The sequence below is a fragment of the Streptomyces sp. YKOK-I1 genome (assembly GCF_054660435.1).
Genome location: NZ_BAAGDR010000001.1, coordinates 2276552 through 2333004 on the forward strand (window position 1 = coordinate 2276552; position 56453 = coordinate 2333004).

The following is a 56453-nucleotide window of genomic DNA, read 5'->3' on the forward strand; positions in this document are numbered from 1 at the left end:
TGACCTGGGAAGTACTCCCCTGGGTGGAGACGAGGTCCCACGTCTCGGGGTCTTCCCGGAGGGGGTGCCCGCTGCGGGGCGTTTTCTCCCCCGACCCCCGTGACTTCGCTCACTTCCGCCACCCCTGTACGGACCGCCGTCTCCCCCCTGCGGCCTGCCCGGCCGACCGTTCCCCCGTCGGCGCGCGTCGCGTCACAGGCGTCCGGGACCCTCTCCCACCGGTCGCCCTTCGCTGATCCAATCCCCCTTCCGTGACGCGTGGTTGAGGTCACAGGCCGGCCAAGAGGCGTCTGTTCCCAGGCTCTCTGACCACTCCTCACGTCTCCCGCCCGGCACGGACAATCGATCGGGACCGGAGGGCGCGGCCTCTGCGCGCGAACGGCCGTGGAAACGTAAGCTGTGCCACGTCACACGGACCGGGCAGCGGGGATGAACATGGCGATGATGCGCCTGAGGCGCGAGGACCCGCGCGTCGTCGGCTCGTTCAGGCTTCACCGACGGCTCGGCGCGGGCGGGATGGGCGTCGTCTACCTGGGCTCCGACAAGAAGGGGCAGCGCGTCGCCCTGAAGGTGATCCGGCCCGATCTGGCCGAGGACCAGGAGTTCCGCTCGCGGTTCGCGCGCGAGGTGTCCGCCGCCCGGCGGATCCGGGGCGGCTGCACGGCCCGCCTGGTCGCCGCGGATCTCGACGCCGATCGGCCGTGGTTCGCCACCCAGTACGTTCCCGGGCCCTCCCTCCACGACAAGGTCAACGACGAGGGGCCGGTCGCCGCCGCCGAGCTTGCGGCGATCGGGGCCGCGCTGTCGGAGGGGCTCGTCGCCGTCCACGAGGCCGGGGTCGTCCACCGGGACCTCAAGCCGTCCAACATCCTGCTGTCCCCCAAGGGGCCGCGGATCATCGACTTCGGCATCGCCTGGGCGACGGGGGCCTCGACCCTCACCCATGTCGGTACGGCCGTCGGCTCCCCCGGCTTCCTCGCGCCCGAGCAGGTGCGGGGGGCCGCCGTCACCCCCGCCACGGACGTGTTCTCGCTCGGGGCGACGCTCGCCTATGCCTCCACGGCCGACTCCCCCTTCGGGCACGGCAGTTCCGAGGTGATGCTGTACCGCGTGGTGCACGAGGAGCCCCAGCTGCACGGCGTGGCCGACGCACTGGCCCCGCTGATCCGGGCCTGCCTGGCCAAGGACCCCGAGGAACGGCCCAGCACCCTCGACCTCTCGCTGCGGCTGAAGGAGATCGCGGCCCGCGAGGCCCAGGGGATGGGCGACGCCCGTCCCCCCGTGCCGAGGGCGGCGGAGGCGGACCGGCCCACCGGGCGGCTCAGCCACTCCAGCTACCCCGAGCGCACCCTGCGTCAGCCGGGCCCGTCCGGGACCGGCGCGGGACAAGGGCCGGGGCACGGACAGGGCCACGGACCCGGACCCGGCCACGGCCACGGCGCCGGGCAGGGATCCGGGACCGGGGGCGGCGGTACTCCTCCGCCTCGGGGTGGAGTGCCCTCCCGGGGGTCGGCTCCCTCCCGGGGTGGAGTTCCGTCCCGGGGCGGCAGCGCCTCACGCGGCGGTGGCGGCGGTGCCCCGTCCTCGCGGTCCGGGAGCCGTCCCGCGCCCGCCTCGCGCGGCGGTCGTCCCGTCGGCAGCGGCAGTCGGCCGGCGCCGCGCAGCGGGGCCGGACGTCCGGGGCCGAGGAACACGGGAACGGGTCGCCGGCCCGCCAATCCACGGCTGCTGCGCCAACGGCTGTTCGTCTTCGTGGTCGTGACGCTGCTGGTCGCGCTGGGCATCGGCATCGTCCAGGGCTGCCAGGGGCCGGCCCGTGGCCTCGGCGGCGAGGACGGCGTCGTACGGCATCAGCTTTCGCATGCGCGGGGGGACGTTCCCGGCCCCCCGGCCGACACGGACTAGACAGGGCCTGGCGGCCCCTCAGGTGCGCGGGCGGCCCGTCGCCACCGCGTAGAAGGCGACCGCCGCCGCCGCGCCCACGTTGAGGGAGTCGACGCCGTGGGACATGGGGATGCGGACCCATTCGTCGGCGGCGACCAGGGCCTGGGTGGACAGGCCGTCCCCTTCGGCGCCGAGCATCAGGGCGACCCTGTCCATCCGGTGCGGGGCGGCCTCGTCGAGGGAGCGGGCCTTCTCGTCCGGGGTGAGGGCGAGGAGGGTGAAGCCGGCCTCGCGGACCGAGTCCAGCCCCTTGGGCCAGGTGTCCAGCCGGGCGTACGGCACGGAGAAGACCGCCCCCATCGAGACCTTCACACTGCGTCGGTAGAGGGGGTCGGCGCAGTCCGGGGAGAGCAGGACCGCGTCCATGCCGAGGGCCGCGGCGGAGCGGAAGATCGCGCCGATGTTCGTGTGGTCGTTGACGGACTCCATGATCACGACTCGGCGTGCGGTCTGAAGGAGTTCGGCGGCCGTCGGGAGCGGTCTGCGCTGCATGGAGGCGAGGGCGCCCCGGTGCACGTGGTAGCCGGTGACGCGCTCGGCGAGCTCCGGGCTCACGGCGTAGACCGGGGCCGGGAGCTCGTCGATGACATCGCGCATCACGTCGACCCACTTGGCGGAGAGCAGCATCGACCGCATCTCGTACCCGGCGTCCTTGGCCCGTCTGATGACCTTCTCGCCCTCCGCGATGAACAGGCCCTCGGCGGGCTCGCGCTTGCGGCGCAGCTCGACGTCGGTCAGGCCGGTGTAGTCGCGCAGGCGCGGGTCGTCGGGGTCCTCAACGGTGATGAGATCGGCCACAGGGTGATACTGCCTTGTCCTGGGTGCGGTGCCAACGGCTGTGAACGGGTTGTGTTACCCGGGGTTACGTCAAGCCAGGTCGGGGCGTGCCGTGGTCGGGGGTGACCAGGCGCGCGGGCCCACGGCGACCACCTCGCCGATCACGATGACCGCGGGCGGCTTGACCTCCTGGGTCCGCACCGTCTCGGCCACCGTCGCCAGGGTCGCGTCGACACGGCGCTGGGCGGCGGTCGTGCCCTCCTGGACCAGGGCCACGGGTGTGCCGGCCGGCTTGCCGTGCGCCACCAGCGTCTCGGCGATCTTCCCGATCTTGTCGACGCCCATGAGGATCACGAGGGTTCCGGTGAGCCTGGCCAGGGACGGCCAGTCGACCAGGGAGCGCTCGTCGTCGGGGGCCACATGGCCGCTGACGACCGTGAACTCGTGCGCCACGCCGCGGTGGGTGACCGGGATGCCGGCCGCGCCCGGGACGGAGATGGAACTGGAGATGCCGGGGACGACCGTGCAGGGGATGCCCGCCTCGGCGAGCGCCTGGAGTTCCTCCATGCCGCGGCCGAAGACGTACGGGTCCCCGCCCTTGAGGCGGACCACCGACTTGCCCTGCTTCGCGTGCTCGATCAGCGCGTTGTTGATGGCCTCCTGGGCCATGTAACGGCCGTACGGGATCTTCGCCGCGTCGATCACCTCGACCTGCGGGGGGAGTTCGGCGAGGAGGTCGCGCGGGCCGAGGCGGTCGGCGATGACGACGTCGGCCTCGGCGAGGAGCCGACGGCCGCGGACCGTGATCAGATCGGGGTCGCCGGGGCCGCCGCCGACCAGGGCGACGCCGGGGGTGCGGGTGCGGTGGTGGGGGGCGACGAGCGTGCCGTCGCGCAGACCCGCCACGACGGCGTCCCGGATGGCGGCGGTGTGGCGGGGGTCGCGGCCCTTGGCGTCCGTGGTGAGGACGGCGACGGTGACGCCCTCGCTGGTGCCGGTGGCCGGGGTCCAGGCGGTCGCCCGGTCCGCGTCGTCGGAGCGGACGCACCACACGCGGCGCGCTTCCGCTTCGGCCGAGGCCTGTTCGTTCGCGGCGGGGTCGCTGGTGGCGATCAGGGCGTACCAGGCGTCCGCGAGGTCGCCCTCGGTGTAGGGGCGCCGGTGCCAGGTGAGCTCGCCCGCGTCCGCCATCGCCTCGACGGAGGGGGTCGCCTCGGGCGACACGAGGTGGATGTCCGCGCCCGCGGCGATGAGGGCGGGGAGGCGGCGCTGGGCAACCTGGCCGGCGCCGAGGACGACGACCCTGCGGCCGGTGAGGCGGAGGCCTACGGGGTAGGCGGGGTGTTCGGCCATGAAGGTGCGGCTCCCTATCGCGGCGTGGGTGGCCCTGACGTGCGGATTTTATGCTGCGGTGGGGTGTGGCGGCTCAGGTGTCCAGTGGCTGAGCGTCGTGGCCGTGTGCACGGCAGTGGGCACCACCACACCCGGTTGCCGAGTTGCCGTCGGCCCCTTCACGACCTACTTCTCGGTGACCCCCGCCGAGTCGAAGGTCGCCACCTCGTGCATGGCCCTTGCCGTGCTCTGGACCAGGGGGAGGGCCAGGAGGGCGCCGGTGCCTTCGCCGAGGCGGAGGTCGAGGTCGACCAGGGGGCGCAGGCCGAGCTTGTTGAGGGCCGCCACATGGCCCGGCTCCGCGCTGCGGTGGCCGGCGATGCAGGCCGCGAGGACCTCGGGGGCGATCGCCCGGGCGACCAGGGCCGCCGCGCCGGCGCTGACGCCGTCCAGGATCACCGGGGTCCGCAGGGACGCGCCGCCGAGCAGGAGGCCGACCATCGCCGCGTGCTCGAAACCGCCGATCGCCGCCAGGACGCCGATCGGGTCGGCCGGGTCCGGCTGGTGGAGTTCGAGGGCACGGCGGACCACCTCGGTCTTGCGCGCGAGGGTCTCGTCGTTGATGCCGGTGCCCCGGCCCGTGACCTCGGAGGGGTCCGCACCGGTGAAGACGGAGATCAGCGCCGCCGAGGCGGTCGTGTTGGCGATGCCCATCTCGCCCGTCAGCAGCGCCTTGTTGCCGGCCGCCACCAGGTCGCGGGCGGTCTCGATGCCCACCTCGATGGCCTGCTTGGCCTCCTCGCGGGTCATCGCGGGGCCCGTGGTCATGTCGGACGTGCCGGCCCGCACCTTGCGGGGCAGGAGGCCGGGGGTCGCCGGGAGGTCGGTGGCCACACCGACGTCCACCACGCAGACCTCCGCGCCCACCTGGCTCGCGAAGGCGTTGCAGACCGCTCCCCCGCCGAGGAAGTTGGCGACCATCTGGGCCGTCACCTCCTGCGGCCAGGGGGTGACGCCCTGGGCGTGGACACCGTGGTCGCCCGCGAAGATCGCGACGGCCGCGGGCTCCGGGATCGGCGGCGGGCACTGCCGGGACAGACCCGACAGCTGTGCGGAGATGATCTCCAGCATGCCGAGCGCCCCGGCCGGCTTCGTCATCCGCTTCTGCCGCTCCCAGGCCTCGCCGAGCGCCTTGGCGTCGAGCGGGCGGACGCTGGCGACGGTTTCGCCGAGCAGATCGTGCGGGTCCTCGCCGGGCAGCGCGCGACGTCCGTACGTCTCCTCGTGCACGACCCAGGACAGCGGGCGGCGCTTGGCCCAGCCGGCCTGCATCAGCTCGGGCTCGGGCGGGAACTCGTCGACGTAGCCGACACAGAGGTAGGCGACCACTTCGAGGTGCTCGGGCAGGCCGAGGGCGCGGACCATCTCGCGCTCGTCGAAGAAGCTGACCCAGCCGACGCCGAGGCCCTCGGCGCGCGCCGCGAGCCAGAGGTTCTCCACCGCGAGCGCGGAGGAGTACGGCGCCATCTGCGGTTGGGTGTGCCGGCCCAGGGTGTGCCGGCCGCCGCGCGTCGGGTCGGCGGTGACCACGATGTTCACGGGGGTCTCGAGGATGGCCTCGATCTTCAGTTCCTTGAACTGCTTCGCCCGGCCCTTGGGGAGGGACTTGGCGTAGGCGTCGCGCTGACGCATCGCCAGTTCGTGCATCGCGCGCCGTGTGTCGGCGGAGCGGATGACGACGAAGTCCCAGGGCTGCGAGTGGCCGACGGAGGGCGCGGTGTGGGCGGCCTCCAGGACACGCAGCAGCACCTCGTGCGGGATGGGGTCGCCGCGGAAGCCGTTGCGGATGTCACGGCGCTCGCGCATGACCTTCAGGACGGCCTCGCGCTCGGCGTCGTCGTACGCGGGCGCGGCGGGGCCGGTGGACTCTCTGGCTGCTTCCACGGTGGCCGGGCTCTCTTCCTGGTCGGCGGCCCTGGTTTCCAGGTCCTCCGGACTCTGCGCGACCTCGGGGTCGGGGTCGGCCTGAACGTCGGCCGCGGGCTCCGGGTCCGGGGTCGCCGGGGCGGGAGCGGGGTCGGCCGCGCGGGGGGCGGGGACGGTGGGCGCGGGAGCGGTGGGCCGCTCGGGAGTCACCGTGGCGGCGGGCGCCTCCACCGGTGCCTCGGCGGGCTGCCCCTCCTCCGTGGGGAGGTGTACGGCCTGAGACGGGACCGGGGCGAGGTGCGGAGTGGTCGGCACGGTGCCCTCGACCGGCACGAACGCGCCCACGGGCTGGTCCGGCTGCGGGGCGGGAGGAGCGGGGATCGCCCGGGGCTCCGCGGGGACCTCCACGGGGACCTCCGCCGCGGCCGCCGCGACAGCTTCGACCGGCGTCTCCGGCTCCGGGGGCGGCGCAAGGGCGTCCAGGTGCTGAGATGCGGGGTCCGACTGGTGGGAGGCGGCGGGGGCGAGCGGCTGCTCGGGCTCCGCGGTCGCCTCCGGCTCCGGCTGCGGTTCCGGCTCCGGCTCCGGCTGCGGTTCCGGCTGCGCGTCCGGGGTCGACTCGGCGGTCTCGGCCTGCTCGGGGGCGGGGTGGACCTCTGCGACGGGCTCGGCCTGCGGCTGCGGCGCCTCCGGTTCGGCCGGCGGGGCCACGGCGGGCTCGGCAGGCTCGGCGGGCTGCGCCGCTTCGACCTCGACCGGCGCGACGACCTCGACGGGTGCGGGGAGAGCCTCCACAGGTGGGGAGGGTGCCTCCACGGGCTGGGAGACCTCGGGCGTCACGACGACCTCGGCGGGCTGCGCTGCCTCGACGGGAGCCTCTGGGGCGGGGAGCTCGGCGGTGTGGGTGTCCTGCGTGAGCACGGGGGCGTCGGGGGCGGGGGCCGGAGACTCCTGCTCGACCGCCACCGCTTCCCGTACCGGTTCGGGGGTCCGCACGGCGGTCTCGGCGGCCTGCACCTCGACCGGTGCGGGGGCCTCGACCGGCGCGGAGACCTCGTCCGGCACCACGGTCGCGTCCGGCACCACGGTCGCGTCCGGCACGACCGTCGCGTCCGGGACCGGCACCTCGGACGCCGTCTCGACGGTGTCAACGGTCTCGCCCTCAGCCTCGGCCTCGGGTGCGGGCACCTCGGTCGGCTGGGCCGCCTCGGGCTCGGGCTCGGGCGCAACGGGGGCCTCGACCACTTCGGGTACGGGTGCCTCCACCGGTTCGGCGACCTCCGCGACCTCCGCGACCTCCGCGACCTCCGCGACCTCCGCGACCTCCGCGGCTTCGGTGACCTCCGCCATGCCGGAAAGGGCCTCGTCCGGTGCCTGTACGGCCTCGGGCACGACCACCGGCTGCTCCACCGCGGTAACCGCAACCGCCTCGGCAGGGCCGACCTCAGGCATCTGCGGAACCTCCGCGACACTCACCTCGGACGCCTGCGGCTCCGGCGCGGCCAAAACCACCGCCTCGGGGACCTCCGGGGCGGGCGTCACCTCGACCGGCGGCGCGGCCACCGGCTCGGCCGGACCCGTCTCCACCACCTCGTCGGCGACATCCTGCTCGCCCTCGGCGATCAGCGCCGCTCCGAGCAGCTGGCCGGGGTCGACGACCCCGGACGCGGTCGGGGAGTACGGCCCGGCCCCGACCGGTGCCGCCAGGGCGGGCATCCGCACGGGATCCACGCTCGCGGCACCGGGCACCGGCGCCGCAGGGGTCGTAGACATGACGTCGTCGGCACCGCCACCGCTTCCGCCGTACGCGGCCTCGGCATGGAGTGCCCCCTGCGCGGCGATCGCCTCGGTCGCCACGCGCGCCACGACGGCGTCGGCGACTCCCAGCGGAGCGGGTCCCGGGGCCGCGCCCTGGGCCGCGGCGCCCCAGGGCGCGGCCCCCTGCGGAGGCGTCTCACGCAGGGGCGGGACGTCGAGGTACTCGGGACCGGAGGGGGGCTGGACCGGGTGGCGCACGGGGGCGCCGGCCGGGCCGCGGTCGGCGAGGGAGCGGACCGGGCTGGCGGAGGCGTCGGGGATCGGCGGGCCCAGGTGGAGGGGCCGGCGCGGGGCCGGCTGCGGGGGCGCGGCGGGGCCGGGCAGCCGTACGCCGCTGAGGTCGACCGAGCCGCTGTCGCGGCCGGAGAGCTCGTGCGGGCCGGGCTCGTGGACCGTCTCGACGACCGGCTCGGGCGCGGGCGGCGCCACCTCGTTGCCCCAGGCGCTCTGGGCGCCCGGCAGCAGCAACAGGTCTTCGTCCTCGGCGGTGGTCTCGGAGAGGTAGGTGTACGCGCCGTGCGCGGAGGCGCCCGGCTGTTCCACCGTGCCTGCGTTCTCCGGCAGCCCCTCGCCCGGGACCTGGCCGGTGTCGGTCATGCGTACCCCTCGCCCATCGGTTTAGTGCTCCTACGACCAGCTCACCCGGAACGGCGCACCGATCGCCCCGTAGTGAAGAACGAGCGTCCGTGCCCAGCGGCACGAACGACCGCCCGAAAAAGCGACAAAGCCATTCAGTGGCATTGTCCCGGCCGTCGTCGCCTCGCGACAGGTCGATCTCCGTCGCGCCGCTGTGGACTGCGCCACGTTGCGCGCCCTCCGGTTCTGCCGTACCACGGCTCACCCCAAAAGGGATGCGTTTTCCGGACATTGGCCGACGAACAGCCGGGCGAACGGAAGCGGTACGACGATCGTTCAGCCTACCGCGAGCGGTACGACAACCGGATCACGGGGACCGCGAATCGGGTCACGTCCGGCGGTCGGGAAGAACCCCGCTGAGCAGGAACGCGACACTCCGTTCGGTCTCCGTCCAGTGCCGTGTGTCGAGTTGGACGGACTGCACGAGGGCGCACTCGACGAGGTAGCCGTGCTCGGTGAGGTCGCGGCCGACGCGTTCGGCGGCGTCGCGGGTGGCCGCGTGGGTCACGATGCGCTGCGGGCGGCGGTCGGCGACGGCCGAGACCACGGCCGCTCCCCCGCCGCCGACCCGGACGACGTCCGGTTCGGGCAGGTTCTCCAGGACCTGCGGGGCGGTGCCGCGGACGATCTGGAGCTGGACGCCGTGGCGGCGGGCGACGGCGTCGGTGCGGGCGCAGGCCTGGAGGTCCCGGTCGACGGCGAGGACGGCGGCGCCGGCCCGCGCGGCCTCGGTGGCGAAGGCGCCGCTGCCGCAGCCGATGTCCCAGACGAGGTCGCCGACACGTGGTCCGAGCCGGGCGAGTTGGGCCGCGCGCAGCAGGTCCGACTCGCCCTCGCCGAGGTCGCCGCCGTAGGCCTCGGCGGGCAGGGTCCAGCCGCGCGGTCCGGCGGCCGGGTCGCGCCCGGCGAGCCAGCCGCCGCCGTCGCCGACGGTCACCGGGCCGCCGATGACGATGACGACGTTGGGGTCGCGCCAGGTGTGGTCGACGGCCTTGTCGGAGGTGAGGACGCTGACCCGCTCGCGGTCGGTGCCGAGTTCCTCGCAGATCACGAAGGTGCGGTGCACGCCCTCCAGGAGCAGGCCGAGCTCGGCGGGACCGGCACCGGGCGAGGTGAGGACGGCGACCTTGGTGTGGGCGCGGCAGACGTTGACGGCGCGGCGCAGGGTGCGCCGGTGGGCGACGACGACCTCGGCGTCGTCCCAGGGCATGCCGGCGCGGGCGAAGGCGGTGGCGACGGAGGAGACGGCCGGGACGACCTCGACCTCCAGGCCGAACTCGGGTGCGCGCAGGGTGCGTACGACGCCGAAGAAGCCCGGGTCCCCGTCGGCGAGGACGACCGCGGTGCCCCGGTGGCCGGCGATCCGGCGGGCGGCGAGGGAGACGCTGCCCAGGCGGATGCGCTCGGCGGCGGGCGGGACCTCGGGCAGCGCCAGGTGGTGGGCGGCGCCGGCCACGAGCGTGGCGGCGCCGAGTGCCGAGCGGGCCGCGGCGGTCAGCGGCGAGCCGTCCCAGCCGATCACGGTGACGCGGTCGGCCATCGTCCTCAGTCTCCCGGGGGTTCACGCAGGCAGCGGGCTCCGTGAGGGTACCTGGTCACGCGGGGCGGGCCGCCGCCCGAGCACCGGGCCGGGGTCAGTTCCAGTCGGTGTACGAGGTGAAGCCGCCGCCCTCGGCGAGCTGGTCGCCGGCGCCCTCGATGTCCTCGGGCAGCAGGCTCCACACGATGTAGTCGGTGCGCACCTCGGTCCAGGTGTCGTCCTCGGCGCGGGCCCGGGCTATGCAGGCGCCGCGCAGGACGCCCTCGCTGATACAGCCGATCTTCTGCGCGACCTGCTGGGAGGCGGTGTTGTCGGCGGCCGTGCGCAGCTCGATGCGTTCGAACTTCTGGTCGGTGAACAGCCACTGGGCGGTGGCGAGCGCGGCCTCGGAGGCGTAGCCCTCGCCGCGGGCCCAGGAGGCGACGATGTACGACAGTTCGGTGGACCGGACGTGCCAGTCGGTCCTGGTGAGCTGGATGACGCCGACGAGCCGCTGGGTGAGGAACTCGGTGACGGCGAGGGCGAGGCCGCGTCCGGCCGTGCGTTCGTCGGGCGCGTCCTCCGTGACCCAGCGGTGGGCGGCCTGTTGACTGTAGGGCTGCGGGACGCCTGTCCAGGCGCCGATCTGCTCGTCGTTCATCATCTCGGCCAGGGCGGGCACGTCGTCCTCGTCGAGGGGCCGCAGCACCAACCGCTCCGTGCTGATGGAGATGGTGGGGAAGGTGCTCGTCATGAAGCCGCTCCGTAGCCTTCGAAACCTCGGTGCCCGACCGATCCTGTACCTACCGGACCGTCAGGACCCGCTGAACTGCCCAGCATGCAGCATGAAGCGGCCGAACGGCACCACGGGGTCCCCACCCTTCGTGAGGGAGCGGACCCCGTGGGTTGCGGTGGCGTCCGGCGCGGACGGTCAGAACGCGGCGACGACGGCGCCGTCGTACTTGTCCTCGATGAACTTCTTCACCTCGGGCGAGGTGAGCAGCTCGGCGAGCTTCTGGATCCGCGGGTCGTCCTCGTCGCCCTTCTTCACGGCGAGGAAGTTGGCGTACGGGTTGTCCTGGGCGGACTCGGCGACGAGGGCGTCCTTCGCGGGGCTGAGGTCGGCCTCCAGCGCGTAGTTGCCGTTGATCACCGCGGCGTCGACGTCGGCCAGGGAGCGCGGCAGCTGGGCCGCCTCCAGCTCCTTGAACTCGAGGTTCCTGGGGTTGGCGGTGACGTCCTTGGGGGTGGCGTCGTAGCCGACGCCGGACTTCAGCTCGATCAGGCCGTTGGCCTCGAGCAGCTTCAGCGCGCGGGCCTCGTTGGTGGTGTCGTTCGGCAGGGCGACGGTGGCGCCCTTCTTCAGGTCGTCGAGCTTCTTGACGTCCTGGGAGTACAGGCCGAGCGGCTCCAGGTGCACGGTGGCGCCGGGCACGGCGACGATGTCGGTGCCGTTCTTCTTGTTGAAGTCGGTGAGGTACGGCTGGTGCTGGAAGTAGTTGGCGTCGACCTCGCCCTGCTGGACGGCCGTGTTGGGGGTCACGTAGTCGGTGAACTCCTTGACCTCCAGGTCGAGGCCGGCCTTCTTGGCGAGGTTGTCCTTGATGTAGGTGAGGATCTCGCCCTGCGGGGTGGGGGTGGCCGCGACGGTCAGCTTGGCGTCGGCGTCGGTGCTGCCGGAGTCCTTGTCCGAGCCGCAGGCGCTGAGTCCGAGGGTGAGGGCTCCGGCGGCGAGGACGGCGGTGGTGATCTTGGCGGTGTTACGCACGAAAAGTGCCTTTCCTAGGGGTGGTGCGGCCCCGCGGTGGGTGTGCGGGGAGTTCAGGAGGTGTCGGCGCGGGTCGCGCTCAGGCGACCTTGCCGATGTCGGTCTTCGCCGGTTCGGCGGTCTTCAGCAGCCGTAGCTTCGGGGCGGGGCCGGAGCGGCCGCCGCGGCGGTGCAGGGAGCGGGCGGCCCAGTCGCCGGCGAACTGGATGAGGGAGATGACGACGGCGAGGATCGCGACGGTGATCCACATCAGGTCGGTCTCGAAGCGCTGGTAGCCGTAGCGGATGGCGATGTCGCCGAGGCCTCCGGCGCCGACCGTGCCGGCCATGGCCGAGTAGCCGATGAGGGCGACGACCGTGGTGGTCGTGGAGGAGATGAGCGAGGGCAGCGACTCGGGGACGAGGACCTTGCGGACGACGGTCCAGGTGTTGCCTCCCATCGACTGCACGGCCTCGACGAGTCCGCCGTCCACTTCGCGGACGGCCGTCTCGACCAGGCGGGCGAAGAACGGGATGGCGCCGATGGCGAGCGGCACGATGGCGGCCTCACGGCCGATGGTCGTGCCGGTGAGGGTGCGGGTGAAGCCCATCAGCGCCACCATCAGGATGATGAACGGCATCGAGCGGGCGATGTTCACGATCTGCCCGGTCACCTTGTTGGCGACGACGTTCTGGAGCAGTCCGCCCTTGTCGGTGAGGACGAGGAGGAGGCCGAGCGGGAGTCCGCCGGCGACGGCTATGAGGGTGGACCAGCCGACCATGTAGAGGGTGTCCCAACAGGCCTGCGACAGCAGGGGCTGCGTTTCCGACCAGGTCACTTGGCGCCCTCCGCGAGCAGTACGTCGATCTGCAGGCCCAGTTCGCGCAGGAAGCCGATCGGTACGACGTTGTCCTCGTAACGGCCGGGCAGTTCGATGCGCATCCGGCCGACCTGGAGTCCGCCGACGGTGTCGATGGCGGCGCCGAGGATGGAGATGTCGATGTTGTAGGTGCGCGAGAGCTGGGAGATGACCGGCTGGGTGGCGCTCTCGCCGTGGAAGGTGACGTCGACCACGGTGCGGTCCTCGCCGGTGGCCTCGCCGCCGACCGGGAAGAGGGCGGCGGCCAGTTCGGAGCCGGGGGTGGCGAGCAGTTCACCGACCGTGCCGGACTCCACGATCCGGCCGCGCTCCATGAGGGCGGCGGAGTCGCAGACCGACTTGACCACGTCCATCTCGTGGGTGATGAGCAGCACGGTGAGGCCGAGCTGCCGGTTCAGGTCGCGCAGCAGCTGGAGGATGGAGCGGGTGGTCTCGGGGTCGAGCGCGCTGGTCGCCTCGTCGGACAGCAGCACCTTGGGGTCGCCGGCGAGGGCGCGGGCGATGCCGACGCGCTGCTTCTGGCCGCCGGAGAGCTGGGCCGGGTAGGACCTGGCCTTGTCGGCGAGTCCGACGAGGTCGAGCAGGTCCAGCGCCTTGCGGGAGCGTTCCCTGCCGGAGACGCCGAGGATCTCCAGCGGGAGTTCGACGTTGTCCTGGACGGTCCGCGAGGACAGCAGGTTGAAGTGCTGGAAGACCATGCCGATCCGGCTGCGGGCCTGCCGCAGTTCCCGGCCGGCCCGCTGTCCGCGGCCGGCGAGGGCGGTGAGGTCCTGGCCGGCGACGGTGACCGTGCCGGCGGTGGGGCGCTCCAGGAGGTTGACGCAGCGGATCAGCGAGGACTTGCCGGCGCCGGACTGGCCGATGACGCCGTACACCTCGCCTTCGCGGACGTGCAGGTCGACGCCGTCCAAGGCGGTGACCTCACGGCCGCGTGAGCGGTAGACCTTGGTGAGGCCTGTGGTGGTGATCACGTGGGTTTTCCGTCACTGTCGAGTGCGCGGGCGTGGGTGTGCCCGGGCGCACGGATGCGTTCGTTCAGGGACGCGGCACGTCTCTCGCTGCGGTGTGGAGGGAGAGAACAGGTGCGCGGAGCGGAGGCTCGGAGGGTGGTGCGGGGGCCTGCTAGCAGGCGCACATTCGACACATACGACACATACAGCGCACGCCGGGCGTCAGGTTCGCCTCGGTCGCAGGGGTGCGGCTGCTCGTCGTGGTCATGTGCATCAGTAAACCAGACGTACGGTGCTGACAGTGAAACGCTTGTCCGCATGCTGGACAGACGTGGACAGTCATGGACAGCGCGGGGCCCGCCGCAGGGTGGCGCATACGGCGTAATAAGGTCGCTGCATGCTTGATGTCCTGACGCTGGTGACCGGCGTCGCCGCGCTGCTGCTCGCCGCCTGGTGCGGCTGGGCGGCCCATCGTGACCAGCCGACGAAGGACTGGCACTTCATGGGGATGGCCGTGGTCTCGGTGCTGGCGCTGATGCAGCTGGTGATCGGGGTCGTGCTGCTGGCGTGGGGCCAGCAGCCGGCGCAGGGCACGACGATCTTCGTGGCGTATCTGCTGGGCGCGTTCGCGTGCGTGCCGGCCGCGGGGCTCATGTCGCTGTCCGAGCGGACGCGGTGGGGGTCGGTGACGGTCGCCGCGTCGGCGGTCGTGCTCGCGGTCCTGGAAGTACGGCTCTACGACATCTGGGGAGGCTGAGATGACGGCCGTTCAGGAGAAGCCGGCCCGGCTGATCGGCGGGCCCGGCCTGGTGCTGGTGTGGTTCTACGGCGTGATGGTCGTCGGCGCGGTGTCGCGGTCGGCGTACCAGATCGCCACGGAGTTCGACCGGGCGCCGCTCGCCTACACACTGTCGGCCGTCGCCGGCGTGGTGTACGGATTCATCACGTACTCGCTGGTGCGGGGCGGGGAGAGGGCGCGCAGGGCGGCGCAGCTGTGCTGTGCCGCCGAACTCGCGGGTGTGCTGGTGGTCGGCACCTGGACCCTGATCGAGCCGTCGGCCTTCCCGGACGCGACGGTCTGGTCCGACTACGGCATGGGCTACGTGTTCATTCCCGTGCTGCTGCCGCTCTCCGCCCTGTACTGGCTGCGCCCGTCCCGTACGGCTAAGCCGTAGCCGCGTACTCGCCGACCGCCTTCTCCAGGACGATCATCGGGACTCCGTCCGTGCCCTCGGCCGTGCCCACCGTCTCGTAGCCGACCCGGCGGTAGAGGCGCAGGTTGCCCTCGCTGCGGTGGCCGGTGTGGAGGCGGAACTTCTTGGCGCCGCGCTCCTCGGAGAGGGCCGCTTCGGCGGCGCGCAGGAGGCGGGCGCCGATGCCGTGGCCCTGGAGTCGGGGGTGGACGCAGAGACGGCCGATGGAGGCGGCGCCGTCCTCGGTGATGTGCCCGCGGACCGAACCGACCACCTCGTCGCCGAGCCGTGCCACGTAGACGCAGTCGGAGACGAGTTCCTCCTTGACCGAGTCCAGGGTCTGGACGAGCGGGGCGATGCGGTAGTTGCCGTACAGCGCGGCTTCGCTCTGGAAACACAGGTACTGCAGCACGAAGATCTGCTCGGCATCCTGCTCGGTCGCCACCGAGATGGTCACGCTCATGCCCATGTGCGCACGCCTCCCGCTCACCTGATCGCCTTTGGTCCCTCACTCCTATCCCCGCAGTTGGCGGGCCGCAACCTCCGGTGCAAGCAAACGCCTCAGACATGCCAGACATCTGGAACGTTCCGGGCCGATACTGCCCTGTGAGATACCCAACTCACCCGCGATCTCCTGGTAGGTGGGGTCCTCGGGAGAGAGCAGCGCCTCGAGGAGGCGGGGGCAGCGGCCGGGGAGGCGGCGCACCGCCTCGCGCAGGGCGCGGCGGCGGGCGGCGGCGAGGGCGAGCTGCTCGGGGCCGCGGTCGCGGTCGTCGGCCGGGTCGGTCTCGTACGGCTGCTCGAAGCGGGTCGGGCGGCGGGTGCGGCGGACCTCGGCGCGCACCGCCCGGCGCAGCCAGCCCGCGGGGTCGAGCGGCGGGCCGTCGGTGGCGAGGTGCTCCAGGAGGCGGAGCCAGACCGCCTGTTCCAGGTCTCCCGGTTCGGTGCCGGTGGCGTGGGCCTCGGCGGCGGTCTCGGCGGTGAGCAGGGGGCGCAGGTCGGTGAGCAGGTCGTGCGTCATGTGCCGGACGATGCGGCCGCGCGGGCGGCTGGTTGCCCGCGCGGCCGGATGTCACTCCAACGGGGACTCAGCCGTTGACGAAGTCCGCGCGGGCCAGGACGCCGGTGTCGGCGTTGTCGGTGAAGACGCCGTCGATGCCGGTCGCGAAGTAGGTGCGGAAGGCGCCGAAGACATCGCCGTAGGCGTCCACGTCCGTGCCCTTGCGGAAGTTCGCCGGGAGGAAGGGGTTCTCGTTGCGCATGGTGTACGGGTGCAGGATCAGGCCGACGGCGTGGGCGTCCTTCACCAGGGTGGTGGGGGTGGTGAGGTTGCCGCTCGCGTCCTTCGGGATGACCAGGTCGAGGGTGGGGCCGATGCCCTGGGCGTAGCCGGCGATCTCGCGCAGACCGGTCCGGGTGATCAGGTCGGCGACCGTGCGGGGGTCACCCGCCTCGACGAAGTCCCAGGGGCGGGTGGCCGCGGCGGACAGCAGGACCACGAGCGGGTTGTCGACCAGCTTGTTCAGGCGCTGGATGCTGCTCGGCTCGAAGGACTGCAGGATGACCGGCGAGTTCTTCCGGTCCTTGCCGTGCTGGTGCAGCAGCTTGGCGACCCGCTCCTCCAGGCCGAGGCCCAGCTTGCGGAAGTAGGTGGGGTGCTTGGTCTCGGGGTAGATCCAGACCTGCCTGCCGCGCTTGCGGGTCTGCTCGTCCTGCCACCTGAGGACTTCCTCGAAGGTGGGGATCTCCCAGCGGCCGTCGTAGAGCGTGTTGTGCGGGCGGTTGGCCGGGATGCGCTCGACGGCGCGCAGGGTCTTCAGCTCGGCGAGCGTGAAGTCCTCGGTGAACCAGCCGGTGACGGAGACGCCGTCGAGGACCTTGGTGGTCCTGCGGTCGGCGAACTCCTGGTGGTCGGCGACGTCCGTGGTGCCGCCGATCTCCGGCTCGTGGCGGCAGACGAGATGGCCGTCCCTGGTGGGGACCAGGTCGCCGGCCTCCACGATGTCGGCGCCGAGGTCGAGGGCCAGCTCGTAGGAGCCGAAGGTGTGCTCGGGGCGATAGCCGCTGGCGCCGCGGTGCCCGATGATCGTCGGCACCGGCAGGCTCCGGAGCCCGCCCCTGGCGGGGCGGCCGGCCTCGGCGGCGCGGGCGGTGCCGGCCAGGCCGAAGACGCCTGCGGTGGCACCGAGCACGGCCGCGCCGAGCAGCGCCCGGCGTCCGGTCGTCCCGCCCGTGGCCATCCGCTCGTTCGGCTCCCACGCGTCCTGCGATCCCATTGCGGCCCTCCTGTCGTCGGTCCCTCGTGCGGCCCGATCGTAGGGGCGTGGACATGACCGTCGGGAGACGTCGGTCCTAACACGCGGGTGACGGTGGATGGCAGGTGACGGGTGCGGATCTGACGGGGTGTCGTCCGCCCCGGTCACATTGCGCGGGGGCGCTCCGTTCGTTCCGCGCAGGTGACGGGCGGGTGGCGGTGCCGCCATCCAGGTAAACGTACGTCAACAGTGCGTAAGGCCTCGGTGAACCCGATGTGCGTCACCCCGGGGGCCGCGAGTATCGTCCTCACCTGCACAGACTCATACCGTTTTTCCTTGGCATCGGAGGGCCCGTTGTCCCGCTTCGCGCTCATCAAGGCAGTGCTCGGACCGGTCATGCGCCTGATGTTCCGCCCCCGGGTCGAGGGCGTGGAGCACATCCCGGGCGACGGTCCGGTCATCCTGGCCGGCAACCACCTGACCTTCATCGACTCGATGATCCTGCCGCTCGTGTGCGACCGTCAGGTCTTCTTCATCGGCAAGGACGAGTACGTCACCGGCAAGAGCCTCAAGGGCCGGCTGATGGCCTGGTTCTTCACCGGCGTCGGCATGATCCCGGTGGACCGGGACGGCGGCCGCGGAGGTGTGGCCGCGCTCATGACCGGGCGTCGGGTCCTGGAGGAGGGGAAGGTCTTCGGGATCTACCCCGAGGGGACCCGCTCCCCCGACGGCAGGCTGTACCGGGGGCGCACCGGCATCGCGCGGCTGACGCTGATGACCGGGGCGCCCGTCGTGCCGTTCGCGATGATCGGCACGGACAAGCTGCAGCCGGGCGGGGCGGGGATGCCTCGGCCCGGGCGGGTGACGGTCCGCTTCGGTGAGGCGATGGAGTTCTCCCGTTATGACGGGATGGACCGGGATCGGTACGTGTTGCGTGCTGTGACCGATTCCGTGATGGCCGAGGTCATGCGGTTGTCGGGGCAGGAGTATGTGGACATGTATGCGACCAAGGCCAAGGCGGCGTAGGGGTTCGTCGTCGGGTGCGGGTGCGTGGGGGTTGTTCGCGCAGTTCCCCGCGCCCCTGGGTTGCGCCCCCTGCCCGGCGTTCTAGAGGCGCTGTTCCTTCAGGAGGAACCATGCCGCCACTGCCGTCGCCAGCAGGACTGCCGCGCCTGCGCCCGATGCCAGGCTCAGGCCGTTGACGAAGGCCTCGCGGACCGAGGCGAGCATGGTCTCGGCGTCCGCCGCGGGCATGCTCGACGCCGCTTCCACGGCGCCGCCCAGCGATTCGTGCGCCCCCTCCGGTGTCCCCGGCGGGGACGGGAAGCCGCGGTAGACGCCCGTCACGATCGAGCCGAGTACGGCGATGCCGAGGGCCGCGCCGAGTTCGTACGCCGTCTCGGAGACCGCGGAGGCCGCTCCCGCCTGTTCCTTGGGGACCGAGGACAGGATGACGTCGGCCGTCACCGTGAAGGAGAAGCCGGCGCCGACGCCGACCGCGAGGAGGGCCGCGCCGAGGACCGGGTAGCCGGTCGTCGTGTCGATCAGGGTCAGGGCCGCGAGCGCCAGACCGATCGCCGCCAGTCCGCCGGACACGACCGCGCGCACCGAGAGGCGGCGGGCCGCGCGGCCGGCTATCAGGCCGGCCACCACCGCGCCCGCGGCGGCGGGGAGTTCGGCCAGGCCCGCCTCCAGGGGGCGTCGGCCCTGCACCAGTTGCAGGTACTGGGAGAGGAAGAAGACCAGCCCGGACATACCGAGCACGGTCAGCATGTCGGCCAGGACCGCGCCGCTGAAGCCCCGCCTGCGGAACAGGCGCATGTCCAGCAGCGGCCGGGGCAGGGTGAGCTGGCGGCGCACGAAGCCGTACAGGGCGGCGAGGCCGAGGACGGCCACCGTCAGGGGTCCCCAGGTCGGGCCGTGGCTCGCGGCCTCCTTCACCGCGTACACGACGGCGATCACGCCGACCAGGGACAGCGCCACGCTGACCAGGTCCCAGGGGCCCGGGTCGGGGTTCTTGGACTCGGGGAGCGTCTTGAGGCCGACCAGGACCAGGACCACCATCACGGGCAGGTTGATCAGGAAGGCCGAGCCCCACCAGAAGTGTTCGAGGAGGAAGCCGCCCACGATGGGGCCGACGGCGGTGCCGGCCGAGGCCGTCGCGCCCCAGATGCCGACGGCGAGGCTGCGTTCGCGGGGGTCGTGGAAGAGGTTGCGGATGAGGGCGAGGGTGGCGGGCATGAGGGTCGCGCCGGCCACGCCGAGCAGGGCGCGGGCCGCGATCATCAGTTCCGGGGTCGTCGCGTAGGCGTTCAGGACGGAGATCAGGCCGAAGGCCGTGGCGCCGCCGAGCAGGATCCGCTTGCGGCCGATGCGGTCGCCGAGGCTGCCCATGGAGACCAGCAGACCGGCGATGACGAAGGAGTAGACGTCGCCGATCCACAGCAGCTGGGTGCCGGTGGGGTGGAGGTCCTCGCTGATGTACGGGGTCGCGAGGCCGAGGACGGTCGCGTCGACGGCCACCAGCAGCACGGCGAGGACGAGGACGGAGAGCGCGAGCCAACGGTCCGGACGCTTCACCGCCTCGGTCGTGGTCGCCGGCTGCAGGGTGCTGGTCATGATTCCTCTCTCGGTTGTGCGGGATGTCGTAGCGCGCCGCCGAGCAGCAGCCCCACGACCATGGGACGGAAGTCCCTGGGCGCGCCCTTGCCGGACTGCACCAGCCAGGCGCCGGAGGCCAGCAGGCCGTAGAGCGCCTCGGTGAGCCAGGCGGGCGTGAGGTCGATACGGAACTCGCCGGCGAGCTGTCCGCGCCGGAACAGCGCGGAGATGCGGTCGTCGATCCGGGTCCAGCCCTGGTTCTGCTCCTCGCCCTCGAACAGCTGGTTCTCGGTGTAGAGGAAGGCGAGGAGTCCGGCGGCGGGTTCGATCTCGCGCACCAGACGCTCCACGGCGTCGCTCGCCGGGCCCTCGTCCAGCCGGGCCGCGTCCAGCGCGGTCTCGCACTCCGCGATGCCGAGCGCCTCCAGGGCGCGGACGAGCGCGTCACGGCCGGCGAAGTGCCGGTGCAGGGTGGCGCGGCTGATCCCGGCGGCCTTGGCGACCTCGTCCATGGTCGCGGTGGATTTGCGGGTCAGCAGGGCGGCGGCGCTGCGGAGTACGTGGTCACGGTCGACGGCCATGAGACAACCATAGACCATTTGAGACATCATTGTCTCACAGGGAGCATGCGTGACTCACGTGGTGGCGTGGGTCACGGGCGGGTCAGTGCCAGGGCAGGGCGGCGCGGTGGGCCCAGTACGTCTGCGGGTCCTCGGTCAGCCCGGCCAGCCGGGAGAGCTGGTCCTCGTCCAGGTCCACGACCGCCGCGTGGAGGTTGGAGGCGAGCTGGGTGGCGGTCGCCGCGCCGGAGAGGACCACGCCGGCCCACGGCGTGCGCAGAATCAGCGCGAGGGCGACCGCGTCGCAGCCGAGACCCGTCTCGGCGGCCACGGCCTTCAGCAGGTCGGGCGCGTACGGGTCGGCGAGGCGGCCGTTGGCCATGCCCTCCTTCACGATCACCGTGAGTCCCGCGTCATGGGCTTCGGCGAGGGCGGGGGCGGCCGAGGTCTCCAGGGCGTTGTACGTCGACTGGACGGTCCGGAAGAGGGGGTCGCCGTCGACCGTGACGGCGAGGGCGGCGCGGATCGCGTCCGTCTGGACGGGGCCGCTGGTGGAGAAACCGACGGTGACGCCCTGGGCGGCGGCTTCCGCGAGCCTGGCGTGGAGTTCCTTGTCGGTGAGAGCGGGGCTGTCCGGGGTCACCGAGTGGATCTGGTAGAGGTCGAGGCGGTCACCGAGGAGGCCGGCGGTCTCGGCGCGCTGACGGTCGTACGTCTGGACGCCGTGGTCCTTGACCTCGTGCGTCTCGGCGTCCGTCGACCAGTCGGCCGTGTAGGTGTAGCCCCATTTGCTCCCTACGACGACGTCGTCGACGTCCGGCCTCGCCTTGAGCCAGTCGGCGAGGAACTCCTCGGAGCGGCCGTAGGAGCGGGCCGCGTCGAAGTAACGGACGCCCTGCGCGTACGCGGCGTCGAGGAGGTCATGGGTGCGGGTGCGGAGCGTTTCCACGCTGCGGTCCGCTCCAAGGTCCTCGTCCCGGCCGAGGTTGATGTAGCCGGGGCGACCCACTGCGGCGAGGCCCAGTCCGATGTGGCAGGTGGGGGTTGTTGCTGTGGCCAGTCGGGCGAAGGGCATCTCGGGCTCCGTTCGGTCGGGTCCGGTACGGCTTCCGACCAACGTATCCCGTGATGCCCTTCGCCTCAGGATTCGGTGCGTGCGGTGCTTGGGCGGGTGCGGGAGCGTCGTGGCTTGTCGCCCCCACGCGGCGAAGCCGCACATCAATACAGCCCCGCGCCCCTTGCGTGGCTGCCGTCAGGCCTTCTTGGCAGTCGCCCAGGCATGCTGGGCCGCCACGTCCGTCTTGACCTCCGCCAGCTGGATCGCGACCGCGCTCGGGGCCGTGCCGCCTCGGCCGTTGCGGGAGGCCAGGGCGCCGGGGACGTTGAGGACCGTGCGGACCTCGGGGGTGAGGTGGGCGGAGATCTTCGCGAACTGGTCGTCCGTCAGTTCGTCCAGTTCCTTGTTCTCGGCCTCGGCCGCCTTGACGCACTCGCCCGCGACCTCGTGGGCGACCCGGAACGGGACGCCCTGCTTGACCAGCCACTCGGCGATGTCGGTGGCGAGGGAGAAGCCGGCCGGGGCCAGTTCCTCCATGCGCTCGCGGTGGACGGTGAGGGTGGCCATCATGCCGGTGAAGGCGGGGAGCAGGACCTCGAGCTGGTCGCAGGAGTCGAAGACCGGCTCCTTGTCCTCCTGGAGGTCCCGGTTGTAGGCGAGCGGCAGCGCCTTCAGGGTGGCCATGAGGCCGGTGAGGTTGCCGATCAGACGGCCGGACTTGCCGCGCGCCAGCTCGGCGATGTCCGGGTTCTTCTTCTGCGGCATGATCGAGGAGCCGGTGGAGAAGGCGTCGTGCAGGGTCACGAAGGAGAACTCCTTCGTGTTCCAGATGATGACCTCCTCGGCGATCCGGGAGAGGTTCACGCCGATCATCGCCGTGATGAAGGCGAACTCCGCGACGAAGTCACGGGAGGCCGTGCCGTCGATGGAGTTGCCGACGCTGCCGTGCTCGAAGCCGAGGTCCGCCGCGACCGCCTCGGGGTCCAGACCGAGGGAGGAGCCGGCGAGGGCGCCCGAGCCGTACGGCGACACGGCCGTGCGCGCGTCCCACTGGCGCAGGCGTTCGGCGTCCCGGGAGAGGGACTGGACGTGGGCCAGGACATGGTGGGCGAAGAGGACCGGCTGGGCGTGCTGGAGGTGGGTGCGGCCGGGCATCGCCACGTCCGGGTGGGCCTCCGCCAGGCCGATGAGGGCGTCCTGGAGGTCGGCGACCAGGCCGCCGATGATCCGGGCGTGGTCCCGCAGGTACATGCGGAAGAGGGTGGCGACCTGGTCGTTGCGGGAGCGGCCGGCGCGCAGCTTGCCGCCGAGGTCGGGGCCGAGGCGCTCCAGGAGGCCGCGCTCCAGGGCGGTGTGCACGTCCTCGTCGGCGATGGTGCCCACGAAGGTGCCGGCGGCGACGTCGGCCTCCAGCTGGTCGAGGCCCTCGACCATGCGGGTCAGCTCGTCCTCGGTGAGCAGGTGCGCCTTGTGCAGCACGCGCGCGTGAGCACGCGAACCGGCGATGTCGTAGGGCGCGAGCCGCCAGTCGAAGTGGACGGACGCGGACAGCTTGGCCAGGGCCTCGGCGGGACCGTCGGCGAACCGGCCGCCCCAGAGCCGGACGTCACCGCTGTTGCTGCTCACTGCGTTGCTCCTCACCGCTGCACTCAAGGTCATGCATGAGTATGCAGTGCATTGCATGATTCGTCAATTTTGGAGAGTTCCCAAGACTTTTGAAGTCACCTTGAACAACCGCAACCGCTTACCCGTACTCACGGCTGAACGCTGGCGCCGCGTTTGTAAACCCACTCCTGACCCAAGTGAGGCATCCGCATGTCCAGGGCTCTTCCGAAGTACAACAAGCGTCGTGTGGCGATCATCGGCGGCGCCGCCGCTCTGGCCCTGACCGGTGCGGTGGTCGTGAACCAGGCCCTCGCCGGCGAGTCGTCCAAGGACAGCACGACGAACGCCAACACGCTCGCCGCCGCCGGACCCGGCACCATCACGTGCCCGGACGTCGCCTCGCAGCTCCCCGAGATCCCGGCCTCCGCCCAGGCCGAGGTCGACCGCAACCTCACCCTGCTCCAGACCCAGATCGACGAGGCCAACCAGCGCCTGATCGACACCGTGGGCCAGGGCGGCGCGAACTTCGTGCAGAACGCGATCCTCGGCCCGCTGGAGGACAAGCGGATCGCCACCGTGAACCGCATCGCCACCGCGATCGGCCGCACCGCCGACAAGCCCCAGGGCCTCGAGGCGCTCGCGCCCTGCACCCTCAACGCGGACGGCGTGGCCGCCGGGAACGAGGCGGGCGACGAGGCCGGGGACGACGCCGGCGCCGAGGACAACGCGGGCGCGACCGAGACCCCGGCCGACGACGCCGCGGGCGACGCGCAGGACACGGGCGACGACACGGGCGCGGGCGCCGAGGACAACGCCGCCGACGCGAACGGTGTCGGCACCATCACCTGCCCGGACGTCGCCTCGCAGCTCCCGGAGATCCCCGCCCGCGCCCAGGCCGAGGTCGACCGCAACCTCACCCTGCTCCAGACCCAGATCGACGAGGCCAACCAGCGCCTGATCGACACCGTGGGCCAGGGCGGCGCGAACTTCGTGAACAACGCGATCCTCGGCCCGCTGAAGGACAAGCGCGTCTCCACGATCGACCGCATCGCCATCTCCATCGGCCGCGCCGGCACCAAGCCGCAGGGCCTGGAGGCCCTGGCCGCCTGCACGTTGAACAAGTGACGTGACAGGCGTGGTGGCCGCCCCGAGGAAGCGCCGGCCGGGGCGGCCACTGCGGCATGTGCACGCACATCGCTTTCCCGAACGAACGCTTTCCTGCACGAACGCTTTCCCGAATAATCATTAGACATGGGAAAGACCTATGAGCGCATCGACGGCAGGCTCCGCACCTTCATCGAGGAGCAGCCGCTCTTCTTCACCGCGACCGCTCCGCTGTCCGGCGACGGCACGGTCAACCTCTCCCCCAAGGGCCTCAAGGGCTCGTTCGCGGTGATCGACGAACTCACCGTGGCCTACCTCGACTTCGCCGGGTCCAACGCGGAGACCGTCGCCCATCTGCGGGAGAACGGGCGGATCACCCTGATGTGGTGCGCGTTCCAGGGCCCGCCGAACATCGTGCGGGTGCACGGCCGGGGCGAGCCCGTGTTCCGGGACGATCCCCGCTTCAAGGAACTGCTGCGCCACTTCCCCGGCATCGACCCGACCCCGCACGGCCTGCGGGCGGTCATCGTCGTCCACGCCGAACTGGTCCGGGACACCTGCGGATACGCGGTGCCCTTCATGACGTACGAACAGGACCGGGATCTGCACGGGAAGCGGTTCGCACGGGAGGACGACGCCTCGCTGGACGCCTACTTCGGCAAGAAGGAGTACATCGCGAGCAGCATCGACGGGCTCCCCGGGCTGCCGCTGCCCCTGCCGCCGACCCCCTGAGCATGCCCGGCTGCCCGACTGTCCGGTTTACGCGGTTTGACTGATTGTACAGAAATAATCAATCATGAGATGATGTGACGGAATTTCCCCTTCCGGGTCACTTGTCGCCTAGCGTGGCCTCCATCGATCCGCGCGACCTCGGGAACACATGGGGGAATCATGTTCCGACCCGCACGCGAACCACAGAGCAAACGTCACGTCAGGTCCTCGTACTACGTCGTCGGCGAGGGCGTTCTCACCGACTCCCGGGGCGAGCAGCCCGCCGAGCCGCTGACCGCCTCGACCGTCGAGGCGCTGCGCAGGTTCCGGTTCTCCCGGCTGGGCCCCCAGGCCGAGCCGCAGCGACAGCTGGACCGGGCCGCCCGCAGCGAGCTGGCCCAGGCGATGACCGACACCACCCGGACCCAGCCCGACTCGGCCAATCCGAAGGTGCCCGCCGGCTTCACCTACCTCGGCCAGTTCGTGGACCACGACCTCACCCTGGACGCCACGGCGGCGCAGCTCGAGGACGACATCACCGTCCGCCAGCTCCTCCAGGGCCGCTCGCCCGCCCTCGACCTCGACTCGCTGTACGGCCTGGGCCCGGACCACCGCTTCGACGGACGGTTCTACGACCCCGACGGCATCCATCTGAAGACGGGCACCACCCAGGGCATCCCGGGTGCCACCGACATCACCGGGCAGCCGCTCGCCGGCTTCGACCTGCCCCGGGTGGGCATCGGCTCGCTGAAGTCCGAGCGACGCAGGCCGCTGATCCCCGACCCGCGCAACGACGAGAACCTCGCGGTCGCCCAGATCCACTGCGCCTTCATCCGCTTCCACAACCGGCTGGCCACCGAGCTCGCCGACAAGGGCGTCTCCAGCGCGGTGCTCTTCGAGTCGGCGCGCGAGGCCGTCGTCAAGCACTACCAGTGGATGCTGCGCACCGACCTCCTGCCCAGGATCGTCGACGAGACGATCGTCAAGGACGTCTTCACCAAGGGCCGCAAGGTGGTCGACCCCGCGCCCGGCGAGCACGACTTCCCGACCATGCCGATCGAGTTCTCCGTGGCCGCGTACCGGCTCGGCCACAGCATGGTGCGCGGCGCCTACAACTGGAACCGCGTCTTCGACAACGGCCGGGGCACCCTGGCGCTGCTGTTCCAGTTCTCCGGCACCAGCGGCATCCTCTCCCCGCCGCCGGACAGCCCGGACGACCCCGAGGCCGGCGCCTTCGAGCGGCTGCCCAGCAACTGGATCGCCGATCTGCGCAGGCTGTTCGACTTCCGCGAGGCCGGACGCGCGGACCTCGGGGTGACGGACGCGCAGGCCAATGTCGCCAAGCGCATCGACACCCTGCTGGTCAACCCGCTGGCCAAGCTGCCGCTCGGCTCCTTCGGCGGACGCGGGACCGCTCCGGACGACATCGAGCGCAACCTCGCCTTCCGCAACCTCACCCGGAGCACCATGCTGCGGCTCGCCTCCGGGCAGCAGATGGCCAAGCACCTCATGGCCAAGGGCGTGGGGGTCAAGCCGCTGAACGCGTCCGACTTCGAGAACCGGGACGGGGCGCAGCTGAGCGAGGCGCTGCGCAGGCGGGTCGCCGCCGACTGTCCGCTGTGGTTCTACGTCCTGCGGGAGGCCGAGGTGAACGGCGGCGGACGGCTGACCGGGGTCGGAGGGCGGATCGTGGCCGAGACGTTCCATCGGGCGATGGAGGGGAGCCGGTACTCGATCGTGCGGGATCCGTTCTGGCGGCCGTTCCTCTCCCCGGTGGACGCGCGGCGGGATGCGGGCGTTTTCCAGATGACCGACCTGTTGTTGTACGCGTTCGAGGGGAAGGGCGAGTTGCTCAATCCGTTGGGGTGAGGCGGTTCGTCGTGCGGGCGCGGGCCGTCTGTGGCTGGTCGCGCCCACGCGGCGGAGCCGCAAATCGATACAGCCCCGCGCCCCTCAGGTGGGACCAGCTGCTCCTAGTTCGACCGTGAACGTTGTCGCACCGGGGCGGCTGGTCAGGGTCACCGTTCCGCCGTGGGCCTCCGCCACCGCCGACACGATCGACAGGCCGAGGCCCGTGCCTGTCTTCGTGCGGCGGTGGTCGGCTCGGGTGAAGCGGTCGAAGATCCTCGGCTGGAGGTCCTCGGGGATGCCGGGGCCGTCGTCGTGGACGCGGAGGCGGGTCGCTGCGGGGTCCGTCTCCAGGGTGACCGTGACCTGGGTGCCCTCGGGGGTGTGCAGGCGGGCGTTGGCCAGGAGGTTGGCGAGGACCTGGTGGAGCCGGTGCGCGTCGCCGGTGACGGTGACCGGCTCCTCGGGGAGGTCCAGGGTCCAGCGGTGCCCGGGGCCGGCCGCCCTCGCGTCGGTCACCGCGTCCAGGACCAGCCGGGTGAGGTCCACGGGGCGGCGCTCCAGCGGACGGCCCGCGTCCAGGCGGGCCAGCAGGAGCAGGTCGTCGACCATCTCGCCCATGCGGGAGGACTCGGCCGCGATGCGTTCCAGGGCCCGGGTCACCTCCGGGGGGACCGGGCCGGGGTGGAGCAGGGCCAGTTCGGCGTGACCGCGGACCGAGGCGACCGGGGTGCGCAGTTCATGGCTGGCGTCGGCGGCGAAGCTGCGCAGCCGCTCCTCGCTGGCGTGGCGTTTGGTGAGGGCGTCCTCGACATGGCCCAGCATGCGGTTGAAGGCGCCGGCCATCCGGCCCACCTCGCTCCGCGGGTCCGCCGAAGGGGCCCGGGGCGGCAGCGCCACCTCCCCGCTGGCGAGCGGGAGTTCGCTGACCCTGGTGGCCGTCGCCGCGACCCGGCTCAGCGGGCGGAGCGACCAGCGCACCCAGAGGGCGCCGGCCACACCGGCGATGACCAGGGTCACGCCGAAGACGATCCCCGCGACCAGTTCGAGGCGGTGGACCGTCGACTCCACCGGTTCCAGCGGGAGACCGGTGACCAGGACGTCCCCGTCCAGGCCCGCGGTGGCCCGGACCCGGTACTCGTCGAGGGCGGAGAGATGGAGGGTGTGGGCCCGGCCGTCGACGGGGACGGCGGCGAGGGCGTGCCGGTCGGCGGTGGTCAGGTCGACGGTCAGGTCCGTCGTCTCGGAGCCGGAGGAGGGGACCACCGCCGCGTTGGTGACGGTCCCGTTCACCAGGCGCGCGCCCAGGGTGCCCGCCGACTGGCGGCGGGTGTCGCCGTGCTCGTCGCCGTCGTGATCGTCGATGCCGGGCAGCCGGCCGCCGTGTTCCAGGCTGGCCGGGAAGCGGCTGCCGACCTCGGCGAGCTGTTCGTCGAGGCGGCCGGTGAGGAAGCCGTTCAGACCGACGACCGCGGCCACGCCGACCGCCGCGCAGCCGAGCGCCAGCAGGACCACGAGACCGGCGGTGAGGCGGGCGCGCAGGGTGCGGGGCAGCAGACGGCTCATGACGCGGCCGGTTTCAGCACGTACCCGGCCCCGCGCACGGTGTGGATCATCGGCTCGCGGCCCGCGTCGATCTTCTTGCGCAGATAGGAGATGTACAGCTCGACGACATGGGCGCGGCCGCCGAAGTCGTAGGACCACACCCGGTCGAGGATCTGGGTCTTGCTGAGCACCCGGCGCGGGTTGCGCATCAGGAACCGCAGGAGTTCGAACTCGGTCGGGGAGAGTTCGATCAGTTCGCCCGCGCGGGTGACCTCGCGGGCCTCCTCGTCCATGACCAGGTCACCGACGACCATCCTCGGGCCCTCTTCCTGCTGGCGGGCCATGCCGGCGCGGCGCAGCAGTCCGCGCAGCCGGGCGACGACCTCCTCCAGGCTGAAGGGCTTGGTGACGTAGTCGTCGCCGCCCGCCGTGATGCCGGCGATCCGGTCCTCCACCGCGTCGCGGGCGGTGAGGAACAGGACGCAGACGTCCGGCTTCACCGTGTGCAGGGAGCGCAGGACGGCGAAGCCGTCGGTGTCGGGGAGCATCACGTCCAGCACGACCGCGTCGGGCAGCAGCTCCCGGGCCGCCGTGAGGGCGGAGGCGCCGTCGCCCGCCGTGCGGATCCGCCAGCCCTCGTAGCGCAGGGCGCCGGAGAGCACCTCGGCGAGGTCGGGGTCGTCGTCGACGACGAGGACGCGCAGCGGGGTGCCGTCGGGGCGGGTGAGCGCGGGGCGGCCGGAGCGGGTGGTGTTCATGGCTGCTTCCAGGATCGCTCCCGGCCGGGCGGAACGGGCTCTGCGGATGCTCTGAGTTTTCTCTGAGTCCGCCGTGCGCGGCGGCCGCTCAGAGCGGTCTCAGAAGTTCGCCGCGCACAGTGGGCTCCCCGACCGGCGAAAGGACCTCCTCATGACCACCGTGTACGAGCGGCGGGCGGCGCCCCCGGCGGCGCCGGCTCCCCCGCGCTCCCCCGCGGGACCGGTGCTCGCCGTGCTGTGGGCGGGGGCCGTGGCCGTGCTCGCCCTGTGGTGGTCCGGCACCGGCTCGGTCGTCGGGGCGGCGGGCTGGCTGACCGGGGCCGGGCGGATCGCCGGGCTGCTGTGCGGGTACGCCTGCGCGGTGGTCGTCGCCCTGATGGCACGGGTGCCGCTGCTGGAGCGGCGGATCGGCTCCGACCGGGTGGCGCGCTGGCACGCGATGGCGGGCCGCTACACGGTCTGTCTGCTGGTGGCGCACGTGGTGCTGATTCTCGCCGGGTACGCGGCCCAGGACCACCGCTCGCTCGTCGACGAGACGCTGACGGTGGTCCTGGACTACCCCGAGATGCTGAAGGCGACCGCCGGCACGGTGATCCTCCTCGCGGTCGGGGCGACCTCGGTACGGGCCGTGCGCCGCCGCACCGGCTACGAGTTCTGGTACTACGTCCACCTCCTCACCTACGCGGCCGTCTTCCTCGCCTTCGGCCATCAGCTGGCCCTCGGCAACGACCTCAACGGCAGGCCGGTGGCCACGGCCGCCTGGTACGCGCTCTACCTCGGGGCGGCGGGGCTGGTGCTGTGGTTCCGGGTCCTGGTCCCCGTACGGCTGAACCTGCGGCACCGGCTGCGGGTGGAGTCCGTGCAGCGGGAGGCCCCCGGGGTGTACTCCGTGGTCGTACGGGGGCGGCGGCTGGACGAACTCGGGGCGCGGGCCGGGCAGTTCTTCCGGTGGCGGTTCCTCGGGGCGGGGCTGGCGTGGACCTCGACGCCGTACTCGCTGTCGGCGCCGCCCCGGCGCGAACAGATGCGGATCACGGTCAAGGCGCTCGGCGGGCACAGCGCGCGGGTGGCGCTGCTGCGGCCCGGCACGCGTGTGTGGGCCGAGGGGCCGTACGGCGCGATGACCGCCGACCGGCGCACCGCGCCGAAGTCGCTGCTGATCGGGGCGGGGGTGGGCATCACCCCGCTGCGGGCGCTGTTCGAGACGCTGCCCGGTGAGGTGACCGTGCTGTACCGGGCGCGGTCGGCGCAGGACCTCGCGCTGGGAGCGGAGCTGGAGGCGATCGCGCGCTGGCGCGGGTCGAGGGTGCTGTACGCGCTCAACGGGCCCGAGGGGCAGCGCCCGGATCTGGGCGCCGGGTCGCTGCGCGCGGCGGTGCCCGATCTGGCCGGGTACGACGTCTACCTCTGCGGGCCGCACGGCTTCGCCCGGGACGTGTACGAGGCCCTGCGCGCCGCCGGGGTGCCGGACCGGCGGATCCACCACGAGTCGTTCGAGCTGTGAGAGTTGTGAGGTCGTAGCAGTGCACCCGCTGAAGAAGAACCGCCCCCTGCGCCGGATCATGCTGGCCGGCGCCACCACCGTCTCCGCGGTGGTGATGCTGCTGGCGCTCAAGCCGCACACGGCACCCGAGGTGGCCGTGGCGTCCCCGGCCCCCTCGTCCACGAGCAGTGCGAGCGCCGGCTCGGGCAAGGGCAGCACGACCGTCACCGGCGACTCGGTGCAGACCCGCTGGGGGCCGGTCCAGGTCCGGATCACCGTCCAGAACGGGAAGATCACGGACGTGACGGCGGTGACCTACCCCCAGGACAATCCACGCGACCAGCAGATCAACGCGTACGCCATCCCCCAGCTGCGCAGCGAGGCGCTGAAGGCGCAGAGCGCGGACATCGACACCGTCTCGGGAGCGACGTACACGAGTGACGGTTACCGCCAGTCACTCCAGTCCGCACTGGACTCGGCGGGTCTCTGAACACAAAGCGGTCGAGGCACGTATCTGTGGGCGCCAGGGTCAAGTCCCCACGGAGGAACCGTGACCACCACGATCGCAGGCGGACGCGCCGCCCGCCGCCAGACGATGCGCCGCATCCGCCCGCGCCGATCCCCCGCCGTTCCGTTGCTGCTCGCCGTATGGGCGGGCGCCGCGGGCGTGCTGTGGCTGTGGTGGAGCAATACGCCGAACATCGCGGACAACGACAGCAAGATTCTCAACGCGGGGCGGATCACCGGTCTGCTCGCCGGCTATCTGATGGCGCTCGTCGTGCTCCAGATGGCCCGGGTGCCGGCGCTGGAGCGCCGGGTGGGCTCGGACCGGGTGGCGCGCTGGCACGCGATGAGCGGCCGGTACACCCTCTGCCTGACCTTCGCGCACGTGTTCCTCATCATGTGGGGGTACGCGCTCCAGGCCGGCAAGTCGCTCGGTGACATCGTCCAGCAGACGACCGACTCCATCAACCAGCTTCCCGACATGGGCAAGGCGGCGATCGGCACCGGTCTGCTGCTGGTCATCGGCCTGGTGTCGATCGGCCCGGTCCGCCGGAAGATGCCGTACGACACCTGGTACCACATCCATCTGATGACGTACGCCGCGGTGTTCCTGACCTTCTGGCACCAGCTCACCACCGGCAACGAGTTCGCCGTCGAGCCCGCCGCGAAGACCGTCTGGTACGGGCTGTACGGCTCGGTCACCGCGCTGGTGATCTGGTACCGGATCCTCACCCCGATCCGGCTGAACCTGCGGCACCGCATGTACGTCGAGGCGGTCATCGAGGAGACGCCGGGCATCGTGTCCGTCCTGATCGGCGGCCGCAAGCTGCACCGGATCGGCGCGGAGGCGGGGCAGTTCTTCCGGTGGCGGTTCCTCGCCCCGGGGATGCGCTTCAGCTCCCACCCCTACTCGCTGTCGGCGAACCCGCGCCCCGAGCTGCTGCGGATCACGGTCAAGGCGATCGGCGACCACACCGCGGCGCTGCGCGAACTGCGGCCCGGCACCAAGGTGTGGGCCGAGGGCCCGTACGGCGCGATGACCGCCTCCCGGCGCAGCCGCGGCAAGGTGCTGCTGGTCGCCGGTGGTGTGGGCATCACGCCGATGCGGACGCTGTTCGAGACGCTGCCGGGCGCGCCCGGTGACATCACGCTCCTGTACCGGGCCAACAGCACCCAGGACCTGGCCCTGTGGGACGAGCTGGCGAAGATCGCCGACGAGCGCGGGGCGCGGCTGATGTACGCGGTCAACAGCCCCGACGGGGAGCGCCCCGACATCTCGGCGGAGTCCCTCCAGCGCAAGATCCCCGACATCGACGACCACGACGTGTTCATGTGCGGGCCGAACGGCTTCGCCCAGGGCGTGTACGAGGCACTGCGCGGCGCCGGGGTCCCGGCCCGCCGTATCCATCACGAGTCGTTCGAGATGTGAGCGGCACGACGTTCGGCACGACTCCCGGCCCGTGACGTGGCCTTCTACTTGAATCAGGAGCTCAGGAGCAGATGAGGAAGAGCCACCCTCTCCGGCGGGTCGTGCTGGCCAGTGCCGCCACCGTGTCCGGGATCGTGCTGCTGCTGTCGCTGAAGCCGGCGACCGACCCGACGTCCACCCAGGCGGCGGGGGCCGGCGGAACGGCGGCGCAGGAGGCGGCCCAGGGCGGGGCCGGGGCGCCCGTGACGGGCACGATGACCGGTGACGCCGTCAAGACCCAGTACGGCGACGTCCAGGTCCGGATCACCGTCGTCAACAACAAGATCACCAAGGCGGAGGCCGTCAAGGCGCCGTCGGGGGGCACCAGCACCCAGAAGTCCGAGCTGGCGATCCCCAAGCTGAACGCGGACGTCGTCGCCAAGCAGAGCGTGCAGATCGACACAGTCTCGGGCGCGACCTACACCAGCGAGGGCTACAAGAAGTCCCTCCAGTCGGCGATCGACAAGGCGAACGCGAGCGCGGGCTCCGCCCAGGACTCCGGCTCGGGCGCGGTGCAGGCCTCCGGGACCTTCACCGGGGACGTGACGACGACCCAGTACGGCGACGTCCAGGTGCAGATCACGCTCGCCGACGGCAAGATCACCAAGGCGGACGCCGTCAAGGCGCCGTCCGGCGGGACCAGCACGCAGAAGACGGAACTCTCCGTCCCGAAGCTGAACCAGGCCGCGGTGAAGGCCGGCAGCGCGGACATCGACACCGTCTCCGGGGCCACCTACACCAGCGAGGGCTACAAGAAGTCGCTCCAGTCGGCCCTGGACAAGGCGGCGAAGGCGAGCGCGGGTTCGTCGTCGGGCTCCGGCTCGGGGTCCGGCTCGGGCTCCGGCTCCGGCTCGGGTGCGGCTCAGGCCTCCGGCACCTTCACCGGCACGGTGGCGCAGACGCAGTACGGTCCGGTGCAGGTCCGGATCACGGTCGCGGGCGGCAAGATCACCAAGGCGGAGGCGGTCCAGGCGCCCTCGGGCGGGACCAGCACGCAGAAGACGGAACTCTCCGTCCCCAAGCTGAACCAGGCCGCGGTGAAGGCCGGCAGCGCGGACATCGACACCGTCTCCGGAGCCACCTACACCAGCGAGGGCTACAAGCAGTCCCTGCAGTCGGCGCTGGACCAGGCCGGTGACTGACACCGTGGCCGAGTCGGCAGCAGCTCCCGCCGCGGTGCGTCACGCGGAGGAGGTCATGGGGACGGTCTTCTCCTTCGACGTCCGCGGCGGGGAACCACAGGCGGTGCGCGCGGCGCTCGACGAGGCGGTGGCCTCGCTGCACCGGGTGAACGAGGTGTTCAGCACCTACCGCGAGGACAGCCAGGTCTCCCGGATGGCGCGCGGTGAGCTGACCGTCGGGGAGTGCGATCCCGAGGTGGCCGAGGTGCTGGAGCTGGGCGCCGAGGCGGAGCGGGCCAGCGACGGCTGGTTCAGCATGCGCTACGAGGGCCGGCTCGACCCGACCGGGATCGTCAAGGGCTGGGCCACCGAGCGGGCGGCGCGGCTGATGTCCGGGGTGCCGGGGGTGAGCGGGGTCAGCGTCAACGGTGGCGGGGACGTGCAGTTGCTGGGCGTGCCCGGGCCGGAGCGGCCCTGGCGGGTCGGGGTGTCCGACCCGCTGCGGCCGGGTGGCCTCGCCGCGGTCGTGTCGGCGGCGGGGGCGGACGAGCTGGCGGTCGCGACCTCGGGTACCGCCGAGCGGGGGGCGCATATCGTCGACCCGCGCACGGGGCGGTCCGCGGTGACCGACCTCGTCGCCGTCACGGTGGTCGCGCCCCGTCTGACCTGGGCGGACTGCTGGGCCACGGCCGCGTTCGCGATGGGTTCGCGGGAGGCGCTGGCCTGGCTGGAGTCCCTGCCGGACGTGGAGGCCCTGCTGATCACGGCGGGCGACGAGGTGCGGTGCACGGGGGGCCTGGCCCGGCGTCTGGGCTGACGTGCCGCCCCAGGCGGCACGCATGCCCGCAGCTTGCGAGCGGTGGCCGGGCAGCGCGCGTGGCTGCGACTCCCTAGGGGCGCGGGGAACTGCGCGAACAGCCCCCACCCGCCCGCAGTCGGCCGATACGCGCAACCACCCTCTCAGTGGCCGTTCTGAGCCAACCGCAGCAAGTGGTCGGCCAAGGCCTGACCCCCCGTCGGCTCCCGACTGATCAGCAGCAACGTGTCGTCGCCGGCGATCGTCCCCAGGATGTCGTGCAGCTCCGCCTGGTCGATCGCCGAGGCGAGGAACTGGGCGGCGCCCGGCGGCGTACGCAGGACCACGAGGTTCGCGGAGGCCTCCGCGGAGATCAGCAGCTCCTGGGACAGCCGCCGCATCCGCTCCTCCTTCGCCGACCCCCCGAGCGGCGCCCGCGGGGTCCGGAAACCCCCTTCGCTGGGCACCGCGTAGATGAGATCGCCGTCGGTGTTGCGGATCTTCACCGCGTTCAGCTCGTCCAGGTCCCGCGACAGCGTCGCCTGGGTGACGCTCAGCCCGTCGTCGGCGAGCAGCTTCGCCAACTGGCTCTGCGAGCGCACGGGCTGCCGGTTGAGGATGTCCACGATCCGGCGGTGGCGGGCGGTGCGGGTCTGCGGCACGGCGGGCCCGTTCGCCCCGGCCTGCTCATGGTCCTGCGCCTGGCTCATCGTCGTCTCATTCCCCGGATCCGTCCCCGCTGGCTGTGTCGAGGATGCCGGGCAGCGCCCCGAGGAACGCCTCCACCGCGTCGTCGCCGAGATTCAGCGGCGGCATCAGCCGGACGACGTCGGGGGCGGGCGCGTTCACGAGGAATCCGGCCTCCTGAGCCGCCTGCTGCACCTGGGGCGCGAGCGGCTCGGTGAGCACGATACCCAGGAGGAGGCCCGCGCCCCGGACATAATCGATCAACGGGTGGCCGAGACCCTCGATTCCACCCCGCAGCTTCTCGCTCTGCCGCTTGACGTTCTCCAGCAACCCCTCGTTCGCGATGGTGTCGAGGACGGCGAGGCCAGCCGCGCAGGCGACGGGGTTGCCGCCGAACGTGGTCCCGTGGTGCCCCGGCTGGAGCAGGTCCGCGGCCCGCCCGAAGGCGACGGTCGCGCCGAGCGGCAGCCCGCCGCCGAGCCCCTTGGCCAGGGTCACGACATCCGGCAGGACGCCCTCGTGGGCCTGGTACTCGAACCACTGCCCGGTCCTGCCGATGCCGGTCTGCACCTCGTCGAGGACGAGGAGCGAGCCGGTGGCCGCGGTGATCGCCCGCGCCGCCTTCAGATAGCCGGCCGGGGGCACGACGACGCCGTTCTCGCCCTGCACCGGCTCGATGATCACCAGGGCGGTGTCCTCGGTGACCGCGGCGGCCAGCGCCTGCGCGTCGCCGTACGGGACATGGGTGACCTCGCCGGGCAGCGGCAGGAACGGCTCCTGCTTGCCGGGCTGGCCGGTGAGCGCGAGGGCGCCCATGGTGCGGCCGTGGAAGCCGCCCTGGGTGGCGACCATGTGGGACCGCCCGGTGAGCCGGCCGATCTTGAAGGCGCCCTCGTTGGCCTCGGCGCCGGAGTTGCAGAAGAACACCTTGCCGTCCCGGCCGAAGTGGTGCAGGAGCCGCTCGGCGAGGGCGACGGGGGGTTCGGCGATGAACAGGTTCGACACATGGCCGAGGGAGGCGATCTGCCGGCTGACCGCCTCGACGACCGCCGGGTGGGCGTGGCCGAGCGCGTTGACCGCGATGCCGCCGACGAAGTCGACGTACTCCCTGCCGTCGGCGTCCCACAGCCGGGCACCCTCGCCGCGCACCAACGGCAGCCGCGGAGTGCCGTAGTTGTTCATGAGCGAGCCCTGCCACCGGGTGGTCAGTTCCTGGTTGCTCACGCGGACTCCCCCTGCTGCTCGTCGGGCACGACCATCGTGCCGATTCCCTCGTCGGTGAAGATCTCCAGCAGGATCGAGTGCTGGACCCGCCCGTCGATGACCCGGGCCGTGGTGACGCCGCCGCGCACGGCGTGCAGACAGCCCTCCATCTTCGGGACCATGCCGGCGCTGAGGTCCGGCAGCAGCTTCTCGAGCTGCGAGGCGGTGAGGCGGCTGATCACCTCGTCGGACTCGGGCCAGTTCTCGTAGAGGCCCTCCACGTCCGTGAGGACCATGAGGGTCTCGGCGCCCAGCGCCGCAGCGAGTGCCGCAGCCGCCGTATCAGCATTGACGTTGTAGACATGTCCGTCGTCCTGGGAGCGGGCGATGGAGGAGACGACCGGGATGCGGCCGTCGGCGAGCAGGGCCTCGATCGCGCCCGTGTCGATCGCGGTGATCTCGCCCACCCGCCCGATGTCGACGAGCTCGCCGTCGATCTCGGGCTGGTGCTTGGTGGCGGTGATGGTGTGCGCGTCCTCGCCGGTCAGACCGACGGCGAGGGGTCCGTGCTGGTTGAGCAGTCCGACCAGCTCGCGCTGGACCTGTCCGGCGAGCACCATCCGTACGACGTCCATGGCGTCCTCGGTGGTGACGCGCAGGCCCGCCTTGAACTCGCTGACGATGCCGTGCCTGTCGAGGGCCGCGCTGATCTGCGGGCCGCCGCCGTGCACGACGACGACGTTGAGGCCGGCGTGGCGCAGGAAGACGACGTCCTGGGCGAAGGCGGCCTTCAGCTCCTCGTTCACCATGGCGTTGCCGCCGAACTTGATGACGACCGTCTTGCCGTTGTGCCGGGTCAGCCAGGGCAGGGCCTCGATGAGGATCTGGGCCTTGGGGAGCGCGGTGTGCTTCCGCGTGGGTCCGTTGCTCATGAGGAGTACGCGCTGTTCTCGTGGACGTAGTCCGCGGTGAGGTCGTTGGTCCAGATGGTCGCGGTCTCGGTGCCCGCGGCCAGGTCGGCGACGATGTGCACCTCGCGGTAGCGCATGTCGACCTTGTCGCGGTCCTCGCCGACGCCGCCGTTCTTGCAGACCCAGACGCCGTTGATGGCGACGTTGAGCCGGTCGGCCTCGAAGGCGGCCTGCGTGGTGCCGATCGCGGAGAGCACCCGGCCCCAGTTGGGGTCCTCGCCGTGGATGGCGCACTTGAGGAGGTTGTTGCGGGCGATGGAGCGGCCCACCTCGACGGCGTCGTCCTCCGAGGCAGCGTTGACCACCTCGACCTTGATGTCCTTGCTGGCGCCCTCGGCGTCGCGGATGAGCTGCTGGCCGAGGTCGTCGCAGACGGCGCGCACGGCGGCGGCGAACTCGTCGTACTCCGGGGTGACGTCGGAGGCGCCGGAGGCGAGCAGCAGCACGGTGTCGTTGGTGGACATGCAGCCGTCGGAGTCGACGCGGTCGAAGGTGACCCGGGTGGCGGCGCGCAGCGCCCGGTCCAGGGTCACGGCGTCGACGTCGGCGTCGGTGGTGAGGACGACGAGCATGGTGGCGAGGCCGGGGGCGAGCATGCCCGCGCCCTTGGCCATGCCGCCGACGGTCCAGCCGACGCCCTGGGCGACGGAGGTCTTGTGGACGGTGTCGGTGGTCTTGATGGCGATGGCGGCCTTCTCGCCGCCGTGCTCGGACAGCTGGGCCGCGGCGGTCCCGACGCCCGGGAGCAGCTTGTCCATGGGGAGCAGGACCCCGATGAGGCCGGTCGAGCAGACGGCGACCTCGCCCGCGCCGACGCCCAGCGCGTCCGCGACCTTCTCGGCGGTGGCGTGGGTGTCCTGGAAGCCCTTGGGCCCCGTACAGGCGTTGGCGCCGCCGGAGTTGAGGACGACGGCGGAGAGCTCACCGCTCTTGAGGACCTGCTCGGACCACAGGACCGGCGCGGCCTTCACACGGTTGGAGGTGAAGACACCCGCGGCGGCGCGGCGCGGCCCGGTGTTGACCACGAGGGCCAGGTCCGGGTTGCCGTTCTCCTTGATCCCGGCGGCGATACCCGCCGCCGTGAACCCCTTGGCTGCCGTGACACTCACGGTGCGACTCCGATCGTGGAAAGCCCGGTGTTCTCGTGGAACCCGAGGGCGATGTTCATGCTCTGGACGGCACCACCGGCCGTGCCCTTGGTGAGGTTGTCGATGGCGCTGATCGCGATGATGCGGCCCGCGGTCTCGTCGTACGCGACCTGGATCTGAACGGCGTTGGAACCGTGGACGGACGCCGTGGCGGGCCACTGCCCCTCGGGCAGCAGGTGCACGAAGGGCTCGTCGGCGAGGGCCTTCTCGTAGGCGGCGCGGACGGACTCGGCGGTGACGCCGGGCTTCGCCTTGGCGGAGCATGTGGCGAGGATGCCGCGGGACATCGGCGCGAGGGTGGGGGTGAAGGAGACGGAGACCCGTTCCCCGGCCGCCGCGCTGAGGTTCTGCACGATCTCGGGGGTGTGCCGGTGCCCGCCGCCGACACCGTAGGGGGACATGGAGCCCATCACCTCGGAGCCCAGCAGGTGCGTCTTGGGCGCCTTGCCCGCGCCGGAGGTGCCCGAGGCGGCGACGATCACGGCCTCGTTCTCGGCGATGCCGGCGGCGTAGGCCGGGAAGAGCGCCAGTGAGACGGCCGTGGGGTAGCAGCCGGGGACCGCGATGCGCTTGGACCCCTCCAGCGCGGCGCGGCCGCCCGGCAGTTCGGGGAGGCCGTAGGGCCAGGTCCCGGCGTGCGGGGAGCCGTAGAACCTCTCCCAGTCGGCCGCGTCGGCGAGCCGGAAGTCGGCGCCCATGTCGACGACGAGGACGTCCGGGCCGAGCTGTTCGGCGACGGCGGCGGACTGCCCGTGCGGGAGGGCGAGGAAGACGACGTCGTGTCCGGCGAGGACCTCGGCGGTGGTCTCCTGGAGGACGCGGTCGGCCAGCGGGAGCAGATGCGGCTGGAGTCCGCCCAGTTTCTGGCCCGCGTTGGAATTGCCGGTCAGGGCGCCGATCTCGACCTCGGGGTGCGCGAGGAGCAGGCGCAGCACTTCGCCGCCCGCATACCCGCTCGCTCCGGCCACTGCCGCACGTACCGCCATGGACTCCTCCTCCTTGATGGCATGACTATACGTTTCGCTGCACTTTTATGCAATCCATGCGTGATCCATACAGGGGCCCGCGCCCCGTCGATGACAGAATCGGTCACTCCGTGATCATGCCCGGGAGGCGGAGGACTCAGTGCTCGACGATCTGGCCGACTTCACCGCAGCGGACGCGCGGCGCCCGCCCGTACCGGTCCCCGTCGACTGGGCGGCCGTGGAGGAGTGGCTCGGCACCCCGCTGCCCGCCGACTACAAGCGGCTCGCCGACCGCCACGGGCCGCTGGACTTCGGGCAGTACCTCTGGATCCACGTGCCGTGCGCCGACGAGCGGTTCGACTACGGCACCTGGCTCGGCCGGACGCACCGGGCGGCCCGTATCGCCCTGCGCGACCTGCCTGCGGAGGAACGGTTCTCCGTCCACCCGGAGCCCGGCGGGCTGCTCGCCTGGGGATGCAGCCGGGGCACCGACGACCTCTTCTGGGACACCTCCGTCTCGGACGACCCCGACGCGTGGACGGTCGTCGTACGCCACACGGACGGCGTCCCGGGCAGCGGGCTGCTCCCCTGGCACCGCTACGACCTCACACTCACCGGGTATCTGCGGCACACCGTCCGCGACACCTGGGAGCTCCCCTCCCCGCCCGGCCCGCTGCTGGGCCCGCTGCCGGGCACCGCCGCCCGTACCGCCTTCCTGCCCGGCGCCGGACCGTGGACCCCGCCCGCCCCGGTCGAGCCCCGCCTCACCCCGGCGGAACGCGTGCGGGCCCTGGAGACGGGCACGGGCCTCGACGCCCTGCGCCTGCTCACCCCGCCGCCCGCCCGTCCCCACCTCGGCGACGGCACCTGGGAGCAGCTCGCCGAACAGCTCGGCGTCCGGCTCCCGGGCGAGTACACGCAGGTCATGGAGGCGTACGGCTGTGGCACCTGGAGCGGCTGGCTGCGTTTCCCGGCGCCGCTGCGCACGAGGGCGCCGCGCTTCACGGCGTACGTCGAGGAGGTCCTGGAGGCGTACGAGTCGCTGCGGGAGGGTTATGCGGAGTGGTATCCGCTGGCCACCTTCCCCGCCCCGGGCGGCTTCCTGCCGTTCGCCGACTCCATCGACGGCGACCACCTGGGCTGGCTGACCGAGGGCGAGGACCCGGACGCCTGGCCGCTGGTGTTCTGGCCGCGCCACGCGGACCAGGGGCCGCCGCTGGAGCAGGGGCTGATCGACACCCTGCTGGCCTGGCAGCGCGGCGGGCTCGGCGGGCCCGGGCTGTGCAGGCCGGACGAGGAGGACGACCCGGTGGAGTTCGCGCGGTTCGCCCCCTGGGACGACGACGCCCCCGGCGGCGTCCCCGACGGCGACTGAGGGGCGGGTGCGGCCGGTCCGGCCGGCCGCACCCGCCCGGACCGGCTACCTCTGCCTGATCCTCAGGAAGGTGATCGAGTTCGCCGGGAAGGTGTACGTGAACCGGTCGGCGACGCCGGTGAAGGTGGACGTCACCGGGGCGACCGGGGTCGCCGTCTCCGTGTTGACGGCGTTCGGGGCGGCGGTCAGGGTCGTCACCCGGGCCCGGGGGGAGACCTTCGCGCCGCCGAGGTCGATCGCCGTGCGGGCGTCGGCGGACTGGGCGTTGACGACCTTCACGATCAGGTCGCCGGTCCTCTTGTCCTGGGTGACGACCTGGCGGAACGGCTCGGCCGGCTTGTCGTCGGTGAAGCTGCCCCACTCCTGGCCGTCGAGGGAGAGGGTGACCTGGCGGCCGCGCACCTTGATGTCGACGTCGTAGGCGCGGCCCGTCTCGATGGTGCCGGCCTTGGAGATCAGGGTGGACTTGCCGCCGTCCACGGCCTGCTCGACCGCGGTGGTGGTGTTGTTCCAGCCGCCCAGGTTCCACCAGTAGTAGTTGCCGGTGTCCTTGACGCCGAAGGCGACGAGGAAGCCCTCCTTGCCGGACTTCTTGGTGGCCTTCACATGCAGGTCGTAGTCGTGCCAGTTCACGTCACCGGCGGAGACCATGGTGTTCTCGGCGGCCACGTCGGTCTGGACGTACTGCCCGTCCTGGAGGGACCAGCTGCCGCCCCCGGTGTGGCTCCACTGCGCGGCGTCGCCCGAGAAGTCGTCGCTCAGCAGCGTGGCGCCGTCCGCGTCCGTGACCTTCACGTCGTCGTACGCGGCCGTCGTCGCCCACGTCGACAGGCCGACGGCTCCGCTGATCGGGCCCTGGAGGGAGGGGGTGCCGGTGGCCGTGGACGGGACGACCCGGTCGCCGACGTTGGTCATGAACAGCTTCTGGACCTCGTAGTTGGCGGAGTTCCAGGAGGCGTGGTTGTTGAACCACACCATGTCCGGGCTCCACTGGACGTAGTCCTCGTTGGCGAACAGCGGGGCGTAGGAGGCGAGTTTCACGACGTCCGCGTTGCGTTCCAGGCCGGTCATGAAGGCGGCCTCGGCGAGGCCGTTCTTGAAGGCGTTGCCCCAGGAGGCGTACTCGCCGAGGAAGACCTTCGGGCCGCCGCGGTCGTAGGAGTCGTAGCGGTCGTTGTTCTGGAGGAACCACTGCGGGCTGTTGTAGTAGTGCTCGTCGACCATGGCGACCTTGGCGTCCCTGTTGAGCTGCCAGGCCTTGTCGAAGGTGGAACCGGCGTCGTCCGGGCCGGAGTTGGAGATCACCGTGATGCCGGGGTACCTGGCCTCGATCGCGGTGCGGAACTCCGTGAAGCGGGCGAAGAACTCCTCGGGGAGGTTCTCCTCGTTGCCGACCTCGATGTGGGTGAGGTGGAAGGGCTTCGGATGGCCCATCCTCGCGCGCAGCTTGCCCCAGGTGGAGTTCACCGGGCCGTTGGCGAACTCGATCAGGTCGAAGGTGTCCTGGACGTGCCGCTTCAGCAGGGCGTCGTCGACGACGGCCTTGTTCTGGCCGCACCCGGTGACCAGAGCCGGGACGACGGGCAGCGGCATCGCGCCGATGTCCTCGGCGAGGCGGAAGTACTCGTAGTAGCCGAGTCCGTAACTCTGGTTGTAGCCCCAGAAGTTGGAGTTCGTGGCCCGCTCCTCGACCGGGCCGACGGTGTCCTTCCACTGGTAGGAACGGGCGCGCTGCCAGCCCGAGGCCTCGCTGTAGTCCTGCATGGAGCCGGTGTTGACCAGGCAGCCGCCGGGGAAGCGGACGAAGCCCGGGTGCAGGGCGGCGATCTTCTCGGCGAGGTCCTTGCGCAGGCCGTTGGGCTCGTGCTTGTACGTGTCGCGCGGGAACAGCGACACCATGTCGAGCGCGGCCGCCTCCGAGGAGCCCACGGTCAGCCGGCCGGTGCTGCTGGTGCGGGTGGCGGTGAAGGTCGCCTTGTACTTGGCCCAGCCGCCGGTGCGCACGGCGACCCGGCGGGCGGTGGCGAGGGTGCCGTCGGCGTCCTGGAGGGAGACCGTCAGGGTGGTACCGGCCTCGGCGCGGGCCCACACCGAGAAGTCGTACTTCTGGCCTTCCTCGACGCGGACCCCGGTGTTGTAACCGGCGTTCGTCACGGACGAACCGGCGCCCAGGGAGAGGTAGGTGCGGTTGCGGTCGTTGAGCCGGCCGGCGTCGTTCACGACGTTCGCCGAGCCGGAGACCGTCCAGGAGGTCAGCGGGGTGTACGAGCGGTTGTCGACGGTCGTGTACTCGAAGGACCGGTTCTGCACCAGCTCGGCGTACAGACCGCCGTCGGCGGCCCGGTTGATGTCCTCGAAGAAGACGCCGTACATCGTGTCGTCGATCTTCGCGCCCTTGGCCGCGGGGTCGACGGTGAGGGTGTAGTCGGTGGTGTCGGCGGCTCCGGCGGGGGTGGCGGGGACTCCGCCGACGGCCAGGAGGAAAGCGCTTGCTCCGAGGGCGAGTCTCAGACGGTTGCGGGTGGTGCGTGGCATGGACGCTCCGCGGCTCTGGGGGTCGGTGTGGCACTGTTCGATATGCTGAACGCTGGTCAACACTTCGAACGGCAAGATAGAGATGGGGCATGAGCGCGTCAATGGGGCGGGCACGTATCGTCGGGGCATGGACGCACGCGTGCGACGCGACGCGGGGGCCGGCATGAGCGGGGCGCCGGCCGCCTGCGAGGGGGCCTTCCGCGCCACCGGCCATGCCGCGCGCCACCAGATCCGGGCCCGGGACGACCGCAAGGCACCCACCGGCTCCCCCGACGGATGGCGCCGCCGGCCGCGGAGAGGGTGAGGCGATGGAGGTGCTCCGGCCGGTTCCGGACGTCCTCGCCCATCTCGCCGGGCGATGGCGGGTGGAGCGCGTGGTGCGGGATCTGGCGAGCGGGGCCGAGGGCCGCTTCCGGGGCACCACCGTGTTCAGCCCGCTGGACGGCGGGGGCCTGCTGCACGAGGAGTCCGGCACGTTCACCTGGCTGGGGGTCGACCGGCCCGCCGAGCGCACCCTGCGCTTTCTGCCCGGCCCGGTACCGGGCACGGCGGACGTCCGGTTCGCCGACGGCCGGCCCTTCCACGACCTGGACCTGACGACCGGACGGCACACCGCCGTCCACCCGTGCTCCGCGGACCTCTACCGGGGCGAGTTCACCGTCCGGGACGCGGACCACTGGCGCACGGTGTGGCGCGTCGGCGGCCCCGCCAAGGACCTGCTGCTCACCACGGACTACGCGCGCGTGGGCTGAACCGACGCCCCTTCCAGACGCAGGTTCCAGCGCCCGCCCCGGCCGGTGACGGTGGTCGTCGACAGGGGGCGCACATCGATGTTCCAGTACGTCGACGGCGGCGCCTTGAGCGCGTACACCACCGCCGCGCGGATCACGCCGGGCTCGGCGACCGCCACGATCCGGTCGCCGTCCCCGAGCGGGCGGGTGTCGAGCCAGTCGCCCACCCGGGTGATGAAGTCCAGCAGGGACTCGCCGCCGTGCGGGGTGGCCAGCGGGTCGGCCAGCCAGGCGTCCACGGCGGCCGGCTCACGGGCCATCGCCTCGCCCAGGGTCAGACCCCGCCAGCGGCCCATGGCGCAGTCGCGCAGCGCGAGCTGCACCAGCGGGGCATAGCCGAGGGCGTCACCGGTGATCCGGCTGCTCGGCGTGGGCGAGCAGTAGCGCAGCTCGGCGGCGGCGAGGGGCAGGAGGTCGGGGACCACCCGCTGCACCTCGTCCCAGCCCGCCTGGTCCAGCGGCCGGTCGTCCTCGAAGCGCTCCGCGAGCAGGGGCGAGCTGCGCGCGGCTGCGACGAACGTCACCCGAAGTGGCATGCGGTGATGGTGAGCCGAGCAACTGCGCAGGTCAAGGGGCGCCGGGTGACAGACGCCGGAATTCTTACCAGCGAGTCAGGAAGTGCCGGACAAGTCCTGAGAAAACGAGCCGCGCGCAGGCCTCACGCCCGCCGCAGGCAGGCTCACGCACGCCTCGGCCATGTTCACGCCACACCGAGCTTCGCGAAGATCAGCGCCATCCACCGGTCCGGCTCCTCCAGCGCCTCGAAGCCGACCTTCTCGTACACCCCGTGGGCGTCGTGCGTGGCGAGCAGGATGCGGCGCAGTCCGTGCGGCAGCAGGTGGTCGCGTACGGCGGCGACGAGGGAGGTCCCGATGCCCTTGCCGCGCGCCGCCGGGTCCACGTAGACGTCGCACAGCCAGGCGAAGGTCGCGAGGTCGGTCACCACGCGCGCGTAGGCGACCTGCTCGCCGGAGGCGCGGTCGTAGACCCCGAAGTTCAGCGAGCCGGCGATCGCCCGGTCCTGCCGCTCCCGCTCGCGCCCGAGCGCCCAGTACGCGTCGGTGGACAGCCAGCGGTGGACGCGTCCGGCGTCGATGCGGGCGGGGTCGGCGGAGATCTCGTAGCCCTCGGCGAGGGGCGGAACGGCGTTCATGGCCGGATCCTCACAGCGGGCGGCGCGTCATGTCGAACGGTTTGCCGGGAGCGTCTCGTCGCAGGTCCCGCGTCACGTCGGACGACGAGCCGGAAACACCCCACCACGAGCCACACGCCCCACCGGACGCTGCGGCGCGAACACCTCCCCTCCAACCGCGCGTCACACCGGACGAGCGGCCCAAACCGCGCGTCACGCGGGTCGATCGGCCCGGCCGCGCGTCACACCGGACGTGGAGCCGGGGACACCTCGTCCCAAGCCGCGCGCAGCCGTCGTACCCCTTCCGCGATCTCCTCCGTGCCCGCGACGGCCGCGAAGCTCAGCCGGACATGGGCGGCCGGGGGTTCCGCGCAGAAGTACGGGCGGCCGGGGGTGAGGGCGACACCGGCGCGCAGGGCGGCGGCCGTGAACACGCTCTCTCCCCCAGAGCCGAAAGCCTGGGAGGTGCCCCCCGTCCCGTCGGGCAGCCGGAGCCACAGGTGGTAGCCGCCGGACGGGATGTGCGGGAGGGCGAGTTCGGGTAGCCGCAGCCGGAGCGCGGAGGTCATCGCGTCCCGGCGGGCACGGAGTTCGGCGGCGACGGTCCGCAGATGGCGCGGCCAGGCGGGCGAGCCGACGAGTTCCAGGGCCGCCTCCTGGAGCGGGCGGGGCACGAAGAAGGTGTCGACGACCTGGATCGCGCGCAGTCGTTCCAGCACCGGTCCGCGCGCGGCGAGGGCGCACACCCGGAAGCTGGGCGAGGTCGCCTTGGTGAGCGAGCCGACGTGGACGACGACTCCGTCGGGGTCGTCCGCGGCGAGCGGGCGGGGCAGGGGGCCCGCGTCCTCGTGCGCGAGCCGGCGTACGAAGTCGTCCTCGACGACGAACGCGCCCGCCTCCCGTGCGATGCGCAGCACCTCGCCGCGCCGGTCGGGGGCCAGGACGGCGCCGGTCGGGTTCTGGAACAGCGGCTGGCAGACGAACACCCGGGCGCCGGTGGCCCGGAAGGCGTCGGCGAGCAGGTCCGGTCTCACACCGTCGGCGTCGACGGGGACGGGGACCGGCCGCAGGCCCGCCGAGCGGGCGATGGCGAGCATGCCGGGGTAGGTCGGGGACTCGACGAGGACCGGCGCGCCGGGCGGGGCGAGGGCGCGCAGGGCGGTGGTGAGCGCCGCCTGACCGCCGGCGCCGACCAGCACCTCCGCCGCGCCGACGGTCCCGCCGATGGTGCGGGCGAACCACTCCCGCAGCTCGGGCAGGCCCTCCATCGGGGGCCGTCCCCAGGCGCCGGGCCGGCGTCCGGCGCGGGCCAGGGCCTCGGACATGGCGCGCTCGGGTTGCAGCGAGGGGTGCAGATAGCCGCCGTTGAACTCGACCACACCGGGCGGTGGGGCGGCCAGGGAGACGGTGACGCCGGTGGCGTCGACCGAACGCGGGACACGGTCGGCGCCGTCCGCGCTGAGGGCGACCTCCTGCCAGGAGGTGTCCCCGGCCGGTGCGGCCACGGGGCGGGGCCGGGCCCGGAACGCCCCGGCCCCGGGCCGGGTCACCACCAGTCCCTCGGCGGCCAGTTGGGCGAGCGCCCGCGAGACGGTCACCGGGCTCACCCGGAACCGTTCGACCAGCGCCCGACTGGAGGGGAGCTTTCCACCGGGAGAGTAGCGGTCCAGCTCTCTCCGGAGGCGATCTGCCAGCTCATCCACACTGCTACGCTCTTGCATGAAGACACAGAGTAGCGCTATCGCAGCGCCCACGATAGCGGTCAGCACCCCGCCCGCCCGTAGTCCCGGCACCCTCCAGGCGGCCCTCGGGGTCGTCGCCTTCTCCCTCACCTTCCCCGCCACCGCCTGGGGGCTGGAGGGCTTCGGCCCCTGGTCCCTGGTGGCGGTGCGCAGTGTGCTGGCCGCGGTGATCGCGGGCGGGTGTCTGCTGGCGCTGCGGATACCCGTGCCCGAGCGGCGGCACTGGGCGGGACTCGCGGTGGTCGCCGGCGGGGTGGTGATCGGATTCCCGCTCCTGACCACCCTCGCGCTGCAGACCTCCACCACCGCCCATGCCGCCGTCGTCGTCGGCCTGCTGCCGCTGACGACCGCGCTGCTGTCCGCCCTGCGCATGGGCACCCGGCCCTCGCGCACCTTCTGGACGGCGGCGCTCGCGGGGGCCGCCGCGGTGGTGGCGTTCACCGTGCAGCAGAGCGGCGGGGCGCTGACCAGCGCCGATCTCTATCTGTTCGGGGCGCTGCTGGTGTGCGCGGCCGGCTACACGGAGGGCGGCCGGCTGGCCCGGGTGATGCCGGGCTGGCAGGTGATCGGCTGGGCGCTGGTCCTGTGTCTGCCGCTCGGGGTGCCCGCCGCCGCCCTCGCGCTGGCCCACGAGCCCGTCGCGCCGACCGCGCACAGCCTGGCCGGGCTGGTGTGGGTGGCGGCCGGCTCGCAGTTCCTCGGCCTGGTCGTCTGGTACCGGGGCATGGCGGCCATCGGCATCCCGAAGGCCAGCCAGTTGCAGTTGGCGCAGCCGCTGCTCACACTGGTGTGGTCGGTGCTGCTGCTGGGCGAACACCTCACGCCCGCCGCACCGCTGACCGCGGCGGCGGTACTGGTCTGCATCGCCGTCACCCAGCGGGCGCGGGGCTAGGCCGTGTCCGTCACCCCGGCGCGAGCCGGGAGGCAGTCACGGGAATCGACACCACGGACCACTGCTCCCTTCCACACGGCGAGTCCACACGGCGAGGAGGCCCCGCAGATGCGTGCAACCGCGGGCGACCAGTTTGTCCAGCACGGCAGGGTGGTCGGCCAACACGACAAGGTCGGCGAGATCGTCGAAGTACTGGGCCAGGACGGCAACCCGCCGTTCCGCGTCCGCTTCACCGACGGGCATGTGGGTGTGTGCTCACCCGGCCCCGACACCGAGATCCGTCACCGGACCACGTCCGAGGAACAGCGGTAGATCAGCGCGGGGGCTTCGCCGACTGCCCGTAGTGGTCGGCGACCACCCGCGCCATCGCCCCGATCCGGTCCGTCCGTGCGTCCTTGGCGGCGAAGAAGACATGCCCGCGCGCCTGCGGGTACTTCTTCGCCAGCGTGAGATGCCTGCTCAGCTCGGCCTTGGCCGCCCAGGCGGCGGGCTGCCCCGACGCGCCCGCCTTGTACAGGCCCTCGCCGAGGTAGAGCCGGGTCCGGCTGCCCTTGACCGTCTCCGCCCACCAGGGCACGAGCTTGGCGTAGTCGGCGGCGGAGTTGCCGATCTCCCAGTAGAGCTGGGGGACGACGTAGTCGAGCCAGCCCTCCTTCACCCACTTGCGGCTGTCGGCGTAGATCTCGTCGTACGACTGGAAGGCGCGGGTGTCCGAGCCGCGTGAGTCGGTGGAGGCGTTGCGCCACACCCCGAACGGGCTGATGCCGAACTGGGTGCCCGGGCGCGCGGCCTTGATCTTGGCGGCCATCTCCTTCACCAGCTTGTTCACGTTGTCCCGCCGCCAGGCGGCCCGGGTGGTGAACGCGCCGCCGTAGGCGTCGTAGGCCTCGTCGTCGTCGAAGGTCTGACCCGCGACCGGGTACGGGTAGAAGTAGTCGTCGAAGTGGACGGCGTCGACGGGATACTTCTTCACGGCGTCCAGCATCGCCTCCTGCACGAAGGCGCGGACCGCCGGCAGGCCCGGGTTGTAGTAGAGCTTGCCGCCGTACTCCACGGCCCACTCCGGGTGCTTGCGGACCGGGTGGGCGGCGACCAGCCGGGACCGGTCGGCGTGGGTGGCCACCCGGTACGGGTTGAACCAGGCGTGGAGTTCGAGGCCGCGGGCGTGGGCCTCGGTGACGGCGGTGCCCAGCGGGTCCCAGCCCGGGGACTTCCCCTGGGTGCCGGTGAGGACCTGCGACCAGGGCTCGTACGGGGAGGGCCACAGCGCGTCGGCCGTGGGCCGGACCTGGAAGACCACCGTGTTGAGGCGGTCGCGCACCGCCAGGTCCAGCCAGTCGATCAGCTCCTTGCGCTGCTGCGCGGCGGTCAGCCCCGGCTTGGACGGCCAGTCGCGGCCCGCGACCGTGGCCAGCCACAGGCCTCGCATCTCGGCCGCCGCCCGGCCCTCCCCCGCTCCCCCACGCCCTGGCGAGGCCGTCGCGCCCGTCGTGGTGAACGCCGACAGCGCCGCCAGCGCGAACGCCCTCCGGGTCAGTCGCCCCATCACACCCATCCCTGTGTCACGCCATGGATCCGCTCGGTCACGGATCGTCTCCGCGGACAGCATGCACCGCCCCCGGTGATCGATCATCGATACTTGCTAGTAACGTGCACGATCGGAGCAGGCCGACCGGAACCCGGCAGACCTGTCACAGGCATCGGAGTCAGCGAAGGGGACGATGTGACGGACATCGAACGCGTCGGAGTCGTGGGCTGCGGCCAGATGGGAGCGGGCATCGCCGAGGTGTGCGCCCGCGCCGGACTCGACGTCAAGGTCGCCGAGACCACCGGCGAGGCCCTGGAGTTCGGCCGGACCCGGCTGTTCGGCTCCCTGGCCAAGGCCGCCGAGCGCGGCAAGATCTCCGAGGCGGAGCGGGACGCGACGCAGGCGCGGCTGAGCTTCACCACGGACCTCGGCGAATTCGCCGACCGGGACCTCGTCATCGAGGCCGTCGTGGAGAACGAGCAGGTCAAGACGGAGATCTTCCAGGTCCTCGACCAGGTGGTGACCCGCCCGGACGCCATCCTGGCCTCCAACACCTCCTCCATCCCGCTGGTGAAGCTGGCGGTCGCCACCTCGCGGCCCGACCAGGTCGTCGGCATCCACTTCTTCAACCCGGCCCCCGTGCAGAAGCTGGTCGAGCTGATCCCGGCCCTGACCACCTCCGAGGGCACGCTGGGCCGGGCGCAGCTGTTCGCGGAGAAGGTGCTGGGCAAGCACGCGATCCGCGCCCAGGACCGCTCCGGCTTCGTCGTCAACGCGCTGCTGATCCCGTATCTGCTGTCCGCGATCCGGATGTTCGAGACGGGCATCGCCAGCCGCGAGGACATCGACAACGGCATGGAGATGGGCTGCGCCCACCCGATGGGCCCGCTGAAGCTGTCCGACCTGATCGGCCTGGACACGGTCGCCTCGGTCGCGCAGTCGATGTACGACGAGTACAAGGAGCCGCTGTACGCCGCTCCGCCGCTGCTCGCGCGCATGGTGGACGCGGGCCGGCTGGGCCGCAAGACCGGCTCGGGGTTCTACACGTACTGATGTCCCACCGTGTTCGGTACGGGCCCGGCGCTCTTCGGAGTGCCGGGCCCGTTCGTCTCACAGGAGCGGACACCCCTCTACTCCCCCGTCAGCCTCAGATGGTGCAACAGCATCAACGCGGCCGCCATGTTGGCGGCCGGGACCTCCCCCCGGGCGACCAGGTCGGGTACGACCTTCAGGGGGACCCACTCCCGCCGGTCCGACTCGAAGTCGTCCACGGGGTGTCCCACGTACTCGCCCCGGTCCGACCAGTAGATGTGGTGGACGGCGTCGGTGAGACCGTTGGACGGTTCCACGCTCATGAGGTGGTGCAGGAGCCCCGGCCGCCAGCCGGTCTCCTCCTCGAGTTCCCTGGCGGCCGCGCGGGCGAGGTCCTCGCCGTCCTCGACGACGCCCGCCGCGAGCTCCCAGCCCCAGCTGTCGGTGATGAAGCGGTGGCGCCACAGGAGCAGGACCTCGTTCGCCTCGTTGACCACCGTGGCCACGGCGACGGGCCGCAGCCGTATCAGGAAGTGGTCCAGGTGCCGGCCGTCCGGCAGCTCCACATCGGCCAGGTTGACGCTGAACCAGCGGTTTTCATACACAGTTTGTTCGTTCTGTTTCGTCCACTGCACGGTTCTGCCACCTTCCGTCGGGTGAGTGGCAATATCGCAGCAGGGACTGTGGAGCACCCCGGAGGTCTAGAGCGGTACGCGCAGTGCTCCGTCGATGAGCTCGGCCGCCTCGGCGGTGCCCGAACAGCCGCTGCGCACCAGGTGTTCACGCACCGCCCGGAGTCTGTCGCGCAGCCGCTGGGACTCCATTCCCCGGGCCTGTTCGGCCATCTGGACGGCGGTGACCACGGCCTTGTCGGCATGGCCCTGACGCAGTTCGATCGTGCTGAGCATGGCGAGCCGGTGCACCCGGCCGCGGTCGTGCGCGGGCGTACCCACGGCGGCCTGGGCATGTTCGGCGGCCGCGGCGATCTCACCGAGACTGAGCAGCGCCTCCGCCACCTGCACATTGACCAGACCGGGCTGGACATAGCCGGTCTCGTCGGGCTCGACGCCCCGCCGGATGCGATCGGCGGCCGTCTCCGCCCGCCGGATGCACGACAGCGCGCTCGTACCGTCGCCGAGGTGGGCGTACGCCTTGGCCTGCATCGCGTACAGATCGGAGGACAGGGCGGGAGTGATGTGCTTGCCCGCGGCGCGCAGCGCGGCCTCCGCGAAGGCCACGGCCTGCCGGTACTCCCGCATGAACAGCGACTGGTTGACGAGCAACGCGATGACGTACGCGCCAAGTCCCCGGTCCCCGCTGGCCTTGGCGAGTCTGAGGGCCTGGTGGAAGTAGCGCTGGGCGAGGCCGTGCGCGTCGGAGTCATAGGCGCAGATCCCGGCGACGGCCACCAACCCGCCGGTCGCCCGGTGCAGTTGACGCCCCGTCTCATCGGTGTAGCTGCCGCGCAGCAGGGGCGCGGCCTCGGCGTTGAGGAAGCCGACGATACGGCTGCGGGTCGCGATGCCGCCCGCCTTGCGGTACATCTGCTCGTAGTGGGTGCGCGCGGCCCGCAGCATCTCCAGGTCGGCGGAGGTGACCCGGTGCCGGCCGCCCCGGGAGACGTCGACGTCCTCGGGCGGGTTCTCCCACTCCCACACCGGCATCACGGCGGGCGTCCCGGTCACGGCGGGGGCGCCGAGGAGATGGGGGCGCTGCTGCTCGTCGGAGCGCCACAGGGCGGTGGCCCGCTCGACGAAGCCGGACAGGGAGGTGCCGTGCGGGGCGGACGGCTCGCCGGGCACGCCGAGGCCGATGTCGTCGAGGGTGACCGGCCGGTGCAGCCGGACCGCGAGGACCTCGCAGATCAGATCGGGCACCTGGCCGCGCGGCCGCTGTCCCTTCAGCCATCGGGCGACCGCGGTGTGCTCGTAGCGCAGGGCGAGTCCGCGTGCCCGGCCGGCCTGGTTGACGTGGGCGGCGAGGCCCGCGTGCGAGATGCCCGCCTCGTCCAGGATCGCGTCGAGCAGAGTGTTGGGCTGCATTGGGTGCCCCCCGGTGCCTCGGTGCGCCCAGGTTAGTGGGTTCGTCTTCACACGGGGTGTGAAGAGAGTGCGCGCATCCGCACCGTGTGCGCGCTGTCGCGCAGAGTTTCCGCCCGGTTGACTGGAACGCCTCGAAAGAGGTTCGCCGGGCCGTCGGCTCCCCCTCACATACGCGACGGCCCGGCGGTGCGCCGTGACGAGGGTGCCTTGCCGGGTGCGGGTGCGTCGTGGTTGCTCACGCGGTTCCCCGCACCCGGCGAACGACGTCAGCCCCGCAGAACCGCTCCCGTCCGCTCGCCCGCGAGGGCAACCGCCGCGTCCCGCGCGGCCGACGCCTCGTCGACCGTCAGCGTCCGGTCCCCCGCGCGGAAGCGCAACGCGTAGGCCAGCGACTTCTTGCCGTCACCCAGCTGCTCGTCGTTGACGTACACGTCGAACAGCCGGATGCCCTCCAGCAGTTCACCCGCCCCTTCGCGCAGCGCCGCCTCGACGTCCGCGTGCGGGACGAAGGAGTCGACCACGAGGGCGACATCCTGGGTGGCCACGGGGAACGTGGAGATGCTCGGCGCCTGCGGGGTGTCGTCGCCGACCGCCTCCAGGACATCGAGGTTCAGCTCCATCGCGCAGGTGCGCGCGGGCAGGCCCAGCGCCTTCAGCACCCGGGGGTGCAGTTCGCCCGCGTGCCCGACGACCCGCTCGGTGCCGTCGGGGACGACCACGAACTCGGCGCAGCGACCGGGGTGCCACGGCCCGTACTGGCCGCCGCGCACGATCAGGTCGGCACCGGCCTCCCGGGCGACCGCGCGCCCCGCCTCGACCGCGTCGGCCCAGTCGGCCGGACGGCCCTTGCCCCACCAGCCGGCCTGCTCGCGGGCGCCCGCGAGGACGGCGGCGACATGGCGCGGCTGCTCGGGGAGGACGGCGTCGAGCGCCGCGAGTTCCTCGTCGGTCGGGCGGCGGTCGACCGGGAGGTGACCGGCGACGCCGGCCCCCTCGCGGGGGTGGAAGACCAGGCCGGTCTCGAACAGCGCGAGGTCGTGGCCGCCCCGGCCGGCGTTGCGCCGCAGGGCGCCCAGCAGGCCCGGCAGCAGCGACGTACGGAGCGCGGGCTCCTCGTCGTTGAGCGGGTTGGTGAGCTTGACGACGCGGCGGGCCGGGTCGTCGGCGGCCAGGCCGAGCTGGTCGAAGACGCCCTCGCCGATGAACGGGTAGTTCGGGGCCTCGACGTAACCGGCGCCGGCCAGCGCGCGGCCGACGCGGCGGTGCAGCCGCTGGCGGTGGGTGAGACCGCGGCCCGACGGGGGCTTGGGCAGCGTGGAGGGCAGGTTCTCGTAGCCCTCCAGGCGGATGACCTCCTCCGCCAGGTCGTTGATCTCGGTGAGGTCGGGCCGCCAGGACGGGACGGTGACGATCAGCTCGTCCTGCCCGTACACGTCGCAGCCGATCTCCTGGAGGCGGCGCACGACGGTCTCCCGGCCGTAGCCGACACCGGCGACCTTGTCGGGGTGGTTCGCCGCCACGGTGATGGTGTGCGGGCCGGACGGGGTGACGACCTCGGTGACGCCCGCGTCGGCCGTACCGCCCGCGAGCAGCACCAGCAGGTCGACCGTGCGCTGGGCGGCGGCCGCCGCGGCGGCCGGGTCGACGCCGCGCTCGAAGCGGCGCGAGGCCTCGGAGGACAGCTTGTGACGGCGGGCCGTGCGCGCGATGGACACCGCGTCGAAGTGGGCGGCCTCGATGACCACGTCGCCCGTGGAGTTCCCGCCGTTCTCGGCGGCGTCGTGGTCGGCGATCTCCGTGTTGGCGCCGCCCATGACGCCCGCGAGGCCGATGGGGCCGCGGTCGTCGGTGATGACCAGGTCCTCGGCGTGCAGCTTCCGGGTGACGCCGTCGAGGGTGACGATCTGCTCGCCCTCCCCGGCCCGGCGGACGCCGATGGTGCCCTGGACCAGCGCGCGGTCGTAGGCGTGCAGCGGCTGGCCCAGCTCCATCATCACGTAGTTCGTGACGTCGACGGCGAGCGAGATCGGGCGCATGCCGACCTTCTGGAGCCGGCGCTTCAGCCAGATCGGGGAGCGTGCCTCGGGGCTCAGACCGGTGACGGTCCGGGCGGTGAAGCGGTCGCAGCCGAGCGGCTCGGAGACCCGCACGGGGTAGCCGAAGGCGTTCGGGGCCGGTACGTCGATCAGGGCCGGGTCGCGCAGCGGCAGACCGTAGGCGATGGCGGCCTCGCGGGCGACGCCGCGGATCGACAGGCAGTCGCCGCGGTTGGCGGTGACGGCGATGTCCAGGACCTCGTCGACCAGCTCCAGCAGCTCGATGGCGTCCTTGCCGACCTCGGTCTCCGGGGGCAGCACGATGATGCCCTTGGTGCCGTCGTCGCCCATGCCCAGCTCGTCGCTGGAGCAGATCATGCCGTGCGAGGTCCTGCCGTACGTCTTGCGGGCGGCGATGGCGAAGCCGCCGGGCAGGACGGCGCCCGGGAGGACGACGACGACCTTGTCGCCGACGGCGAAGTTGCGGGCGCCGCAGACGATCTCCTGCGGCTCACCCGTACCGTTGGCGGTGGAGACGTCGACGGTGCAGAAGCGGATCGGCTTCTTGAAGCCCTCCAGCTCCTCGATGGTCAGCACCTGACCGACGACGAGGGGGCCCTTGAGGTCGGCGCCGAGCTGCTCGACCGTCTCGACCTCGAGGCCGGCGGACACCAGCTCGGCCTGTACGTCACGGCCGGTCTCGGTGGCGGGGAGGTCGACGTACTCCCGCAGCCAGGAAAGCGGGACCCGCATCAGATCTCCATCCCGAACGGCCGGGTGAACCGGATGTCACCCTCGACCATGTCTCGCATGTCTTCGACGTTGTGGCGGAACATCAGCAGCCGTTCGATGCCGAATCCGAAGGCGAAGCCGCTGTACTTCTCGGGGTCGACGCCACAGGCGGTGAGCACCTTGGGGTTGACCATGCCGCAGCCGCCGAGCTCGATCCAGCCCTCGGAGGAGCAGGTGCGGCAGGGGCGGTCGGGGTTGCCGACGGACTCGCCGCGGCAGACGTAGCACACCATGTCCATCTCGGCGGACGGCTCGGTGAACGGGAAGAAGTTGGGCCGCAGCCGGGTCTTGATGCCCTCGCCGAACAGCGACTGGACCATGTGGTCCATGGTGCCCTTGAGGTCGGCCATGGTCAGGCCCTCGTCCACGGCGAGCAGCTCGACCTGGCGGAACACCGGGGTGTGCGTGGCGTCCAGCTCGTCGGTGCGGTAGACGACGCCGGGGCAGATCACATAGACCGGCAGCTCGCGCGAGAGCAGCGAGCGGATCTGCACGGGCGAGGTGTGGGTGCGCAGCACGACCCCGGACTCGGTGCCGCCGTCCGGGCCCTGCACGAAGAACGTGTCGGCCTCGCCGCGGGCCGGGTGGTCGGGGCCGATGTTGAGGGCGTCGAAGTTGAACCACTCGGCCTCGGCCTGCGGGCCCTCGGCGACCTCGTAGCCCATGGCCACGAAGATGTCCTCGATGCGCTCCGAGAGCGTGGTGAGCGGGTGGCGGGCGCCGGCCGGTACGCGGTCGTACGGCAGGGTGACGTCCACCGCCTCCTCGACCAGCACGCGGGCGTCGCGCTCGGCCTCCAGCTCCTCCTGACGGCCGGCGAGGGCCTTGTTCACCGCGCCGCGGGCCTGGCCGACCACCTTGCCGGCGGCTGCCTTGGCGTGCGGGGGCAGCGCGCCGATCTCGCGGTTGGCGAGCGCCAGCGGGGACGTGCCGCCGGTGTGGGCGACCTTGGCCTCCTGGAGCGCGTCGAGGGAGTCCGCGGCGGCGAAGGCGGCGAGCGCCTCGTCCCGCATGCGCTCGATCTCTTCCGGTTTCAACGCCTCGACCTCGACAGGGTCGTACGACTTATTGGGTGCCGACATCTCTTCCCGTGCTTCCGATTGGCTGGCGGATGGTCCCCGTCACCGGCTCATGGACAGTGCTCTTGGCCAGTGCGTCTTGGTTTTCGGGACACAAAGGTGCCAAAGGCCGAGTCTAACGGGGTGGAGGTGAACGAAGAGCCCGCGGGCCGTCAGGCGAGATACGCCGGGGCGCCCACGGGCAACGTAAATCGGAACTCGGCGCCGCCGCCGGAGGCGCGGCCGACCGTGATGGTGCCGCCGTGGGCTTCGACGATGCCCTTGACGATGTACAGCCCGAGGCCCGTGCCGCCGCGCTTGCTGCCCCGCCAGAAGCGGGTGAAGACGCGGTTCATGGACTCCTCCGGGATGCCGGCACCCTCGTC

50 protein-coding genes (1 of these 50 cut by a window edge) are annotated in these 56453 nt (G+C 72.1%); 18 read left to right on the forward strand and 32 right to left on the reverse strand.

Annotated features, from left to right (window positions below; genetic code table 11):
• The first annotated feature begins 429 nt into the window (after positions 1–429).
• The gene (locus ACYQ8Q_RS09610; RefSeq protein ID WP_460073227.1) at positions 430–1905 is read left to right on the forward strand and encodes a serine/threonine-protein kinase; all 1476 of its coding nucleotides are present in this window, start codon (positions 430–432) and stop codon (positions 1903–1905) included.
• Positions 1906–1923: 18 nt separating this feature from the next.
• On the opposite strand, the gene ACYQ8Q_RS09615 is transcribed toward ACYQ8Q_RS09610, so the two are convergent.
• From ACYQ8Q_RS09615 to ACYQ8Q_RS09650, 8 genes are all read right to left on the reverse strand, one after another.
• The gene (locus ACYQ8Q_RS09615) at positions 1924–2742 is read right to left on the reverse strand and encodes a TrmH family RNA methyltransferase (protein ID WP_460063583.1); all 819 of its coding nucleotides are present in this window, start codon (positions 2740–2742) and stop codon (positions 1924–1926) included.
• Positions 2743–2811: 69 nt separating this feature from the next.
• Positions 2812–4074, reverse strand: a complete 1263-nt coding sequence (gene cobA / locus ACYQ8Q_RS09620) for a uroporphyrinogen-III C-methyltransferase (RefSeq protein WP_460063585.1) — start codon at positions 4072–4074, stop codon at positions 2812–2814.
• A gap of 165 nt (positions 4075–4239) precedes the next feature.
• Positions 4240–8394, reverse strand: coding sequence for a nicotinate-nucleotide--dimethylbenzimidazole phosphoribosyltransferase (cobT, locus tag ACYQ8Q_RS09625; protein WP_460063587.1), 4155 nt, complete (start codon positions 8392–8394; stop codon positions 4240–4242).
• 367 nt (positions 8395–8761) lie between these two features.
• Positions 8762–9973, reverse strand: a complete 1212-nt coding sequence (gene cbiE / locus ACYQ8Q_RS09630) for a precorrin-6y C5,15-methyltransferase (decarboxylating) subunit CbiE (RefSeq protein ID WP_460063588.1) — start codon at positions 9971–9973, stop codon at positions 8762–8764.
• Between the two features lie 94 nt (positions 9974–10067).
• A complete protein-coding gene (locus tag ACYQ8Q_RS09635; RefSeq protein ID WP_460063590.1) occupies positions 10068–10706 on the reverse strand; it encodes a GNAT family N-acetyltransferase in 639 nt (212 codons plus the stop codon).
• 177 nt (positions 10707–10883) lie between these two features.
• Positions 10884–11720 carry a MetQ/NlpA family ABC transporter substrate-binding protein gene (locus ACYQ8Q_RS09640; protein ID WP_460063593.1) on the reverse strand — a complete coding sequence of 279 codons (837 nt, stop codon included), beginning with the start codon at positions 11718–11720 and terminating at the stop codon, positions 10884–10886.
• Between the two features lie 79 nt (positions 11721–11799).
• Positions 11800–12537 (reverse strand): methionine ABC transporter permease, encoded by a 738-nt coding sequence (locus ACYQ8Q_RS09645; RefSeq protein ID WP_460063595.1) that lies wholly within the window; start codon positions 12535–12537, stop codon positions 11800–11802.
• Positions 12534–13550, reverse strand: a complete 1017-nt coding sequence (locus tag ACYQ8Q_RS09650; protein WP_460063598.1) for a methionine ABC transporter ATP-binding protein — start codon at positions 13548–13550, stop codon at positions 12534–12536. Before ACYQ8Q_RS09650 ends, ACYQ8Q_RS09645 begins: the two co-directional genes overlap by 4 nt.
• Positions 13551–13926: 376 nt before the next feature.
• Between ACYQ8Q_RS09650 and ACYQ8Q_RS09655 the strand changes: the two genes are divergently transcribed.
• Both ACYQ8Q_RS09655 and ACYQ8Q_RS09660 read left to right on the forward strand, forming a co-directional pair.
• A complete protein-coding gene (locus ACYQ8Q_RS09655; RefSeq protein ID WP_460063600.1) occupies positions 13927–14286 on the forward strand; it encodes a hypothetical protein in 360 nt (119 codons plus the stop codon).
• A gap of 1 nt (position 14287) precedes the next feature.
• A complete protein-coding gene (locus tag ACYQ8Q_RS09660; protein ID WP_460063602.1) occupies positions 14288–14704 on the forward strand; it encodes a hypothetical protein in 417 nt (138 codons plus the stop codon).
• On the opposite strand, the gene ACYQ8Q_RS09665 is transcribed toward ACYQ8Q_RS09660, so the two are convergent.
• The 3 genes from ACYQ8Q_RS09665 to ACYQ8Q_RS09675 form a co-directional block, all read right to left on the reverse strand.
• Positions 14694–15191 (reverse strand): GNAT family N-acetyltransferase, encoded by a 498-nt coding sequence (locus ACYQ8Q_RS09665; protein ID WP_460073229.1) that lies wholly within the window; start codon positions 15189–15191, stop codon positions 14694–14696. The genes ACYQ8Q_RS09660 and ACYQ8Q_RS09665 overlap by 11 nt on opposite strands.
• Positions 15192–15236: 45 nt before the next feature.
• Entirely contained in the window at positions 15237–15743 is a 507-nt protein-coding gene (locus ACYQ8Q_RS09670) for a sigma-70 family RNA polymerase sigma factor (RefSeq protein WP_460063605.1), read from the reverse strand.
• 67 nt (positions 15744–15810) lie between these two features.
• The gene (locus ACYQ8Q_RS09675) at positions 15811–16998 is read right to left on the reverse strand and encodes a glycerophosphodiester phosphodiesterase (protein ID WP_460063608.1); all 1188 of its coding nucleotides are present in this window, start codon (positions 16996–16998) and stop codon (positions 15811–15813) included.
• Between the two features lie 333 nt (positions 16999–17331).
• Between ACYQ8Q_RS09675 and ACYQ8Q_RS09680 the strand changes: the two genes are divergently transcribed.
• Positions 17332–18003, forward strand: a complete 672-nt coding sequence (locus tag ACYQ8Q_RS09680) for a lysophospholipid acyltransferase family protein (protein ID WP_133913638.1) — start codon at positions 17332–17334, stop codon at positions 18001–18003.
• An 81-nt stretch (positions 18004–18084) separates the two neighbouring features.
• Here ACYQ8Q_RS09680 and ACYQ8Q_RS09685 read toward each other — a convergent pair whose 3' ends face one another.
• The 4 genes from ACYQ8Q_RS09685 to argH form a co-directional block, all read right to left on the reverse strand.
• A complete protein-coding gene (locus ACYQ8Q_RS09685; RefSeq protein ID WP_460063610.1) occupies positions 18085–19596 on the reverse strand; it encodes an MFS transporter in 1512 nt (503 codons plus the stop codon).
• Positions 19593–20159 (reverse strand): TetR/AcrR family transcriptional regulator, encoded by a 567-nt coding sequence (locus ACYQ8Q_RS09690; protein ID WP_460063612.1) that lies wholly within the window; start codon positions 20157–20159, stop codon positions 19593–19595. The genes ACYQ8Q_RS09685 and ACYQ8Q_RS09690 overlap by 4 nt, the downstream gene beginning before the upstream one ends.
• Positions 20160–20241: 82 nt before the next feature.
• Positions 20242–21213 carry an aldo/keto reductase gene (locus ACYQ8Q_RS09695; RefSeq protein WP_460063614.1) on the reverse strand — a complete coding sequence of 324 codons (972 nt, stop codon included), beginning with the start codon at positions 21211–21213 and terminating at the stop codon, positions 20242–20244.
• A 177-nt stretch (positions 21214–21390) separates the two neighbouring features.
• Positions 21391–22821, reverse strand: coding sequence for an argininosuccinate lyase (gene argH / locus ACYQ8Q_RS09700; RefSeq protein ID WP_460063617.1), 1431 nt, complete (start codon positions 22819–22821; stop codon positions 21391–21393).
• A gap of 189 nt (positions 22822–23010) precedes the next feature.
• Between argH and ACYQ8Q_RS09705 the strand changes: the two genes are divergently transcribed.
• The 3 genes from ACYQ8Q_RS09705 to ACYQ8Q_RS09715 all read left to right on the forward strand — a co-directional run bounded on the left by ACYQ8Q_RS09705 (position 23011) and on the right by ACYQ8Q_RS09715 (position 26484).
• A complete protein-coding gene (locus ACYQ8Q_RS09705; RefSeq protein WP_460063619.1) occupies positions 23011–23925 on the forward strand; it encodes a hypothetical protein in 915 nt (304 codons plus the stop codon).
• A 126-nt stretch (positions 23926–24051) separates the two neighbouring features.
• Complete coding sequence (locus ACYQ8Q_RS09710; protein WP_460063622.1) at positions 24052–24636, forward strand: pyridoxamine 5'-phosphate oxidase family protein; 585 nt, start codon at positions 24052–24054, stop codon at positions 24634–24636.
• A gap of 159 nt (positions 24637–24795) precedes the next feature.
• Positions 24796–26484, forward strand: a complete 1689-nt coding sequence (locus tag ACYQ8Q_RS09715; RefSeq protein WP_460063625.1) for a peroxidase family protein — start codon at positions 24796–24798, stop codon at positions 26482–26484.
• Between the two features lie 84 nt (positions 26485–26568).
• Here ACYQ8Q_RS09715 and ACYQ8Q_RS09720 read toward each other — a convergent pair whose 3' ends face one another.
• Together ACYQ8Q_RS09720 and ACYQ8Q_RS09725 are read right to left on the reverse strand one after the other, a co-directional pair.
• Positions 26569–28029 carry a sensor histidine kinase gene (locus tag ACYQ8Q_RS09720; protein WP_460063627.1) on the reverse strand — a complete coding sequence of 487 codons (1461 nt, stop codon included), beginning with the start codon at positions 28027–28029 and terminating at the stop codon, positions 26569–26571.
• Positions 28026–28766: a response regulator transcription factor gene (locus ACYQ8Q_RS09725; protein ID WP_460063629.1), complete on the reverse strand. Its 741-nt coding sequence runs from the start codon at positions 28764–28766 to the stop codon at positions 28026–28028. The genes ACYQ8Q_RS09720 and ACYQ8Q_RS09725 overlap by 4 nt, the downstream gene beginning before the upstream one ends.
• A 151-nt stretch (positions 28767–28917) precedes the next feature.
• Between ACYQ8Q_RS09725 and ACYQ8Q_RS09730 the strand changes: the two genes are divergently transcribed.
• From ACYQ8Q_RS09730 to ACYQ8Q_RS09750, 5 genes are all read left to right on the forward strand, one after another.
• Positions 28918–30270, forward strand: coding sequence for a ferredoxin reductase family protein (locus ACYQ8Q_RS09730; protein WP_460063632.1), 1353 nt, complete (start codon positions 28918–28920; stop codon positions 30268–30270).
• Positions 30271–30289: 19 nt separating this feature from the next.
• Positions 30290–30739 carry an FMN-binding protein gene (locus ACYQ8Q_RS09735; protein WP_460063634.1) on the forward strand — a complete coding sequence of 150 codons (450 nt, stop codon included), beginning with the start codon at positions 30290–30292 and terminating at the stop codon, positions 30737–30739.
• Positions 30740–30799: 60 nt separating this feature from the next.
• Positions 30800–32182 carry a ferredoxin reductase family protein gene (locus tag ACYQ8Q_RS09740; protein ID WP_460063637.1) on the forward strand — a complete coding sequence of 461 codons (1383 nt, stop codon included), beginning with the start codon at positions 30800–30802 and terminating at the stop codon, positions 32180–32182.
• A 71-nt stretch (positions 32183–32253) separates the two neighbouring features.
• Positions 32254–33363: an FMN-binding protein gene (locus ACYQ8Q_RS09745; protein WP_460063639.1), complete on the forward strand. Its 1110-nt coding sequence runs from the start codon at positions 32254–32256 to the stop codon at positions 33361–33363.
• A 55-nt stretch (positions 33364–33418) separates the two neighbouring features.
• On the forward strand, positions 33419–34159 hold the full coding sequence (locus ACYQ8Q_RS09750; protein WP_460073231.1) for an FAD:protein FMN transferase: 741 nt from the start codon (positions 33419–33421) through the stop codon (positions 34157–34159).
• Positions 34160–34302: 143 nt separating this feature from the next.
• On the opposite strand, the gene ACYQ8Q_RS09755 is transcribed toward ACYQ8Q_RS09750, so the two are convergent.
• From ACYQ8Q_RS09755 to argC, 5 genes are read right to left on the reverse strand one after another with little or no spacing between them, the layout of a single operon-like run.
• Entirely contained in the window at positions 34303–34848 is a 546-nt protein-coding gene (locus tag ACYQ8Q_RS09755) for an arginine repressor (RefSeq protein WP_358994948.1), read from the reverse strand.
• A gap of 7 nt (positions 34849–34855) precedes the next feature.
• The gene (locus ACYQ8Q_RS09760) at positions 34856–36049 is read right to left on the reverse strand and encodes an acetylornithine transaminase (RefSeq protein WP_460063642.1); all 1194 of its coding nucleotides are present in this window, start codon (positions 36047–36049) and stop codon (positions 34856–34858) included.
• Positions 36046–36960, reverse strand: a complete 915-nt coding sequence (gene argB, locus ACYQ8Q_RS09765) for an acetylglutamate kinase (RefSeq protein ID WP_460063645.1) — start codon at positions 36958–36960, stop codon at positions 36046–36048. Before argB ends, ACYQ8Q_RS09760 begins: the two co-directional genes overlap by 4 nt.
• Positions 36957–38108 (reverse strand): bifunctional glutamate N-acetyltransferase/amino-acid acetyltransferase ArgJ, encoded by a 1152-nt coding sequence (gene argJ, locus ACYQ8Q_RS09770; protein WP_460063647.1) that lies wholly within the window; start codon positions 38106–38108, stop codon positions 36957–36959. Before argJ ends, argB begins: the two co-directional genes overlap by 4 nt.
• Positions 38105–39133 carry an N-acetyl-gamma-glutamyl-phosphate reductase gene (gene argC, locus ACYQ8Q_RS09775; protein ID WP_460063649.1) on the reverse strand — a complete coding sequence of 343 codons (1029 nt, stop codon included), beginning with the start codon at positions 39131–39133 and terminating at the stop codon, positions 38105–38107. Before argC ends, argJ begins: the two co-directional genes overlap by 4 nt.
• A gap of 139 nt (positions 39134–39272) precedes the next feature.
• On the opposite strand from argC, the gene ACYQ8Q_RS09780 reads away from it, so the two are divergent.
• On the forward strand, positions 39273–40487 hold the full coding sequence (locus ACYQ8Q_RS09780; protein ID WP_460063651.1) for an SMI1/KNR4 family protein: 1215 nt from the start codon (positions 39273–39275) through the stop codon (positions 40485–40487).
• A 45-nt stretch (positions 40488–40532) separates the two neighbouring features.
• On the opposite strand, the gene ACYQ8Q_RS09785 is transcribed toward ACYQ8Q_RS09780, so the two are convergent.
• Positions 40533–43022 carry an alpha-L-arabinofuranosidase C-terminal domain-containing protein gene (locus tag ACYQ8Q_RS09785; RefSeq protein WP_460063653.1) on the reverse strand — a complete coding sequence of 830 codons (2490 nt, stop codon included), beginning with the start codon at positions 43020–43022 and terminating at the stop codon, positions 40533–40535.
• A gap of 127 nt (positions 43023–43149) precedes the next feature.
• Here ACYQ8Q_RS09785 and ACYQ8Q_RS09790 point away from each other — a divergent pair, with 127 nt between their 5' ends.
• Positions 43150–43326 carry a hypothetical protein gene (locus tag ACYQ8Q_RS09790; protein WP_460063655.1) on the forward strand — a complete coding sequence of 59 codons (177 nt, stop codon included), beginning with the start codon at positions 43150–43152 and terminating at the stop codon, positions 43324–43326.
• A gap of 4 nt (positions 43327–43330) precedes the next feature.
• Positions 43331–43774, forward strand: a complete 444-nt coding sequence (locus tag ACYQ8Q_RS09795) for a DUF6314 family protein (protein ID WP_460063657.1) — start codon at positions 43331–43333, stop codon at positions 43772–43774.
• On the opposite strand, the gene ACYQ8Q_RS09800 is transcribed toward ACYQ8Q_RS09795, so the two are convergent.
• The 3 genes from ACYQ8Q_RS09800 to ACYQ8Q_RS09810 form a co-directional block, all read right to left on the reverse strand.
• Positions 43756–44349, reverse strand: coding sequence for a histidine phosphatase family protein (locus tag ACYQ8Q_RS09800; RefSeq protein ID WP_358994971.1), 594 nt, complete (start codon positions 44347–44349; stop codon positions 43756–43758). The two genes, ACYQ8Q_RS09795 and ACYQ8Q_RS09800, sit on opposite strands and share 19 nt — an antisense overlap.
• Positions 44350–44513: 164 nt before the next feature.
• The gene (locus tag ACYQ8Q_RS09805; protein ID WP_460063661.1) at positions 44514–44966 is read right to left on the reverse strand and encodes a GNAT family N-acetyltransferase; all 453 of its coding nucleotides are present in this window, start codon (positions 44964–44966) and stop codon (positions 44514–44516) included.
• A gap of 221 nt (positions 44967–45187) precedes the next feature.
• A complete protein-coding gene (locus tag ACYQ8Q_RS09810) occupies positions 45188–46666 on the reverse strand; it encodes an aminotransferase-like domain-containing protein (RefSeq protein WP_460063663.1) in 1479 nt (492 codons plus the stop codon).
• Between ACYQ8Q_RS09810 and ACYQ8Q_RS09815 the strand changes: the two genes are divergently transcribed.
• Positions 46665–47579 carry a DMT family transporter gene (locus tag ACYQ8Q_RS09815; RefSeq protein WP_460063666.1) on the forward strand — a complete coding sequence of 305 codons (915 nt, stop codon included), beginning with the start codon at positions 46665–46667 and terminating at the stop codon, positions 47577–47579. The genes ACYQ8Q_RS09810 and ACYQ8Q_RS09815 overlap by 2 nt on opposite strands.
• A gap of 108 nt (positions 47580–47687) precedes the next feature.
• On the forward strand, positions 47688–47891 hold the full coding sequence (locus tag ACYQ8Q_RS09820) for a DUF1918 domain-containing protein (protein ID WP_460063668.1): 204 nt from the start codon (positions 47688–47690) through the stop codon (positions 47889–47891).
• Position 47892: 1 nt separating this feature from the next.
• On the opposite strand, the gene ACYQ8Q_RS09825 is transcribed toward ACYQ8Q_RS09820, so the two are convergent.
• On the reverse strand, positions 47893–49125 hold the full coding sequence (locus ACYQ8Q_RS09825; RefSeq protein WP_460063671.1) for a glycoside hydrolase family 10 protein: 1233 nt from the start codon (positions 49123–49125) through the stop codon (positions 47893–47895).
• Between the two features lie 177 nt (positions 49126–49302).
• On the opposite strand from ACYQ8Q_RS09825, the gene ACYQ8Q_RS09830 reads away from it, so the two are divergent.
• Positions 49303–50160: a 3-hydroxybutyryl-CoA dehydrogenase gene (locus ACYQ8Q_RS09830; protein ID WP_460063673.1), complete on the forward strand. Its 858-nt coding sequence runs from the start codon at positions 49303–49305 to the stop codon at positions 50158–50160.
• A 77-nt stretch (positions 50161–50237) separates the two neighbouring features.
• Here the strand turns inward: ACYQ8Q_RS09830 and ACYQ8Q_RS09835 are convergent, their stop codons facing one another.
• The 5 genes from ACYQ8Q_RS09835 to ACYQ8Q_RS09855 all read right to left on the reverse strand — a co-directional run.
• Positions 50238–50774 (reverse strand): NUDIX hydrolase, encoded by a 537-nt coding sequence (locus ACYQ8Q_RS09835; RefSeq protein WP_460063675.1) that lies wholly within the window; start codon positions 50772–50774, stop codon positions 50238–50240.
• A gap of 66 nt (positions 50775–50840) precedes the next feature.
• Positions 50841–52181, reverse strand: coding sequence for a transcriptional regulator (locus tag ACYQ8Q_RS09840; protein ID WP_460063677.1), 1341 nt, complete (start codon positions 52179–52181; stop codon positions 50841–50843).
• Between the two features lie 266 nt (positions 52182–52447).
• Entirely contained in the window at positions 52448–54970 is a 2523-nt protein-coding gene (pheT, locus tag ACYQ8Q_RS09845; RefSeq protein ID WP_460063678.1) for a phenylalanine--tRNA ligase subunit beta, read from the reverse strand.
• Entirely contained in the window at positions 54970–56091 is a 1122-nt protein-coding gene (gene pheS / locus ACYQ8Q_RS09850) for a phenylalanine--tRNA ligase subunit alpha (RefSeq protein WP_358995000.1), read from the reverse strand. The genes pheT and pheS overlap by 1 nt, the downstream gene beginning before the upstream one ends.
• 149 nt (positions 56092–56240) lie before the next feature.
• Positions 56241–56453: the 3' portion of a sensor histidine kinase gene (locus tag ACYQ8Q_RS09855; RefSeq protein WP_460063679.1), read on the reverse strand. The gene runs 903 nt beyond the window's last position; the window shows 213 of its 1116 coding nt (coding positions 904–1116); the start codon falls outside the window, past its right edge; it ends in the stop codon at positions 56241–56243.

Coding starts and splice junctions, on each gene's coding strand:
- ACYQ8Q_RS09610 (WP_460073227.1), top strand. CDS start 430: ATGAACATGGCGATGATGCGCCTGAGGCGCGAGGACCCGCGCGTCGTC.
- cobA (WP_460063585.1), bottom strand. CDS start 4,074: ATGGCCGAACACCCCGCCTACCCCGTAGGCCTCCGCCTCACCGGCCGC.
- cobT (WP_460063587.1), bottom strand. CDS start 8,394: ATGACCGACACCGGCCAGGTCCCGGGCGAGGGGCTGCCGGAGAACGCA.
- cbiE (WP_460063588.1), bottom strand. CDS start 9,973: ATGGCCGACCGCGTCACCGTGATCGGCTGGGACGGCTCGCCGCTGACC.
- ACYQ8Q_RS09635 (WP_460063590.1), bottom strand. CDS start 10,706: ATGACGAGCACCTTCCCCACCATCTCCATCAGCACGGAGCGGTTGGTG.
- ACYQ8Q_RS09655 (WP_460063600.1), top strand. CDS start 13,927: ATGCTTGATGTCCTGACGCTGGTGACCGGCGTCGCCGCGCTGCTGCTC.
- ACYQ8Q_RS09660 (WP_460063602.1), top strand. CDS start 14,288: ATGACGGCCGTTCAGGAGAAGCCGGCCCGGCTGATCGGCGGGCCCGGC.
- ACYQ8Q_RS09665 (WP_460073229.1), bottom strand. CDS start 15,191: ATGGGCATGAGCGTGACCATCTCGGTGGCGACCGAGCAGGATGCCGAG.
- ACYQ8Q_RS09670 (WP_460063605.1), bottom strand. CDS start 15,743: ATGACGCACGACCTGCTCACCGACCTGCGCCCCCTGCTCACCGCCGAG.
- ACYQ8Q_RS09675 (WP_460063608.1), bottom strand. CDS start 16,998: ATGGGATCGCAGGACGCGTGGGAGCCGAACGAGCGGATGGCCACGGGC.
- ACYQ8Q_RS09685 (WP_460063610.1), bottom strand. CDS start 19,596: ATGACCAGCACCCTGCAGCCGGCGACCACGACCGAGGCGGTGAAGCGT.
- ACYQ8Q_RS09690 (WP_460063612.1), bottom strand. CDS start 20,159: ATGGCCGTCGACCGTGACCACGTACTCCGCAGCGCCGCCGCCCTGCTG.
- ACYQ8Q_RS09695 (WP_460063614.1), bottom strand. CDS start 21,213: ATGCCCTTCGCCCGACTGGCCACAGCAACAACCCCCACCTGCCACATC.
- ACYQ8Q_RS09705 (WP_460063619.1), top strand. CDS start 23,011: ATGTCCAGGGCTCTTCCGAAGTACAACAAGCGTCGTGTGGCGATCATC.
- ACYQ8Q_RS09710 (WP_460063622.1), top strand. CDS start 24,052: ATGGGAAAGACCTATGAGCGCATCGACGGCAGGCTCCGCACCTTCATC.
- ACYQ8Q_RS09715 (WP_460063625.1), top strand. CDS start 24,796: ATGTTCCGACCCGCACGCGAACCACAGAGCAAACGTCACGTCAGGTCC.
- ACYQ8Q_RS09720 (WP_460063627.1), bottom strand. CDS start 28,029: ATGAGCCGTCTGCTGCCCCGCACCCTGCGCGCCCGCCTCACCGCCGGT.
- ACYQ8Q_RS09725 (WP_460063629.1), bottom strand. CDS start 28,766: ATGAACACCACCCGCTCCGGCCGCCCCGCGCTCACCCGCCCCGACGGC.
- ACYQ8Q_RS09730 (WP_460063632.1), top strand. CDS start 28,918: ATGACCACCGTGTACGAGCGGCGGGCGGCGCCCCCGGCGGCGCCGGCT.
- ACYQ8Q_RS09745 (WP_460063639.1), top strand. CDS start 32,254: ATGAGGAAGAGCCACCCTCTCCGGCGGGTCGTGCTGGCCAGTGCCGCC.
- ACYQ8Q_RS09750 (WP_460073231.1), top strand. CDS start 33,419: ATGGGGACGGTCTTCTCCTTCGACGTCCGCGGCGGGGAACCACAGGCG.
- ACYQ8Q_RS09755 (WP_358994948.1), bottom strand. CDS start 34,848: ATGAGCCAGGCGCAGGACCATGAGCAGGCCGGGGCGAACGGGCCCGCC.
- argB (WP_460063645.1), bottom strand. CDS start 36,960: ATGAGCAACGGACCCACGCGGAAGCACACCGCGCTCCCCAAGGCCCAG.
- argC (WP_460063649.1), bottom strand. CDS start 39,133: ATGGCGGTACGTGCGGCAGTGGCCGGAGCGAGCGGGTATGCGGGCGGC.
- ACYQ8Q_RS09785 (WP_460063653.1), bottom strand. CDS start 43,022: ATGCCACGCACCACCCGCAACCGTCTGAGACTCGCCCTCGGAGCAAGC.
- ACYQ8Q_RS09790 (WP_460063655.1), top strand. CDS start 43,150: ATGGACGCACGCGTGCGACGCGACGCGGGGGCCGGCATGAGCGGGGCG.
- ACYQ8Q_RS09795 (WP_460063657.1), top strand. CDS start 43,331: ATGGAGGTGCTCCGGCCGGTTCCGGACGTCCTCGCCCATCTCGCCGGG.
- ACYQ8Q_RS09800 (WP_358994971.1), bottom strand. CDS start 44,349: ATGCCACTTCGGGTGACGTTCGTCGCAGCCGCGCGCAGCTCGCCCCTG.
- ACYQ8Q_RS09805 (WP_460063661.1), bottom strand. CDS start 44,966: ATGAACGCCGTTCCGCCCCTCGCCGAGGGCTACGAGATCTCCGCCGAC.
- ACYQ8Q_RS09815 (WP_460063666.1), top strand. CDS start 46,665: ATGAAGACACAGAGTAGCGCTATCGCAGCGCCCACGATAGCGGTCAGC.
- ACYQ8Q_RS09810 (WP_460063663.1), bottom strand. CDS start 46,666: ATGCAAGAGCGTAGCAGTGTGGATGAGCTGGCAGATCGCCTCCGGAGA.
- ACYQ8Q_RS09820 (WP_460063668.1), top strand. CDS start 47,688: ATGCGTGCAACCGCGGGCGACCAGTTTGTCCAGCACGGCAGGGTGGTC.
- ACYQ8Q_RS09825 (WP_460063671.1), bottom strand. CDS start 49,125: ATGGGGCGACTGACCCGGAGGGCGTTCGCGCTGGCGGCGCTGTCGGCG.
- ACYQ8Q_RS09840 (WP_460063677.1), bottom strand. CDS start 52,181: ATGCAGCCCAACACTCTGCTCGACGCGATCCTGGACGAGGCGGGCATC.
- pheT (WP_460063678.1), bottom strand. CDS start 54,970: ATGCGGGTCCCGCTTTCCTGGCTGCGGGAGTACGTCGACCTCCCCGCC.
- pheS (WP_358995000.1), bottom strand. CDS start 56,091: ATGTCGGCACCCAATAAGTCGTACGACCCTGTCGAGGTCGAGGCGTTG.